This is a genomic window from Streptomyces sp., assembly GCF_035645055.1.
In the GTDB taxonomy this organism is placed as follows: domain Bacteria; phylum Actinomycetota; class Actinomycetes; order Streptomycetales; family Streptomycetaceae; genus Streptomyces.
This window is the reverse complement of record NZ_DASQNH010000051.1, coordinates 1-57671: the sequence shown is the minus strand read 5'-3', so window position 1 is coordinate 57671 and position 57671 is coordinate 1. Positions and strand designations below refer to the sequence as shown.

The window sequence follows — 57671 nt, the reverse complement described above, 5'->3', positions numbered from 1 at the left end:
AAGTCCATGGCCACGGTCGTCGTGGTCTTGTCTCCGGTGTGGGTGAGGTCGTCGATGCCCGCCGAAGCAGACGTCATGACGGCCTCCGTGCGCAGCGGGTTGATCTCCGAGACGGCGCCGACGAACGTGGTCTTGCCCACGCCGAAGCCGCCCGCCACCACGATCTTCGCGGAGGTGGTGGAGCGGGAAGGACCGCCGCTAGAGCTTGCGAAGTCCACTGAGCACCCTTTCGAGCAGTGTCACGTCTGGCTGGCCACCGGCGTTCTCGTCGCCGCCGGGCTGATGGATGGCGACCAGTCCCGCCTCCGCCAAGTCGGCGACGAGGATCCTGGCCACGCCGAGAGGGATGGTCAGAAGGGCCGAGATCTCGGCTACCGACTTGATCTCACGGCAGAGGTTGCAGATCCGCTGATGCTCGGGCAACTGGCCCTGCATCTGATGCGGCTGCGCAGTGGTGTGCACCAGCGCCTCGATGGCGAGCTGGTAGCGCGGGCGGGTCCGGCCGCCGGTCATGGCGTACGGACGCACCAGCGGGTTGTGCGTCGCCCCGGCGGGCGCCGGCTCAGGGGTGCGGCGCTGCGGCTGCACGGGCTGGATACGCGGGGCCTGCGGCTGGTCGTAGGGCGCGGGGCCGGGCCCCTGCGGCGCGTACGGCTGCCGGTGGCTCGGGGCGGAGGGGAAGTTGTACCGGTTCTGGGAACCGTCGTTCTGGCCCTGGGCAGGGCCGTACGACCAGTTGCCCGAAGACGAACCGCCTGGGGGTGTTGCCACTTTCTCCTCCTCCGACTGTGCCGGGCACCCATCCGTGTGGAGCCGCGTCCCGAAACCTTACGGCCCCGGGACGCGAAAACGCACCGTCTGTCTGTTAGTTGAGAAGGCTCCCCTGGAGCTCCGCACGGAGATCCGGGGTGAGGACCGTGCCCGCTCGGTCCACCAGAAGCGCCATCTCGTACCCAATGAGGCCGATGTCCGCTTCGGGATGGGCCAGGACCGCGAGCGACGAACCGTCCGAGATGGACATGATGAAGAGGAATCCTCGCTCCATCTCCACAACCGTCTGGTTCACGCTGCCGCCCTCGAAGATGCGCGAGGCACCGGCGGTCAGCGAGGTCAGACCGGAGGCGACGGCCGCGAGCTGGTCGGCGCGGTCGCGGGGAAAGCCTTCGGACATCGCCAGAAGGAGTCCGTCGGCGGAGACCACCACGGTGTGGGACACCCCGGGGGTGTTGTCCACGAAGTTGGTGATCAACCAGTTCAGGTTCTGTGCCGCCTGGCTCATCGGGCTCACACTAACGCTCCTGGTTGTAGGTGCTGTCAGGACCGAAGCCCTGGCCGTTCGTTTCACTTCCTGCGGTGCGTCCCCGCTGCACTCCCCGGCGCAGGTTGCTCAGCCTGCCCCGGACGTCCTCGGGGGCGCGGGAGACCTGTGGGCCTCCCTGCGGGGTCGACTCCGCGGAGCCCTCGACCAGATTGGCCTTGGGCACCCGCCGCGGCAGGCCGGAGGAGGTCACTCCGCCCGCCTTGGGCTTCCGGAGCTGCGCGGCCTGCTGCCACCGCTCGTCGTTCGCCGAGCGCCAGCTGTTGTCGCCGTTGTTCTCCGGGGAGGGAGCCGGCGCTTCCTGGGGCACGCGCTGCGTACCGCCGCCCGTGCCGCTCGCGGTGGATCCGCGGCGCGGAAGCCCGGCGTCGGTCAGCTCGTGACCGGCGGAGTGGGCCGGTCCCGGACGGTCGAAGCCTACGCCGTCCCGCTCACTCGCGTCAGCGGCCTGCACAGATTCCGCTTCGGGAGCGTACTGGTCCGGGTAGCCGTTCCGGTAACCGTCCTGCTGCTGCCAGTCTGCCTGGTAGGACTGCTCTTCGAAGCCCGAGTAGGTCTCCGAGGCAGCGGTCGGCGCCGAAGTGTGCTCGTGCTGAGCGGGCTCCGCATAGCTGGGCTCGGGGTAGCCGCCGGGCGACCGGAAGCCGTCGTCCTGCGGCAGTGAGCCGTCCTGTGCGAAGTACTGCTCGTCGTACGACGGCTGCTGCTCCTCGTACGCCTGCTGCTGACCGTAGCCGGTCTGCTCCGGGTAGCCGCCCTGGCCGTTGTCGTAGCCGTGCTGGGCCTGCTGTCCGGGCCGGGCGTGCTGGTCGAAGCCGTCGGCGGCGTAGGACGTCTCGTCGTGCTGTTCCTGGCCGGGGTGCTGGCCGTGGGTCTGCGCCTCGAGGGCCGCGCGGCGCTCCTCGCGCATCAGGGAGCGGCCGACCGGGTCCAGCTCACGGATGTCGTCCGGGACCTCGGTGTAGCGGCTGTCGTCGAAGCCCAGCTCCGCGGCGGTGCGCATCGGCTGGCTGAAGTCCTCACCCTGGAACTGCTGCTCCGGGATGATCTGCGAGACCGTGAACTCCTCGCCGCCCGTGCCCTCGCCACCGCCACCGTGGGTGATGGCGTCCGGCAGCATGACCAGCGAGGTGGTGCCGGCCTGCTCGCCGGAGGGGCGCAGCTGGACGCGGATGCCGTGCCGGTCCGAGAGCCGGCCGACCACGAACAGACCCATGCGCTGGGAGATCGCGGCGTCCACGGTGGGCGGGTTGGCCAGCTTGTGGTTGATGTCCGCGAAGTCCTCGGCGGTCAGGCCGATGCCCTTGTCGTGGATCTCGACCATCACGCGGCCGTCGGGGAGACGGGTCGCGGTGACCCGCACCTTGGTCTGCGGCGAGGAGAACGTGGTGGCGTTCTCCAGCAGCTCGGCCAGCAGGTGCACGAGGTCGGTCACGGCACGGCCGTGGATGTCGGCCTCGGGGACACCCGATATCTCGATGCGCTCGTACTGCTCCACCTCGGAGGAGGCGGCGCGCAGCACGTCCACCAGCGGGACCGGCTGGTCCCAGCGGCGGCCGGGCTCCTCGCCGGCGAGGACCAGCAGGTTCTCGCCGTTGCGGCGCATACGGGTGGCCAGGTGGTCCAGCTTGAAGAGGTTCTCCAGCTGGTCCGGGTCGGCCTCGTTGTTCTCCAGGTCGGTGATGAGGGTCAGCTGGCCCTCGATCAGCGACTGGTTGCGGCGCGACAGGTTGGTGAAGATCGCGTTGATGTTGCCCCGCAGCAGGGCCTGCTCGGCGGCGAGCCGCACGGCCTCGCGGTGGACCTGGTCGAACGCGCGCGCGACCTCGCCGATCTCGTCCGTGGAGGAGATCGGGATGGGCGCGACCCGGGTGTCGACCCGGCCCGGGTCGGTGCGGGACAGCTGGTCGACCAGCATCGGCAGCCGCTGCTCGGCGATGCCGAAGGCGGCGTTGCGCAGCTGGCGCATCGAGCGGCTCATCTGGCGGGCCACCATGCCGGCCAGGATGAACGCGGCGAGCAGCGCGATCACGACCGCGGCGCCGGTGATGAAGGCGTCGGTCTTGGCGTCACCGGCGATGTCGGCGGCCTCGTTCACCGCCGTGTCGGCGAGGTCGGACTCGATCTGCCGGTACGCGTCGTACTTGAGGCTGTTGACCGCCCACCAGTTGGTGGGGGTGATGCCCTGCGCGGCGAGCGCGTCCCGCGCGGCCTGGGAGGTGTCGGGCAGGCCCGCGATGGCGGCGACCATCTTCGTCGGGTCCGACGGCGGCGCCTTGTAGTTCGGGTCCTGGGCCAGGGCCTCCTTGGCCGCGGCCTCGGCGTCGATCTTGATCTGCGCCGCCGCCTTGTCCAGCTTGTCCGAGTCGGCCTCGGTGCCACCGCCGCGGTACTCCTCGATGGCGATGCGCTCGAGGTAGGCGTACGACGACAGGGAGACCCGCTGGGAGGCGAAGTCGCCCTTGCCGGGGCCCGGCTTCACCAGGAGGTGCATGCCGATGGACCGCTGCAACGACAGCGCGGCCTTGGTCAGCGAGATGGCGTAGACGGTCCGGCCGTAGCTGGTGATGTTTCCGGTGCCCAGACCCAGCTCGTTGGCGAACTCCATCAGCGGGTGGGCGACCTGGACGTAGCCCTCCTCGGTCTCCACGCCCTTCAGACGGGAGGTGTACGCGGCCTGCCGCAGCGCGTCGAGCTGGGGCTCGACCTTGCGGAACAGCTCCAGGCGGCGCACGAGGCCGGCCTTGTCGGGCATGCTCCGGGCGGCCTCGTCGAAGGCGTCGGCGGCCTCGTCGGTCTTCTTGCGGGCGTCGACGACGGCCTTGTCGTCGACGCCCTTGCCCTGCAACAGCGGGGAGGCGGTGGTGTCGCGCTCGGTGTAGAGGGCATCGGCGTAGGTGAGGGAGGCCCGCACCAGACGCGCGGTGTTCTCCGCGTCCTCGGCCTCCTGCCAGGTGTCGATCGAGCTCTTCACCTGGAAGCCGCCCATGACCAGGCCGACCAGCACGGGGATGAGCAGGATCGCGTTCAGTCGGGTCGTCACCCGCCAGTTGCGCGGGGAGAAACGGCCGCCGCTCGGAGCGGGCGCGGGCGTCGGCTCCGAGCCGGGCACCACAGGGGCGGATGCCGCTCCGCGCGGCGGCGGGGTGAAGTTGCCCCGGGCGGGCGGCTCGGGGCCGTTCTTGCTTCGCCTCACTCGACCAACAACCTCTCGGCGGTCGGCACCTACGTCGTGCCGCAGTGTCTCAGAGCCCAGATCGCCATCGACCACTGAGTACGTCTTTGACTATTGGGCAGTTCAGGCATTCCAGCACGTGGACCAGTGCTCTTCCAAACATGGGAATGCGGTGAAACCGCGTGAGGAAGGCCGCAGATAAAACGGTCATAAAGAGCGAGCCCCGTCAAAAGACGGGGCCTTCGTGCGCGCAGCGAGATCAGCTGACCGCGACGCGTGGCGGTACCACCCGATTCCTCTGCCGAAACGTTATGAACAGCGGAGCCGACCGTGTCTAAGGCCACAGTCGGCTCCGCCGTACAGAGAAAAGTGCCTACGGCAAATGCCGCGACACAGGGCCGACTTGGGTGCTACTTCAACCGCGCCATCAGAGCGTGCTCGACCAGCGTGATCAGCGCGGACTTGGCGTCCGCGCGGTGGCGGGCGTCGGTGGTGATGATCGGGGTGTCGGGGCCGATCTGCAGGGCCTCGCGGACCTCTTCGGGGGCGTACGGCTGATGACCGTCGAAGCCGTTGAGGGCGACGACGAACGGCAGGCCGCTGTTCTCGAAGTAGTCGACCGCCGGGAAGCAGTCGGCCAGCCGCCGGGTGTCCACCAGGACCACCGCGCCGATCGCGCCGCGCACCAGGTCGTCCCACATGAACCAGAACCGGTCCTGCCCCGGCGTACCGAAGAGGTACAGGATCAGGTCCTGGTCCAGGGTGATACGGCCGAAGTCCATGGCCACGGTCGTCGTGGTCTTGTCCCCGGTGTGGGTGAGGTCGTCGATGCCCGCCGAAGCGGACGTCATGACGGCCTCCGTGCGCAGCGGGTTGATCTCCGAGACGGCGCCGACGAACGTGGTCTTGCCCACGCCGAAGCCGCCCGCCACCACGATCTTCGCGGAGGTGGTGGAACGCCCCGGAGCAACCGCCCCGCTAGAGCTTGCGAAGTCCACTGAGCACCCTTTCGAGCAGTGTCACGTCTGGCGCACCGCCATTGTTCTCGTCGCCACCCGGCTGGTGTACGGCGACCAGTCCGGCCTCGGCGAGGTCCGCGACCAGGATCCGGGCCACGCCCAGCGGCATGTTCAGCAGCGCCGACACCTCGGCGACCGACTTCACCTCGCGGCACAGATGGCAGATGCGCTGGTGCTCGGGGAGCAGTCCCATGAGCGCTGCCGGGTCGGCCGTGGTGCTGATCAGTGCCTCGAGGGCCAGCTGGTAACGCGGCCGGGTCCGGCCGCCGGTCATCGCGTAGGGACGCACCAGCGGCTGGTCGCCCTCGTCCCCGTACGGATCACTGTACGGATCATGAGAGGCGGTGGGCGGGGTCATGAATCCTCCGGGCGGGACAGCAAGTCGGTCAGGCAAGCCGTCTGAAGGGGGCCGGTGGGGGGATTGTGTCGGCCGGACGGTGATTTGGTGAGACGGGTGGATCTTCGAACGGTCAGTGGAGCAGACTGCCTTGCAGTTCGGCGCGCAGGTCCGGCGTGAGCACCGCGCCCGCACGGTCCACGAGGAGTGCCATCTCGTAGCCGACGAGGCCGATGTCCGCCTCCGGATGTGCCAGGACGGCCAGCGACGAGCCGTCCGAGATGGACATGAGGAAGAGGAATCCCCGCTCCATCTCGACGACGGTCTGCGCCACGGTGCCGCCCTCGAAGATCCGGGAGGCCCCGGCCGTCAGCGAGGTGAGTCCGGACGCGACGGCCGCCAGCTGGTCGGCACGGTCGCGCGGGAAACCCTCGGACATCGCCAGCAGAAGACCGTCGGCGGACACGACGACGGTGTGGGACACCCCGGGGGTGTTGTCCACGAAGTTGGTGATCAACCAGTTGAGGTTCTGTGCGGCCTGGCTCATCGGGCTCAACTAACGCTCCTGCGGGTGAGTGGGGCTCGGGAAACTGCCCGTCTGGCCCGAACCGGCCTGACGGCCCTGTGCGATACCCCGACGGAGGTTGGTCAGCCGGCCGCGTACGTCCTGGGGAGCACGCGAGACCTGCGGACCGCTCTGGTTCGGCTGCTGCTGCGCGGTGCCCGGGACGAGGTTCGCCCGCGGGACCCGGCGCGGCAGGCCGGACGTGGTGACTCCGCCCGCGGCGGGCTGGCGGACGCGCTCGGCCTGCTTCACGAGGTCGTCGTTCGGCGAGCTGCGCCAGGCGGCCGAGGCCGCCCGCTGCGGTCCGGTGGCGGCCTGCGGCTGTTGCGGCGCCCGGTCGGGCGCGGAGCCGTTGCCCGCCGGCCGCTCGGCCCGGACCTGCGGGGCCGGCCGGCCCTGCTGACCCTGCTGGGCCTGCTGACCCTGCTGGGCCTGCTGACCCTGCTGACCCTGCTGGGTCTGCTGGCCTTGGGCCTGCTGGCCGTGGAACCAGTTGGTCTCCAGCGTGTCGTACAGCGGCGTACGACCGTCACCGGGACCGGACGCCGGCGGCAGTGCCTCCGGTTCCGGGCGCCCCGGCCGCTGCTGCGGACGCTGCGCGGCGCGCTGGGCACCGAAGTCGGACTGGCCGTTCTGCCGGCCGCCGGGCAGGGCGTGCCGGCCGGTGGCCGACCCGTCCTGGGCGGGCACCGGGAACTGGCCGGTGGAACCGTTGTCGTAACCCTGCTGCTGGGCGGCCGGGTACTGGCCGGTGGAACCGTTGTCGTAACCCTGCTGCTGGGCAGCCGGGTACTGGCCGGTGGCGCCGTCGTCGTACGCCTGCGGCGCGCGGGACTGGCCCGTGCCGCCGCCGTCGTACCCCTGCGGCGCGGCGAACTGGCCGGTGGAGCCGTTGTCGTAGCCCTGCGGAGCCGGGAACCGGCCCGTGTTCGACGGGTCGCCCGGCGCGGGCGTGCTGCCGAAGACGTCCGGACGGACGAACTGGCCGGTCTGCTGCGGCTCCTGCGCGCCCGGGTGGCCGAAGTCGGCACCGGCGGGCGGGGTCTGGCGCTCGTCGTGCCGGCCGATCGCCGGCATCTCCGCGGTGGCGCCGGGACCCTGACGGTCGTCGACCCGCGGCATCCGGGAGGTCTGCGAGACGTCCGGCTCCTCGTGCCCGCGCGGGGTGTCCAGCGAGGCGCGCGGCACCGGCGGCTGGGCGTTCTCGTCGCTCCAGCTCGGCACGCGCGGCTGCGGGTTGCCGCCCGGCAGCTCGCCGCGCGGGCCACCGCGCGGCGGCAGCTGCGGCCGCTGCCGGCCACGCCGACCGCGCTCGCCGTCCGCGTTGCCGCGCTGCGCGGACAGCGGGCCACGGGAGTCCTGGCCCTGCGGCGCGCCGGCCTGAAGGCCCTGCGGGGCACCGGCACCGGCCGGAGCCGGGCGGCCCTGCTGCGGTGCGGGAGCCTGCGGCCCGCGCCCGGCACCGGGGTCACCGGGACCGCCGGGACCACCAGGGCCGCCGGGAGCGCCCGGACGGCCGCCCGCGTCGCGGCCCGGCAGCGCGGCCCGCGGACCCTGACCGGCCCCGAGCAGCCCGCCACCGGCACCGCCGGTACCGAGCGCACCGCCGTTCCCGCCGCCGTTCTGGCGACGGGCCGCGGCCGCGCCCGCGGCGGCCTGCGCGGCGGCCGGACCGCCGGAGACACCCGGGCCCTGACCCTGCTTGGGCTGGGGCTTCCTGCCGCCCTGGGCGACATCGACGGGCAGCATGACCAGCGCGGTCGTACCGCCGGAGTCCGACGGGCGCAGCTGGATGCGGATGCCGTGCCGCTGGGACAGCCGGCCGACCACGAACAGACCCATGCGGCGGGAGACCGACACGTCCACGGTGGGCGGCGAGGCGAGCCGCTCGTTGATCGCGGCCAGGTCCTCCGGCGACAGACCGATACCGGTGTCGTGGATCTCGATCAGCACCCGGCCGTCGGGCAGGGCGTGACCGGTGACCTTGACCTTGGTCTGCGGCGAGGAGAACGAGGTGGCGTTCTCCAGCAGCTCGGCGAGCAGGTGGACGAGGTCGTTGACGACCCGGCCGGCGACCTGCGTGGTCGGCACGGCGGCCAGCTCGATGCGCTCGTACTGCTCCACCTCGGACGCGGCGGCACGCAGCACGTCGACCAGCGGGACCGGGCGAGTCCAGCGCCGGCCGGGCTCCTCACCCGCGAGGACGAGGAGGTTCTCACCGTTACGGCGCATACGCGTGGCGAGGTGGTCCAGCTTGAACAGCGAGGCCAGCTGGTCCGGGTCGGCCTCGCGGGACTCCAGTTCGGAGATGAGCGACAGCTGGCGCTGGATCAGACCCTGGGAACGGCGCGAGAGGTTGGTGAACATCGCGTTGACGTTGCCCCGCAGCAGGGCCTGCTCGGCGGCGAGGCGGACCGCCTCGCGGTGCACGTCGTCGAAGGCCGCGGCCACCCGGCCGATCTCGTCCCGGGAGTGCACGCCGACCGACTCCACGGACGTGTCGACGTCCTGCGGGTCGGTCTCGGACAGCTGCTTGACCAGCTCGGGCAGGCGCTCGGCGGCGACCTTGGTCGCGGTGTCCTCCAGCCGGCGCAGCGAGCGGATCATGGAGCGGGCCACCACGAAGGCGCCGACCAGCGACACGCCGAGCACGAGCAGGATCAGCGCACCGGAGATGATCGCTTCCTGCTCCGACTCGCTGCGCAGCTCGCGGGCCTTCTGCTCCATCTCCTCGAGCAGCGTGCGCTCGATCTTCTTCATCTGCTCGATCTTCGCCGAGCTGTCGTCCAGCCAGTCCTGGTACGAGCGCTTGTCCAGGCCCTCCAGACCCTCGGGCCGGCCGAACGCGCGCGAGGCGTAGAGGTCGGTGGCCTCGATGGTGGAGTTGCCCTCTTCGATGGGCTCCAGCAGTTCGGCGGCGTTCTCGTCGCCGTAGATGCTCCGGAAGCTGCTGATGTCCGACTTCTGGCTCTGCAGCGCCGACTCGGCGTACAGGCGGTCGTTCGCGGAGAGGTTGCCGTAGGTGTCCTTGTTGGCGGGCAGGGCCGCCGCGAGGACCGCGCGCTGGATGGAGGCGTACTCCTTGGCGGAGGAGAAGGCCGCCAGGGCGCGCGTGCGCTGGATCATCTCCGGGTTGCTGGTCGCCTCGGCCATGTCCTGCGACAGGTCGAGCAGGTGCTCGATCAGCCGGTGGTAGGCCTCGACGGTCTGCATGTTGTTGTTCTTGGCCTCGTAGGCCGTGCTGCGGACCTTGTTGAGGGTCATCAGGTCACGCGCCAGGCCGACGACGCTGTCCCGGACGCCCTGGAGGTTGCCGTCCCGGCTGGCGCTGTCGATCTCCTCGGAGGAGTCGAGGAAGTTCTTCAGGGCGCGGTCGGTCTTGTCCCGGTAGCCCTTGACGGTGATGGCACTGGAGGTGGAGCCGTGCGCCAGCGGACCGGCGGACTTGTCGCGCTCCTCCTGGAGCGCCGCGGCCAGCTCGGTGGCCTGCTTGGTCATGTCCGTCAGCAGCTTCATGTTGTCGAGCTGCTGCATGTCCTCCATCGACTGGCTGATGCGCAGCGCGCCCAGCGAGGTCGCCGCGACCACGGGGAGGGTGAGCAGCGCGACCAGACGGGTGGAGATCCGCCAGTTGCGCAGGGCTATTCGCGGGCCGGGGCCGGTGGGGCCCTGTGGCGGCTTCACGGCCGGCGTGGGGGCCGCCGGGCCCGCGGCAGCGGACGTGCCGGGGCGCCCGGGGCGGGTACCGCCGTCGGCGGACGGGCCCTGGCCCTGGGCGCGCTGGGGCGAGGAGCCGCCGGCCATGGGGCCAGCCCCGCCGTGCGGCTCCGGCTCCGCCGAAGCGCTGCCATCCCTCTTGAAACGTCCCTGCACTAGCGTCGCAACCTCTGGACCAGGCGTCCCTCCGGAACGGAAGGACGGTGTCGGCGTCGTCGGGGACGCCCTGAATACGTCCCCGGATGGTCGTGAGTGACCGCTTCCCCCTTCTCGCCGCCACTCGGCGCTTGTCGCGCCCCCTGCGCGCCGGCTCGTCCCTGCGGCGGTCCGTGGAATTCCAGCACAGTGCAGGATCTCCAACAAGGCCAGTTGGTCAGGCTGTGACCTCCGTGACAGCTTGTGAGGGGCGTGTCACGAGGTGTGCAGCTGGCTCCACCTTATAAGGGACATTTGCCTACGAGTCGCCGAGGTGCGCGCGGTGTCCCAGTCGCCATGATCAGGAGCGGAATGGCCGCTTCAGATGGCGAATGTCCGTTTCGTGGGTATGAGTTGCGGGTCTGAATTGACCGGTTTGGGTGTGACTTCGTGAGCAAACTCACACGCGGTTCATGAGCGCTTCCGCCCTTTGACGGGAATCCGCATGTTTAGCCTGACGCTTTACAGGAGTCAGCGTTCTGACAAGAGCGACGTTCCGACCACGACCCGACCAAGGACACCCGTGAAGACGACGACGATGTTCCACAAGATCGCCAACCCGCGGCGCACGACGCTGGCGCACCTCGACGGCGCCGACGAACTGCAGACCCCGGTGCAGCCGGAGCACCCCGTCGAGCTCCCGTCCCAGACGGCCAATCCCAAGCGTACGGTCCTCATGGAGATCCCGGTGGGCGCCTCCGCGGCCCAGTAGCCACACCGGACACAGATCCACCCGGGCGCCTCGCGCACCATGCGCGGGGCGCCCGCTGTTTGCCGCGTTAGCCTGGAGCGTCAGACTCCCGCCAGCTCAGTCAAGGGGCAAAGCATCCCGTGCGCATCGCCAGGTTCTCCATCGACGGGAACGTCGCCTTCGGCGCGGTCGAGGGCGACAAGCCGGACGAGCTCGTCCTCGACATCATCAAGGGCATCCCGTTCGCGGACTTCGAACTCTCCGGCACGAAGGTGCCGCTGAGCAAGGTCAGGCTGCTGCCGCCGGTGCTCCCCAACAAGGTCGTGGCCTTCGGCCGCAACTACGCGGAGCACGCGCGCGAGCTGGGCAACGAGGTCCCCGACGCCCCCTTCGCCTTCTTCAAGCCGTCGACCTCCGTCATCGGCCCCGGCGACGACATCCAGTACCCCTCCTTCACCGAGGAACTGCACCACGAGGCCGAGCTGGCCGTCGTGATCGGCCGGATGTGCCGCGAGGTCCCCCGCGAGCGCGTCAAGGACGTGATCTTCGGTTTCACCTGCGCCAACGACATCACCGCGCGGGACGTGCAGAAGCGCGAGAAGCAGTGGGCCCGCGCGAAGGGCTTCGACACCTCCTGCCCGCTCGGCCCCTGGGTGGAGACCAAGCTGGACCTCCAGGCGGCGTCCGACCTGACCGTCCAGCTCACGGTCAACGGCGAACAGCGCCAGCTCGGCCGGACCAGCGAGATGATCCACTCCATCGAGGATCTGATCGTCAACATCTCCGAGGCCATGACGCTGCTCCCCGGCGATGTGATCCTCACCGGCACCCCGGCGGGGGTCGGCCCCCTGAACGTCGGCGACGAGGTCGCCGTCACCATCGAAGGCATCGGCACTCTCACCAACAAGGTTGTCAAGCGTGGCTAGCGCACCCGGCTCCGTACGCGTCCGTTTCTGTCCCTCGCCCACCGGTAACCCGCACGTGGGCCTGGTCCGCACCGCCCTGTTCAACTGGGCGTTCGCCCGGCACCACCAGGGCACCCTGGTCTTCCGTATCGAGGACACCGACGCGGCCCGCGACTCGGAGGAGTCGTACCAGCAGCTGCTCGACTCGATGCGCTGGCTCGGCTTCGACTGGGACGAGGGCCCCGAGGTCGGCGGGCCGCACGCGCCGTACCGCCAGTCGCAGCGCATGGACCTCTACAAGGACGTCGCGGGCAAGCTCCTGGACGGCGGCTACGCCTACCACTGCTACTGCTCCCAGGAGGAGCTGGACACCCGCCGCGAGGCCGCCCGCGCCGCCGGCAAGCCGTCCGGCTACGACGGCCACTGCCGCGAGCTGAGCGACGCCCAGGTCGAGGAGTACAAGGCGCAGGGCCGCGAGCCGATCGTCCGCTTCCGCATGCCCGACGAGACGATCACCTTCACGGACCTGGTCCGCGGCGAGCTGACCTTCACCCCGGAGAACGTCCCGGACTACGGCATCGTCCGCGCCAACGGTGCCCCGCTGTACACGCTGGTCAACCCGGTCGACGACGCCCTGATGGAGATCACCCACGTCCTGCGCGGCGAGGATCTGCTCTCCTCCACCCCCCGCCAGATCGCCCTCTACAAGGCGCTGATCGAGCTGGGCATCGCCAAGGGCATCCCGCAGTTCGGCCATCTGCCGTACGTCATGGGCGAGGGCAACAAGAAGCTCTCCAAGCGCGACCCGCAGTCGAGCCTCAACCTCTACCGCGAGCGCGGCTTCCTCCCCGAGGGCCTGCTCAACTACCTCTCCCTGCTGGGCTGGTCCCTCTCGGCCGACCAGGACATCTTCACGATGGACGAGATGGTCGCGGCCTTCGACGTCAAGGACGTGAACCCCAACCCGGCCCGCTTCGACCTCAAGAAGTGCGAGGCCATCAACGGCGACCACATCCGCCTGCTGGAGGTGAAGGACTTCGCCGAGCGCTGTCGCCCCTGGCTGAGGGCCCCCTTCGCGCCCTGGGCGCCGGAGGACTTCGACGAGACCCAGTGGCAGGCGATCGCCCCGCACGCCCAGACCCGCCTCAAGGTCCTGTCGGAGATCACCGACAACGTCGACTTCCTGTTCCTGCCCGAGCCGGTCTTCGACGAGCCGAGCTGGACGAAGGCGATGAAGGAGGGCAGCGACGCCCTGCTGCGCACCGCCCGGGAGAAGCTGGAGGCCGCCGACTGGACCTCCGCCGAGTCCCTGAAGGAGGCCGTCCTGGCCGCCGGCGAGGCCCACGGCCTCAAGCTCGGCAAGGCCCAGGCCCCGGTCCGTGTCGCCGTCACCGGCCGCACGGTCGGCCTGCCCCTCTTCGAGTCCCTGGAGATCCTGGGCAAGGAGAAGACGCTGGCCCGCATCGACGCGGCTCTGGCCAAGCTCGCCGCATAAGACCCACGTGCACACGGCAGGGGCGGTACCCGATCTCCGGGTACCGCCCCTGCCGCGTCCGGCACCCCGCGCCGACGCGGCCGACCGGACTCCCGAAACCGGCGGACGGGACCGGTGTCCCGGCGCTACCGTCGCATCATGAGCATCCGTGCCGTGGTCTGGGACGTGGACGACACGCTCTTCGACTACTCGACCGCGGACCGCGAGGGCATGCGGGCCCATCTGGCGGCCGAAGGCCTGCTGGACCGCTACGGCGGTCCGGAGCGGGCCCTCGCGCGCTGGAAGGACGTCACGGAACGGCACTGGGAGCGTTTCGCGGCGGGGGAGGCCTCCTTCGAGGGCCAGCGCCGTGACCGGGTGCGCGAGTTCCTGGAACGGCCGCTGACGGACGCGGAGGCCGACGCCTGGTTCGAGCGCTATCTCGCCCACTACGAGGCCGTCTGGGCCCTGTTCCCGGACGTCCTGCCCGTCCTCGACGCCCTCGCCGCCAGCCACCGCCACGCGGTGCTCTCCAACTCCAGCCTCAGCGTCCAGGACCGCAAGCTGCGGGCGCTCGGCGTCCACCACCGCTTCGAGGCCGTCCTGTGCGCCGCCGAACTGGGTGTCTCCAAGCCCGACACCCAGGCCTTCCTCGCCGCCTGCGAGGCCCTGTCACTGCCTCCGCACCAGGTCGCCTACGTCGGCGACCACCCGGAGATCGACGGCCGGGGCGCGGCCCGGGCCGGGCTGCTGTCGGTCTGGATCGACCGCCTGGGCGGCTCCGCGACCGTGGTGGTTCCGCCCGGTCCGCACCGGATCGTGTCCCTCTCCGAACTCCCGGCGCTGCTCCGCGCGGATACCCGTTTTGGAGCCCCGTCCACCTTCGGGTAATGTTCTTTCTGCGCCGCCGGGGAGCGGGCCGAAAGGCCGGGAACCGGAGGAGCAAGCTAGAACAAGATCCCCGCACGGGGCTTGCGTTCCAGTGGCCTATGGTGTAATTGGCAGCACGACTGATTCTGGTTCAGTTAGTCTTGGTTCGAGTCCAGGTAGGCCAGCTCGCGGAGCTTCATCCGCAACCGTGGATCTGATCCACAAAGCCCCCGTTGTGTAGCGGCCTAGCACGCTGCCCTCTCAAGGCAGTAGCGCCGGTTCGAATCCGGTCGGGGGTACGGTGATCTCTCACGAGATGATCGCTAGGGCCCCCGTTGTGTAGCGGCCTAGCACGCCGCCCTCTCAAGGCGGTAGCGCCGGTTCGAATCCGGTCGGGGGTACTGACTGGTCTAAACCACATTGGTCTATGGTGTAATTGGCAGCACGACTGATTCTGGTTCAGTTAGTCTTGGTTCGAGTCCAGGTAGACCAGCTCGGACCTGCGGAAACGCAGAGTCCACGCCCCCGTTGTGTAGCGGCCTAGCACGCCGCCCTCTCAAGGCGGTAGCGCCGGTTCGAATCCGGTCGGGGGTACCAGTCCCAAGGGGCCTTTGCTTCGGCGAGGGCCCCTTCGGCGTTGCTCGCTTCACCGCGTCGCTCGCCCGCTCCCCGCCTCCGAGAGGCTGACCCCCAGGTCCCGCTCGGCCCACCTCGTACATCAACTGCGCGTACGCTGCCAGGAGTTCGGTGTCCCGGGCGCAGCCGGCCCGGTTCGCCCGCACCACGTGGTACGTCCGCGCGGCGGCCTTCTTCCCGAATCTCCGGAACTACTCGCCGGAGGTGTTCCGTCACCCCCCGTGGTCGATCATCGACCGCAAGGAGCGGACCGGGACGGCGGTTCGCCCGGCGCGCGTGAGCGCGGGTGGGGTCAGCCCCTCGGGAGAGAGCGTGCCGCGGCGTTGAGGCCCGCTCCCTCTCCTCCCGTTCTGCCGAGAGGTCAGCCCGAGCGGCGCAGGGCCTCGGAGAGGCGGGCGGCGGCGTCGATGACCGCCTGGGCGTGCATACGGCCCGGGTGGCGGGTCAGGCGCTCGATGGGGCCGGAGACGGAGACGGCGGCCACGACGCGGTTGGAGGGGCCGCGCACCGGCGCGGAGACGGACGCGACGCCCGGCTCGCGCTCGCCGATCGACTGGGCCCAGCCGCGACGCCGTACGCCCGACAGGGCCGTCGCCGTGAAGCGGGCGCCCTGGAGACCGCGGTGCAGGCGCTCCGGCTCCTCCCAGGCCATGAGGATCTGCGCCGAGGAGCCGGCCTTCATCGTGAGCGTCGAGCCGACCGGGACGGTGTCCCGCAGGCCGGACAGGCGCTCCGCCGCGGCGACACAGATGCGCATGTCGCCCTGGCGGCGGTAGAGCTGCGCACTCTCGCCGGTGACGTCACGGAGGTGGGTGAGCACCGGGCCGGCCGTCGCGAGGAGGCGGTCCTCCCCGGCCGCCGCGGCCAGTTCTGCCAGGCGGGGTCCGAGGATGAATCGGCCCTGCATGTCACGCGCCACCATGCGGTGGTGTTCCAGAGCCACGGCCAGGCGGTGGGCCGTGGGTCGTGCCAGTCCGGTGGCCGCGACCAGACCCGCGAGGGTGGCCGGACCGGACTCCAGAGCGCTCAGGACGAGGGCCGCCTTGTCCAGAACGCCGACGCCGCTACTGTTGTCCATGCAACGATACTTGCGTCTCACTCTGTGAAACGCAAGTTCAATTTTCCGTGGAACACGCCACCCTGGATGTCACGAAGGCACAGCGGCCCGCACAGGTGACGGGCCTGGCGGCGGACGCCCGTAACCAGGGGCGCGGGCGCCGCTTCCTCAAGATCTCTAGTTGGGTCGGCGCACCTTTGCCGACCGGAGGGAAAGCGATGGGTAGGACACTCGCGGAGAAGGTCTGGGACGACCATGTCGTCCGGCGCGCCGAGGGCGAGCCCGACCTCCTCTACATCGATCTGCACCTGCTGCACGAGGTGACCAGCCCGCAGGCCTTCGACGGCCTCCGCAAGAGCGGGCGGACGGTGCGCCGGCTCGACCTCACCATCGCGACCGAGGATCACAACACCCCCACCCTCGACATCGACAAGCCCATCGCCGACCCGGTCTCCCGCGCCCAGCTGGAGACGCTGCGCAAGAACTGCGCGGAATTCGGTGTCCGGCTGCACCCGCTGGGCGACGTCGAGCAGGGCGTCGTGCACGTCGTCGGCCCCCAGCTGGGCCTGACCCAGCCCGGCATGACCGTCGTCTGCGGCGACAGCCACACCTCGACGCACGGTGCCTTCGGCGCGCTGGCCTTCGGCATCGGCACCTCGCAGGTCGAGCACGTGCTGGCCACCCAGACGCTGCCCATGGCCCGCCCGAAGACCATGGCGATCACGGTGAACGGCGACCTGCCCGAGGGCGTCACCGCCAAGGACCTGATCCTGGCGATCATCGCGAAGATCGGCACCGGCGGCGGCCAGGGCTACGTCCTGGAGTACCGCGGCTCCGCCATCGAGAAGCTCTCGATGGAGGCCCGGATGACCATCTGCAACATGTCGATCGAGGCCGGCGCCCGCGCGGGCATGATCGCCCCCGACGAGACCACCTTCGCCTACCTCAAGGGCCGTCCGCACGCCCCTGAGGGCGCCGACTGGGACGCCGCGGTCGCGTACTGGAAGACGCTCAGGACCGACGACGACGCCGCGTTCGACGCCGAGGTGGTCATCGAGGCCGCCGAGCTCTCGCCGTTCGTCACCTGGGGCACCAACCCGGGCCAGGGCGCGCCGCTTTCGGCGTCCGTCCCCGACCCGGCTTCGTACGAAGACGCTTCGGAGCGCCTGGCCGCCGAAAAGGCCCTGGAGTACATGGGGTTGGAGGCCGGTCAGCCGCTGAGCTCCATCAAGGTGGACACCGTCTTCGTAGGCTCCTGCACCAACGGACGCATCGAGGACCTGCGCAACGCCGCCGAGATCCTGCGCGGCCGCAAAATCGCCGACGGGGTACGGATGCTGGTCGTCCCGGGCTCCGCGCGGGTGGGTCTGCAGGCCGTCTCGGAGGGTCTGGACGTGGTCTTCAAGGAGGCCGGTGCCGAATGGCGGCACGCGGGCTGCTCGATGTGCCTCGGCATGAACCCGGACCAGCTGGCCCCGGGCGAGCGCTCCGCCTCCACCTCCAACCGCAACTTCGAGGGCAGGCAGGGCAAGGGCGGCCGTACCCATCTGGTGTCGCCGCAGGTCGCGGCCGCGACGGCCGTCCTGGGGCACCTGGCCTCCCCGGCCGACCTGTCCGACGTCGAGACCCGTACGCCCGCTGGAGTCTGATCAGTCATGGAAGCTTTCACCACACACACCGGCCGGGCCGTCCCGCTGCGCCGCAGCAACGTCGACACCGACCAGATCATCCCCGCCCACTGGCTCAAGAAGGTGACCCGGGACGGGTTCGAGGACGGGCTGTTCGAGGCGTGGCGCAAGGACCCCGAGTTCGTGCTCAACCAGCCCGAGCGGCAGGGCGCCACGGTGCTGGTCGCCGGCCCCGACTTCGGCACCGGCTCCTCCCGCGAGCACGCGGTGTGGGCCCTGCAGAACTACGGCTTCAAAACCGTCATCTCGTCCCGCTACGCCGACATCTTCCGCGGTAACTCGCTCAAGAACGGCCTGCTCACGGTGGTCCTGGAGCAGAAGATCGTGGACGCGCTCTGGGAGCTGACCGAGGCGGACCCGAAGGCGGAGATCACCGTCGACCTGGTCGAGCGCAAGGTGCGCGCCGAGGGCGTCACCGCCTCCTTCGAGCTGGACGAGAACTCCCGCTGGCGGCTGCTGAACGGGCTGGACGACATCTCGATCACCCTCCGGAACGAGGAGGACATCGCGGCGTACGAGGCGAAGCGTCCCGCCTACAAGCCGCGGACGCTCCAGGCCTGACCTCCGAGGCTCCCGCCGAGGCCCTCCGCAAGGTCGAGTTTCGGCCACCCCAACACCCCGGCTGTACCCCCGATCGGCCCGATCGGGGGTACAGCCGTTTTTGTGCCCGCGCGGCTTCGCCCGGGCCTCGATCACGTTTCAACTTCCCACGTTAGAGCGGTGGTTGCCGGGGTACGCGGGCGATGGCGGCGCGGCGGTGGTGACCGTCCGGAGGGCCGTTCGAGGCTGCAGTTGCCCCCCGGGCAGGCGACAACTCGCCCCAGATGGCACAATCTGTGCATGGAACACGACGGCCAACTCGAGCTCTATGCGGCGGTCGCGGACCAACTCAAGAAAGCGCACACAAGGGTGCGCGCACTGCAAGTCCCGGAGGGCGTACGGATGGCGCTGACCCGGAAGCTGCTGGTCATCACGGCCGCGGCCAAGCACGATCTCGCCGATGCGACAAGGCGCCTGGAGCGGTTCATGGCCGACCTCGACGAGGGGCGATTCCCCGAAGAGGGCGGCTGAACACTGCGGGACTGCCGAGTCGGTTGCGGCACAAGGGTGATTAGCCCGTTTCGTGTTTGATTTGCGGTATATATCTGCCTAACGTGCGAAAAAGCTTGAACACTTTCGTTCTGGCGATGTCTCCGAAGGGGAAGACGTGAACAAGGCGCAGCTCGTAGAAGCGATTGCCGACAAGATGGGCGGCCGCCAGCAGGCCGCCGATGCCGTCGACCACGTACTGGACGCCATCGTCCGCGCGGTCGTCGCAGGTGAGCGGGTTTCTGTCACCGGCTTCGGTTCCTTCGAGAAAGTCGACCGTCCGGCGCGTTACGCCCGGAACCCTCAGACGGGCGAGCGGGTTCGGGTCAAGAAGACCTCGGTGCCGCGCTTCCGCGCCGGTCAGGGCTTCAAGGACCTGGTCAGCGGCTCGAAGAAGCTGCCCAAGGGCGACATCGCGGTAAAGAAGGCCCCCAAGGGCAGCCTCTCCGGCCCGCCGCCCACCATCGCCAAGTCCGCGGGCAAGAAGGCCGCGGCCAAGAAGACGGCGGGTGCGGCGAAGACCACGGCCGCGAAGAAGACCACCGCCAAGAAGGCGACGCCGGCCGCGAAGAAGACCACGGCCACCGCCACCGCGAAGAAGACCACGGCGAAGAAGGCTCCCGCCAAGAAGACGACCACGGGTGCCGCCGCCAAGACCACCGCCGCGAAGAAGACCACGGCCACGAAGGCGACGGCCAAGAAGGCCCCGGCGACCAAGAAGGCGACGGCCAAGAAGGCCCCCGCCAAGAAGTCGTCGGCCCGCAAGACCACCACCGCCAAGAAGGCCACCGCCCGCAAGAAGTAAGGGCAGGTCACAGGGGCACTCACGCGCCGGGCCGGACTCCCTGGGGAGTCCGGCCCGCGGCGTGTGCGGACGCGGACGGGCCGGGCGGAAGTCCAGAAGTCCGGAAGGTCAGAAGGTCTGCAGTGTCACCAGCGTGATCGTGCGGGCCTCGCCCTCACCCGCGGTCTCGATCCGCACCCGCTGGCCGGGCCGCAGCAGCCGCAGCCCGCCCGCGTCGAACGCGGAGGCGTCGAAAGGGAGGGGCGTGCCGTCGTCGAGCAGCACCTGTCCGCTGCGCGTCTCGGCGTCGTACGTGTATGCGGTCGCCTGCATGACGGCAGCCTACTGCCCGGCGATCAGCAGGCGCGCGGCCATCGCTGCCGTACGGGGGCCCACCCCCAGCGCGAGCGCGGTGCGCAGATCGGCGCCGGTGTCCACGTCCTGCCGTACCGAATCCACCCCGCCGGGCCCCAGCTCCACCCCGCCGGGCCCCAGCTCCACCGCGCCGGACGCGCGGTGCCGGGCCCGGGAATCCGGGCCGAACGCGGGCCGCAATTCCCGGCCGGGCCGTGCGGTCAGCAGCGTCGTCCCGATTTCCGCTGCATCCGGGAGAAATGCGCGCGGGAATTCCGCCGCCGCGTCCAGGGTCCGGGCCAATTCCGCCGGCCGCAGCGCCGGGAGATCGGCGTTCAGAGCGGCCACGGCGCTTTCGGGGCGCTCAGCGCGTACCGCCGCCGCCGCGTGCTCCAGTGCGGCGTTGAGACCGCCGCCCGGCTCGTCGGGGACGATTCGGGCGCCCAGTGCCGCCAGCTCCCGGCCGGCCAGCGCGTCGTCCGTGACGACGGCCACATCCCGCACGGCCGCGCAGGCCAGCGCCGCGGTCACGGTGTCCTGGGCGAACGCCAGGGCGAGACCTGGGCGCAGGCCGTCGGCGGCGGTGTCCGCGAGCCTGCTCTTCGCCCGCGCCAAGGGCTTCACGGGTATCACCAAGGTCCACTGCACGAGTGTCGCGCCCCTCTCCGGTCGCGGACATTGTCCCCCGGGCCATCTGGCGGCCCGGTCCTCGGGGCGTACGGTGTTCTCGACAGACCGACGGCCTGGGGCGACACTTGTGCGCCCCTCGTGCCTGGTGGCAGCCCTAGAGGAAGGTGTCCGCGTGCCCCGCCGCAGAATCGGCTTCTGGTACCGCTTCGCCGCGGTGATCTGCAAACCACCGCTGGTGGTTCTGCTCAAGCGGGACTGGCGTGGAATGGAGCATATTCCGGCCGAGGGCGGATTTATCACCGTGGTGAACCACAATTCGCACGTCGACCCCTTTGCGTACGCGCATTTCCAGTACAACACCGGTCGTGTGCCGCGGTTCCTGGCGAAGAGCGGGCTTTTCAAGAAGGGATTCGTCGGCGCCGCGATGCGCGGCACCGGGCAGATCCCCGTCTACCGCGAGAGCACGGACGCGCTCAGCGCCTTCCGGGCCGCGATCGACGCCGTGGAGCGCGGCGAGTGCGTCGCCTTCTACCCCGAGGGCACCCTCACCCGCGACCCCGACGGCTGGCCCATGACCGGCAAGACCGGCGCCGCTCGGGTCGCGCTGCGCACCAAGTGCCCGGTGATCCCGGTCGCCCAGTGGGGCTGCAACGAACTGCTGCCCCCGTACGCCAAGAAGCCGCACCTGTTCCCGCGCAAGACCAGCCGGGTGCTCGCCGGCCCGCCCGTGGACCTCTCCCGGTTCTACGACAAGGACATGACCGCGGACGTCCTCAAGGAGGCGACCGAGGTCATCATGGCCGCGATCACCCGCCAGCTGGAGGAGATCCGCGGCGAGAAGGCGCCCGAGACGCCGTACGACCCGAAGCGCGAACGCATCGAACAGCGTCGGCGCACCCAGGCGCAGTCGCGGGCGCAGGCGCAGGCACAGGCGCAGGCACAGGCCCCGGCTCAGGCGCAGGGGAAGCAGGCAGAAGGGCAGGGCAAGTGAGCAATCCGGTCAAGGCGGCGGTCTTCGCCGCCGGTTCATGGGGCACGGCCTTCGGCATGGTGCTCGCCGACGCGGGCTGCGAGGTCACCCTGTGGGCGCGCCGCGAGGAGGTCGCCGACGCGATCAACTCGACCCGGACCAACCCCGACTACCTGCCCGGCTTCGAGCTCCCGGAGAACCTCCGGGCCACCACCGACCCCGCCGAGGCCGCCGCCGGGGCCGACTTCACGGTGCTGTCCGTCCCGTCGCAGACCCTGCGCGGCAATCTCGCCGCCTGGGTGCCGCTGCTGGCCCCGGACACCGTGCTGGTGTCCCTGATGAAGGGCATCGAACTCGGCACCGCCATGCGGATGAGCGAGGTCATCGACGACGTCGCCAAGGTCGGCCCGGACCGTATCGCCGTGGTCACCGGGCCCAACCTGGCCCGGGAGATCGCCGCGCGGATGCCGGCCGCCTCCGTGGTCGCCTGCACCGACGAGTCCGTCGCCCAGCGGCTCCAGGCCGCCTGCCACACGCCGTACTTCCGCCCGTACACCAACACCGACGTCGTCGGCTGCGAACTCGGCGGCGCGGTGAAGAACGTCATCGGGCTGGCCGTCGGCATCGCGGACGGCATGGGCCTCGGCGACAACGCCAAGGGCTCGCTGATCACCCGCGGTCTCGCGGAGACGACCCGCCTGGGCCTGGCGATGGGCGCCGACCCGCTGACCTTCTCCGGACTCGCCGGACTCGGCGACCTGGTGGCCACCTGCTCCTCGCCGCTCTCCCGCAACCACACCTTCGGCACCAACCTCGGCAAGGGCATGACCCTCCAGGAGACCATCGCGGTCACCAAGCAGACCGCCGAGGGCGTCAAGTCCTGCCAGTCGGTGCTGGATCTGGCCCGCCGGCACGGCGTCGACATGCCCCTCACCGAGACGGTCGTGGGCATCGTGCACGAGGGCAAGCCGCCGGTGGTCGCCCTCAAGGAGCTGATGTCGCGCAGCGCGAAGCCCGAGCGACGCTGAGCGAACCCGCGGGGCGGACGCTGCCCCGGGGTCCTGCCTACGGGTACTCTCATCGCGATATGAGCACCGAGAACCTCCCCCAGAGCCCTGAGCAGCCGCCTCGCAAGCCGCGCGTGGCCGTCGTGTTCGGCGGGCGCAGCTCCGAACACGGGATCTCCGTGGTCACCGCCGGCGCCGTCCTCAAGGCCATCGACCGGACGCGCTACGACGTCCTGCCGATCGGCATCACCCAGGACGGCCGGTGGGCGCTCACCGCCGACGAGCCGGAGCGGATGGCGATCACCGACCGCCGTACGCCCAGCGTCGACGAACTGGCCGAGTCCACCGAGGGCGGCGTGGTGCTCCCCGTCGACCCCGCCAGCCGCGAGGTCGTCTACAGCGAGCCCGGCTCGGTGCCCAAGGCCCTCGGCGAGGTCGACGTGGTCTTCCCGGTGCTGCACGGCCCGTACGGCGAGGACGGCACCCTCCAGGGCCTCCTGGAGCTGTCCGGGGTGCCGTACGTGGGCTCGGGTGTGCTCTCCTCGGCCGTCGGCCAGGACAAGGAGTACATGAAGCGGGTGTTCGAGTCGTTCGGGCTGAAGGTCGGCCCGTACCTGGTGATCCGTCCGCGCGAGTGGGAGCGCGACGAGACCGGTGCCCGGCGCCGGATCGCCGACTTCGCGGGCGAGCACGGCTGGCCGCTGTTCGTGAAGCCCGCGCGCGCGGGCTCCTCGATCGGCATCACCAAGGTGGAGGACTTCTCCGGCCTGGACGAGGCGATCGCCGAGGCCCGCCGTCACGACCCGAAGATCCTGGTCGAGGCCGCGCTGCGCGGCCGGGAGATCGAGTGCGGTGTCCTGGAGTTCGAGGACGGCCCGCGTGCCTCCGTGCCCGCCGAGATCCCGCCGCCGGACGCGCACGCGTACTACGACTTCGAGGCCAAGTACATCGACTCCACGCCCGGCGTCGTCCCGGCCCCGCTGACCGCCGAGGAGACCGCCGAGGTCCAGAGGCTCGCGGTGGCGGCCTTCGACGCCGCGTCCTGCGAGGGCCTGGTCCGCGCGGACTTCTTCCTCACCGAGGACGGCGAGTTCGTGATCAACGAGATCAACACGATGCCCGGCTTCACGCCGATCTCGATGTACCCGCAGATGTGGCAGGCGAGCGGGGTCGGCTACCCCGAGCTGGTGGACCGCCTGATCCAGGCGGCCCTCGACCGGTCCACCGGCCTTCGCTGACGCGGCTGAAGGAGCGCGGGGACTGCGCGACAAGCCACGCACGGCCCGCACCCGGCAACGGACCGATCCAGGTACGGCGTCTAGTCGGCGATGCCTCGGGGAATCGCCGACTTCACGGCCGGCGCCAAGTCGATCAGCACCCCCGAGCTGTCGACGTCCGCCGGCACGCCGACCTCGACATAGGCGCGCCGGTTCGCCGTGGTGAACCGGAATCCGCCGTCCGTCTTCTCCTGGAGCCAGTCGACCCCGTTCACCCCGCCCGGCACCGCGTCCGGGTCACGCCCCTCCGCGACCTCGGGGTCGACCATCTTCGGCGGCCGGGGCACCCCGCAGCGCAGTATGATCTCCGGGTTTCCCCAGCCCGCGGTCAGCGTGGACCGGGGCTCAGGGTCCTTGCGGCTCAGCCCGGCCACCTTCTCCGGCAGCGCTTCATCCAGCTTCCGGCACAGCTCGGTCACCGTCGCGTCCGGACTGGGAACCGCCACCGCCGCGCTGTCGTCTGCTGAGGAGCAGCCCGCGGTGGCGATCAGCAGGGCGAGCGCGGGCAGGCCGATGAGCCGGTGACGGAAAGAGTTCACCGGCACAGGGTAGACGGGGGCTACAAATGGACGACCGGGCAGGTCAGGGTGCGGGTGATGCCGTCCACCTGCTGGACCTTGGCGACCACCATGCGTCCCAGGTCGTCGACGGTGTCGGCCTCCGCGCGCACGATGACGTCGTACGGGCCCGTCACGTCCTCGGCCTGGATCACTCCAGGGATCTTGCTGATCGTCTCGGCGACGGTCGACGCTTTGCCGACCTCCGTCTGGATCAGGATGTACGCCTGTACCACGGAACCTCCAGGGCGGCCACGAGGATCATGTGGGGAAAAGGAACGCCACGGTATCGCGTCGTCGCTCGCCGCGGGGAGACCTGCGGAAACCCGGCTGTGCGCGCCGGGGTGGCGGCACGGCGGAGGTTGACGGTCACGAGGGTCGCGCCGGCGGCCGGGGAGGCCGCGCAGGGGGCCCGGAAGGCCGCGAGGGCGGGCGCCGTGACCGTATCGGGGACCGCGCCGACGGTCGCTTCGGCCGTATCGAGGACACTGTTGACGCGCGACCGGGCATGCACGAGGACAGAAGGGGCGTAAGGGCAATGAAGGGCACTGTTGGTGAGCTCGGGGAGTTCGGGCTCATCAGGGAGCTCACCTCCCGTCTCACCACCACCCCGGCGGTGCGGGTCGGCCCCGGCGACGACGCCGCGGTGGTCGCCGCTCCCGACCGGAGGGTCGTGGCCAGCACCGACATCCTCGTGGAGGGGCGGCACTTCCGCCGCGACTGGTCCACGGCGTACGACGTCGGCCGCAAGGCCGCCGCACAGAACCTCGCGGACATCGCCGCCATGGGCGCCGTGCCGACCGCGCTGCTGCTCGGCCTGGTCGTGCCCGCCGAACTGCCGGTGACCTGGCCCAGCGAGCTGATGGACGGCCTGCGCGACGAATGCCAGGTCGCGGGCGCCGCCGTGGTCGGCGGGGACGTCGTACGCGGCGACACCATCACCGTGTCGATCACCGCGCTCGGCGATCTGCGCAACCAGGAGCCCGTGACGCGGGGCGGGGCCCAGCCCGGCGACCTGGTCGCGGTGACCGGCTGGCTCGGCTGGTCCGCCGCCGGGTACGCGGTGCTCTCCCGCGGCTTCCGCTCGCCGCGCGCCTTCGTCGAGGCGCACCGGCGCCCCGAACCGCCCTACCACGCGGGGCCCGCCGCGGCCGGGCTGGGCGCCACCGCGATGTGCGACGTCAGCGACGGCCTGATCGCCGACCTGGGGCACATCGCCGAGGCCAGCAAGGTGCGCATCGACATCCGCTCCGGGGCGATCGACATCCCCTCCCAGATGAACGACATCGGGCAGGCCGTCGGCGTGGACCCGCTCCAGTGGGTGCTGACCGGGGGCGAGGACCACGCGATCGTGGCGACGTTCCCGCCGGACGTGAAGCTGCCCGCCCGCTGGAAGGTCATCGGCGAGGTGCTGAACCCCTCCGCGCTGCCACAGGTGACGGTGGACGGGGCGCCCTGGACCAGCAAGGGCGGCTGGGACCACTTCGGGGACATGGAGTCATGACCGCGCCGCCGAGAGTGCTGACCGTGGCCGGCTCCGACTCCGGCGGCGGCGCCGGGATCCAGGCCGATCTGAAGACGATGCTCGCCCTCGGCGCGCACGGGATGAGCGTGATCACCGCCGTGACCGCGCAGAACTCGCTGGGCGTCCAGGGTGCTTGGGAACTGCCGGTGGAGGCGGTGCGGGCGCAGTACCGCAGCGTCGTCGACGACATCGGCGTCCAGGCGGTGAAGACCGGGATGCTCGCCTCGGCGGAACTCGTCGAGACGGTCGCCGAGCTGATCTCCGGGACCGACGCCCCCGCCGTGGTCGACCCGGTCGGCGTCTCCAAGCACGGGGACGCGCTGCTGGCGGCCTCCGCGCTGGAGTCCGTCCGCACCAAGCTGCTGCCGGTCGCCACCGTCGCCACCCCGAACCTCGACGAGGTCGCCCAGCTGACCGGCGTCCGGGTCGAATCCGAGGCGCAGCTGCGGCAGGCCGCGGCGGCCGTCCTGGCGTACGGCCCCCGCTGGGTGGTGATCAAGGGCGGCCACCTGGCCGGTGAGGCCGTCGATCTCCTCACCGACGGCTCCGAGGAGCACTGGCTGCGCGCACCCCGGCACGACAACCGCCACACTCACGGCACGGGCTGCACGCTCGCCTCGGCGATCGCCTCCCACCTCGCGCGGGGCCGCACCGTGCCGGAGGCGGTGCGGGCGGCCAAGGAGTACGTCACCGGGGCCATCGCGGCCGGTTTCGCGCTCGGCGGCGGCATCGGCCCGGTGCACCACGGCTGGGCCCTCTCGCGGGCTCAGGAGGGCGCGGGGCCGGAGGCGTAGATCACACGGGTGCCGCCCGGCCGGGCACAGCCCGGGCGGATCCGGACCTGGGGGTGCCCGGCCGGGTACAGCCCGGGCGAGTGGGGTCCGGGTACAGCAAAAAGCCGGTCCACCGAGGTGGACCGGCTTCTCACAGCGAACCGGCAGTGGCCGCGCGCTCAGCTGAGCGTCAGCGCGAGACCTTGCCGGCCTTGATGCACGAGGTGCAAGCGTTCACGCGCTTCGGCGTCCCGCCGACCACGGTACGCACACGCTGGATGTTCGGGTTCCAGCGGCGGGACGTACGGCGGTGCGAGTGCGAGATGTTGTTGCCGAAGCCCGGCCCCTTGCCGCAGACGTCGCAGTTGGCAGCCACGGGTCACTCCAAAGACTTCAGATGCACTTACGGTTGATCCCGGCATGCCGGGATCAAGATCACAGGCTCTACGAGCAATCTGAGATCTGAGTGGCGCTGCCAGGGGGAAAGCCCGATCAGATCGGGCAACCGGAGCAGCATACAACGGCTGCGCCCGTGGAACGAAACTACCATGGCTGCTCCGGGGCCCGCCCCGGGTCTCTTCCGTCCGCCACCGGCCCTGGGTCTACGCTGCGTCCAGTCCAGCAGCTCAAGGAGGCGCAGGTGGCGCAGGTGCCGCAGACATTCTTCGATGCTCTCGCGGTGCGCACCTGGTGCGGGCTCGCGCTCGCGGCCCTCGGACGGGCGCGCGAGGAGATCGACGCCATCAACGTGTATCCGGTGGCGGACGGCGACACCGGCACGAACCTGTATCTGACCGTCGAGTCGGCCGCCGCCGCCGTGGAGGCGGTGTTCGCGGGCCACGAGGCCGGAGCGGGCCCGCATGAGGCCGGAGCGGGGACGCACCAGGCCGGAGCGGGCACGACGGAGCGGCCGTCGCTCGCGGAGGCCGTGCGCGCGATGGCGCACGGGGCGCTGATCGGGGCGCGCGGCAACTCCGGGACGATCCTCGCCCAGCTGCTGCGCGGGATGTCCCAGGTGCTCGCCGCCGACGACACCGCCCCGCACACGGACGGACCCGGGCTGCGGCTCGCCCTGCGCCGGGCCGCCGACGCCGCCCGCCAGGCCGTGGCCCACCCCGTCGAGGGGACGGTGCTCACCGTCGCCTCGGCCGCCGCGGACGCCGCGGAAACGGTCGGGGCGGGGACGCGGGCGGCGGGGGGTGACTGCGGGGCCGTGGCGCGGGCCGCCTACGAAGGGGCGCGCGCCGCCCTCGCCGCGACGCCCGGACAGCTCGCCGTGCTGGAGCGCGCCGGGGTGGTCGACGCCGGGGGGCGGGGGCTCGTGGCGGTGCTCGGGGCGCTGGTGGAGACCTGCACGGGGGAGGCACCGCGCGATGTGGCGGCCTCACCGGCCCGAGGGCACGCGCGCGTGGAGGGCACTGCCGGGGACGAGGCACAGGCCTGCGCGGAAGGGGCCGCGGTCCCTGCGGGCGGCGGCCCCGCCTTCGAGGTGATCTATCTGCTGGAGGCCGACGACGTCGCCGTGGCGCGGCTGCGGCAGCGGCTGGACGCCCTCGGGGACTCCCTGGTGGTGGTCGGCGGCGACGGGCTGTGGAACGTCCATGTGCACGTGGACGACGCCGGTGCCGCCGTGGAGGCGGGCGTCGAGGCCGGCCGGCCGTACCGGATCCGGATCACCCACTTCGCCGCGGGCGACGTGCACACCGCGCGCGGGGAGCGCCCGCCCGCGGAACGGGTCCAGCGGGCGGTGGTGGCCGTCGTTCCCGGCGAGGGCCTGGCCGCGCTGTACGCCGACTCGGGCGCGACCACCGTGCTGGCGCGCCCCGGGGAGCCGCCCGCCAGCGGGGAGCTGCTGCACGCGGTACGCCGGGCCCACGCACGCGAAGTCGTCCTGCTGCCCAACGACGCCGAGCTGCGGCACACCGCGGCCGCTGCGGCCGAGCAGGCCCGCGCGGAGGGCATCCGCGTGGCCCTCATCCCCACCCGGTCCGCAGTGCAGGGCATCGCGGCCCTCGCGGTGCACGAGCCCGGGCGCCGCTTCGACGAGGACGTCGTCGCGATGACCTCGGCGGCGGGCGCCACCCGCTACGCGGAGGTCGCCGTCGCCGAGGAGCAGTCCTGGACCACGGCCGGCATCTGCCAGGCCGGCGACGTGCTCGGCCTCATCGACGGCGACGTGGCCCTGATCGGCACGGACGTCACCGCCACCGCCCGGACCGTCCTCGACCGCATGCTCGCGGCCGGCGGCGAGCTGGTCACCATCGTGCTCGCCGACGAGGTGCCCCAGACCGTCGCCGAGCACCTGGAGTCACGGGTACGGGAGGCCTACCTGGCCGTGGACACGGTGGTGTACCGGGGCGGGCGACAGGGGGCGCTGGTGCTGATCGGGGTGGAGTAGGGGGCGGGCGGACATCGCGGGGGGCGCGGCTCGCGGCGCGGGGGCGCGTCTTTCGAGGTGCCGCGGTCCGCGAGGTGCCGCGGTCCGTGCGGAGACGCGGTCCGTGCGGAGTGGGTCTTCCCGAGGTGCGGCCCGCGCGGGAGTGCGTCGTCCGCGGAGGCCGGCCGCGCGGGAGAGGGACTTCGCGGTTTGCGTGCCCCGCGCGAGAGCGCGCCCCGCGTGGGTCAGCGCTCCCCCTGTTCCCGCACCACCCGCAGCATCTGCTCCGCCTCCGCCCGCCGGGCCCGCGTCGTCTCGTCCCTCTCCCCGGCACCGGCGTACGCCGCCAGCACGCCACGCGCGTGCGCGGCGGCTTCGGCGGAACGGCCCAGGTCCGCCTCCAGCCAGCCGGCGGCGAGTTCGGCGCCGGTACGGCTGTGCAGCCCGTCCTCGCCGAGGGCGGCGAACACCGCGACCGCCTCGGTCATCTGGGCCAGGGCCGCCTCGAACACGGCCTGGATCGAGCCGTCCTCGGCGTCCTCGGCGCACGAGCGGGCCAGCAGGTCGCCGAACTGGCGATGAGTGTCGCCCAGTTCGGCGGCGAGCCGCTGCCGGGCCTCCTCGTCGGGTGCCGCGTCCAGCGCCGCAGCGCATTCCCGGAGGGCGTCCGCCATCAGCTCCCGCGCGCGGTCCGAGCCGTCCTGCGCGCGCAGCGCGAGCCACGCGCGGGCCCGCACCGAGCGGACGAGACCGTGGACGTTGCCGAGCGAGCGCCACAGGTCGCCCGCGCGCGTGTAGGCCTGGTCGGCCTCGGCCGGCATCCCCGCGTGGCCCAGGGATTCGGCGGCGAGGTGGGCGAGGGTCGCGTGGTCGTGCTGGTCCGGCCACTGCCGGGCGACCTCCGCCGCCTGGAGGCGCCGCTCCGCGGCCGCCTGGTGTTCCCCCAGCTCGCTCAGGCAGTCGGCGAGCCACCACTGCGCCTGCACCACCGCGCCGTCGCCGTGCGTCGCCTCGGTCAGATCGGCCAGCGCGGACTCCAGCACCTCCGCGGCCTCGGCCCACCGTCCCTGCCGCAGCAGGAACCCGCCCAGCACCTGCCGCGCCCAGGGGCCGAGGGTGCGGCCCTCACCCGCCTCGTCGGCCCAGTGCGCCGCCTCCAGGGCGTGCTCGGCGGCCTCCTCGGCCTGCCCCGCGCCGCCGAGAACCTCGGCGAGCTGGAGGTGCAGCTGCGCCCGCCCGACGGGCTCCAGCTCGGTTCCGCCGTGCGCCAGTGCCGCGCGCAGCGCCCGCGCCGCCTCGGCGCCGTCGCCGAGCCGGTGGGCCAGTACGGCGAGCCGGGCCTCGTACTCCACGGCGAACCACGGCAGCCCCGCGTCCACGTACTCCCCTGCGGCTCGCGCGAGCAGTGCCGCCGCCGTCCGCGCGTCGCCCGCCCGGACCGCCAGTTCCGCGAGCATCGCCCGCGCCTCGGCGGCCCGCGAGGCCAGCTGGACATCACCCCCGGAGTGCCCGTCCACCAGCGCCAGCACCTCCCGGACGGCGGTCTCGGCCGGGGCCAGGACGGGGTGCACCGCGCGGATGGCGCCCACCACGGAGAAGGGTCCCTCGGGGCCGGCCGTCCCGGAGCCGCCCGCGCGGGACGCGCCCTCTGCCGGGAAGGGGCCCTCGGCCCGCGCGGCTGCGAGAGGTTCCTGGCTCAGCGTGGTGCCGCCCTCACCCGCGAACGCTTCCTGGCTCCGCCCGGTGGAGCCCTCCGCCGCGAGCGGTTCCTCGGCCCGCGCGGCGGCGCCCTCGGCTGCGAGCGGTTCCAGGTTCTGCGCGGTGGAGCCCTCCACCGGGCACGGTTCCCCGGCCTGCGCGGCCGGGTCCGCGGCCACCCGAAGCTCGTCGGAGTCCGCGGTGGCACCCTCCGCGTCCGACGGCGCCAGGCCCCGCGCGGCAGCCCCCTCGGTCACCGGAGAGGGCCCTTCGCCCGCCGCACCGGGCCCGGCGAGGCCCAGCGCCTCCGCCTCGGTCCCCTCGGCCCCTTCGGCCCCCTCGCCCTCCTCGCCCTCCGCGACAGCCTCCGCGGCGCCCTCCTCGTCGCTGCACAGGGGTTCGTCCACCCCGTACACCCGCTGCATCAGGATCCGCGCCCGGGCCATCAGCACCGACGCGGTCTGGCGTATGCCCGTGCGCTCCTCGGCGAAGAGGGCGAGGACCCGGTCGTAGGGCTCGGCGACGGCGGCCTCGGCCTCGTCCACGGAGCCCGCGAGCGCGCGGACGTAGGCGGCACGCGCGCGTGCGGCCAGGGCCTCGCCGGGATCGCCCGCCTCGGCGTACAGCTCCGCGGCGTGCTCGAACAGGGTGGCGCCGTCCGGGCCGAGGCCCATCGCCTGGTGGTCCGCGAGTTCCGCGCGGGCGCGTGCGTCCAGGCCGGCACCTCCGGTCGCCTCGGCGGCGCGCCCGACCGCCGCCCACGCTTCGACGGCGTTCGGCTGGAGGGCGTCCGACAGACGCCGCGCCTCGGCCAGCAGGGCGTCCAGGCCGGGCCGCCCACCGGAGCCCGCGTCCTTCGCGCCGTCCGTGCCGTCGGTGCCGTCCGGGCCGTCCGGGCCGTTCGCGCCGGGGACGGCCAGGGGTGGTGCGACCGGCGCGGGCGCGGTGGCGTGCGCCGTGTGCGCCGAGCGCGGACTGCGCACGCCCAGTGGGAGCCGGTCCAGGAGCCCCGGCTGGTCCATGCGCCGCCGGACACACTCGGTGACGTACGCCGTGCCGTTGCGCTCGTCGAACCGCGCCGCCAGCGCCAGCGCCTCCACGCGCGCGTGCACCGCGAGTTCACGTGCCGTCCAGTCCCGCCCGGCCGGCCCCGGCACCTGCCGGGCGCCCAGCCCCAGCCCGGTCAGCCGGTCCATCAGCAGCGCCACCACGCTCAGGAACTCCATCCGGCTGCGCGGCTGCCCGCTGTCCGTGAAGTACGCCGGCCGCTCCGCCAGCAGCTCCAGCGCGCGTGCCTCGTTGCCCGTCAGCGCGCAGAACTCCACATGCTCGGCGTACGCGCTGCGCATGCTCTCCATGGACCGCACCAGCCGGAAACCCCGCAGATGGTGGGCGCGCGCCTCGTCCGGCCGGCCCAGCCGCACCAGCGGCAGCAGCGAGGAGGCGAGCACCGCGTGCGGCTCGTGGGCGCAGGAGAACTCACCCTCCAGCACGGGCCGCCAGACGCGCAGCGCCTCCTCGTCCCGGCCCCGCTCCGCCTGCCACCAGCCCTGCCCGTCCAGCTCGCAGGCGTGGCAGTCGGCCATGGAGTCCCGGGCGGCGGCCAGCCACGCCGCGTAGGCGCGCTCCGCGCGGGGCACGTCCCCGACGTGCGCGGCCACATGGAACTCGGCACTGCGCACCGCCCGCTCGGAGTGCCCGGCCAGCCGGTAGCGCCGCTCCATCTCGCCGAGCCACTTCTCGATGGAGGCGAGCGGGATGTGCGGCTGGTCGAGCATGCCGGTCGTCATCCACTTGAAGACCCAGTGCAGGGAGTGGGCCTCCTGCTCGTCGAAGTCCTCGGGGCGCTCGTCCCACATGCGCAGCAGCCGCGCGAACGGGACGAACATCTTGGCCTTCTCGGAGCTGTAGTTGTAGACCGTGAGCTGGTGCCCCAGCGCCTCGATCACGGCGAGCGGGATCTCCAGCCGCTCCGCCGCGGCCAGCAGCTGCTCCGCGCGCGCGTTGCGGGCCGGGCCCTCGGGCCGCGCCGCGTTCTCCGCCAGCGCGTCGCGCAGGGAGTCGAAGTCCGTGATCTCGCTCATCAGTGCTCGTCCTCGCGGTGAGTGGCCCATTCCAGAAGACCGAGGAACGCCCGGTTCAGCAGCGCCGAGTCGGCGGGCCGCAGCGGGCGCCGCGCCATCAGCAGGGCCTGGCCGTACAGGGACTCCGTGGCCGTGCCGATCAGCTCCCGCTCGGGCAGCGAACCGATCCGCCGGACCAGCGGGTTGAGGTGGTTCAGCACCAGCCGCGCGCGCGGGGCGCCGCCGCGCAGGGAGCCGAGGATGCCCGCCCACAGCTCGTCGGCCTGCTCCTCGGCCTCCGCGCGGGCCTGCTCGTGCCGCGCGGCGCGGTCGTCCAGATGCAGGGCGGGCACCGACAGCGGGTGGAAGGCGCGCAGCACGACATCACAGCCCAGCGGGTCGAGCGTGGCCCGCGCGGTGGCCAGGAAGTCGGCGAGGGCGAGTTCCGCACCCGGCTCGACCGGGTCCAGGTGCGCGGTCACCGTGTCCGCGTCCAGCTCGGCGACCGCGGTCCCCGGACGGACCGAGGGCAGCGCCTCGACCAGGTCGCTGTCGTAGGTGTAGCCGCCGTTGACGACCCCGATGCCCTGCGCGGAGGCGATCGCGGCGACCTGCCGGAACTCCTCGACGGTCCGCGTGAAGTGCACCACCGGGTGCCGCTGCGCGAACTCCTCCAGGGACAGCTGCCCGTCGGTCGTCTCGAACGGCAGCCACGGCAGCATCGTCCGCAGCATCTCCCGGTCGTGCCGCGCGAGGGACTTCACGCCCAGGTGGTGCACGGTGAGGAAGGCCGTCAGCCGCTGCGGATCGCCGGCCGCGAGCCCGGTCAGCCAGGACCGGATCCGCTCGCCCAGCGCCTCCCGTACGGTGGCCAGCGTCTCGTCCTCGTACAGCGCTTCCCGCGAGGCGGTGGGCCGCAGGCTGTCGGTGTCGAGGACGCAGCGCACGAAGAACGCCCAGTCGGGCAGCAGCTGCTCGGCACGCTCGGTCAGCAGCATGCCCTTCAGATGCACCCGGTGCCGGGCCCGCTGGGCCGGGCTGACCGCGGAGGGCAGGACGTACGCCACCCCGCGTATGCCCGCGAGCGGCACGTCGAGGTCGATCGAGTCCAGCGGGGTGAACCCGAACTGCTCGTGGCAGTGCCGCGCGAGCGCCACCCGGCGGGCCGCGGGGGAGGGGTACGGCCGGTCCCAGGGCGCGGGCAGGTCGGTGACCGCCTCCTCGCCCACCCGTACGTCGTACGGCAGCAGTGCGCCGAAGTCCCGCGCCAGCGCCACGACCCGCTCCCGCGACAGCCACTCCCCGGCACCGGCCCGCGCCACCAGATGCACGGTGGTGCCGGGCTCGGGCCGGGCCTCGCCGGACAGGGTCCGGACGGTGTACGACCCGTCGTCCGACGCCGTCCACTCCACGGGCCGGGCGTCCGGCGTACGGGCGCTGCGACTGACGACCCGGATCCGCTCGGCGACCACGAAGCACGCCAGCAGTCCGATGCCGAACTGCCCGAGGAAGTCGGCCCGCGCCTCCTGGAGGCCGTCGGCCCGCTTGGAGCTGCGGCCGATGGTCGCCAGCAGGCTGTGCACGTCGGACTCGGTGAGCCCGACGCCGGAGTCCTCCACGCGCAGGGTGCCGCCCTGCGCGTACAGCCGTACCCGGGCCGGGGCGTCGGGCTGCTCGGCGCGCCGGGCGGTGATGGCGTCGACCGCGTTCTGCAGCAGTTCCCGCAGGTAGACCTTGGGACTGGAGTAGAGGTGATGGGAGAGCAGGTCCACCAGACCACGCAGGTCGACCTGGAACATGTGAGGCGAGGAAGACGCCTGGGATGCCTGTGATGACTGTGAGGTCTGGGAGTCCATCGTCACGGCGCCGGTGGGGGAGGGACAACGGCGCGGGGTCGGGCGGCCCCGGTGTGGCGGTGACCGCGAAAGGATGGCCGGAGCGCGCCATCCTAGAGCCGGAGCGAACCGCCTGACCAGGGGTTTCGCGAGACGGATCCGGCATCGAAGGCCAGGTCGGCAGCGCATTGTCAGTGCGGTGGTGTGCAATGGATCTCGTGCCCGCACTGGACGAACCCCTGAAGAAGGTGCTCGGCCCCGCCACCGCGAAGGTGATGGCCGAGCATCTCGGCCTGCGCACCGTCGGTGACCTCCTGCACCACTACCCGCGCAGATACGAGGAACGGGGCCAGCTCACCCACCTCGCCGACCTCCCCATGGACGAGCACGTGACGGTGGTCGCCCGGGTCGCCGACGCCCGGCTGCACACCTTCGCCTCCACCCGGGCGCCCCGCGGCAAGGGCCAGCGACTGGAGGTGACCATCACCGACGGCAGCGGCCGGCTCCAGCTGGTCTTCTTCGGCAACGGCGTGCACAAGCCCCTCAAGGAACTCCTGCCGGGCACCCCCGCGATGTTCTCGGGCAAGGTCTCCGTCTTCAACCGCCGTCTCCAACTGGCGCACCCGGCGTACGAGCTGCTGCGCGGCGACAGCGAGGAGGCCGTGGAGACCTGGGCCGGCGCCCTGATCCCCATCTATCCGGCGACCGCCAAGCTGGAGTCCTGGAAGATCGGCAAGGCGGTCCAGACCGTGCTGCCCAGCGCCCGGGAGGCCGTCGACCCGCTGCCACCGGCCCTGCGCGAGGGCCGCGGCCTGCTCCCCCTCCCGGAAGCCCTGCTGAAGATCCACCGCCCGCACACCAAGGCGGACGTCGCCGCCGCCCGCGACCGCCTCAAGTGGGACGAGGCCTTCGTCCTCCAGGTCGCCCTGGCCCGTCGCCGCCACGCCGACGCCCAGCTCCCGGCCGTCCCCCGCAGACCCCGGCCGGACGGTCTCCTCGCCGCCTTCGACGACCGCCTCCCCTTCACCCTCACCGAGGGGCAGCGCAAGGTCTCCAGGGAGATCTTCGACGACCTGGCCACCGAGCACCCGATGCACCGGCTGCTCCAGGGCGAGGTGGGCAGCGGGAAGACGATGGTCGCGCTGCGCGCCATGCTCGCCGTCGTCGACGCCGGCGGGCAGGCCGCGATGCTCGCGCCCACCGAGGTGCTCGCCCAGCAGCACCACCGGTCGATCGTGGAGATGATGGGCGAGCTGGCCCAGGGCGGGATGCTCGGCGGCGCCGAGCACGCCACCAAGGTCGTGCTGCTCACCGGCTCCATGAGCGCCGCGGCCCGCCGGCAGGCCCTGCTCGACCTGGTCACCGGCGAGGCCGGGATCGTGATCGGCACGCACGCGCTGATCGAGGACAAGGTCCAGTTCCACGACCTGGGCCTGGTCGTGGTCGACGAACAGCACCGCTTCGGCGTCGAACAGCGTGACGCCCTGCGCGGCAAGGGCAAGCAGCCCCCGCACCTGCTCGTCATGACGGCCACGCCCATCCCGCGCACGGTGGCCATGACCGTCTTCGGCGACCTGGAGACGTCCGTCCTCGACCAGCTCCCGGCCGGCCGCTCCCCGATCGCCAGCCATGTCGTCCCCGCCGCCGACAAGCCCCACTTCCTCGCCCGCGCCTGGGAACGCGTCCGCGAGGAGGTGGCGAACGGCCATCAGGCGTACGTCGTCTGCCCCCGGATCGGCGACGAGGAGTCGGACCCGAAGAGCGCGACGAAGAAGCCGTCCCCCGAGGACGAGGCCGAGAAGCGCCCCCCGCTCGCCGTCCTGGACGTCGCCGACGAGCTGGCCGGAGGCCCCCTCCGGGGTCTGCGGGTCGAGGCGCTGCACGGCCGGATGCACCCGGACGACAAGGACGCGGTCATGCGCCGCTTCGCCGCGGGCGAGACGGACGTCCTGGTCGCCACCACGGTCATCGAGGTCGGCGTGAACGTGCCCAATGCCACCGCCATGGTGATCATGGACGCGGACCGCTTCGGCGTCTCCCAGCTGCACCAGCTGCGCGGCCGGGTCGGCCGTGGCTCGGCACCCGGCCTGTGCCTGCTCGTCACCGAGATGCCCGAGGCCAGCCCCGCCCGCCAGCGCCTCAACGCGGTCGCCGCCACCCTCGACGGCTTCGAGCTCTCCCGCGTCGACCTGGAACAGCGCCGCGAGGGCGACGTCCTCGGCCAGGCCCAGTCCGGCGCCCGCACCAGCCTCAAGGTGCTCGCCGTCATCGAGGACGAGGAGATCATCGCGGAGGCCAGGGACGAGGCGGCGAGGGTGGTCGCCGCCGACCCCGAGCTGACCTCCCTCCCGGGCCTTCGCACGGCCCTGGACGCCCTCCTGGACGAGGAGAGGGAGCAGTACCTGGAAAAGGGGTGAGGGGACCCACCTCCAGCGGCGCGAGGAACCGCGCGATCAGCCACAACGGACCCGCAGTCGCCCACGACGAAGAACCACCCCTCACCTCCGCCTGCCAAACTGAACCTAAACGCACCCACTTCCAAGGACCCAAGATGACCCGCGTGATCGCCGGCGCCGCCGGCGGACGCCGCCTGGCCGTCCCGCCGGGGACAGGCACCCGCCCCACCTCCGACCGCGCGCGCGAGGGCCTCTTCTCCACCTGGCAGTCCCTGCTCGGCGGCCCCCTGGACGGCGAGCGGGTCCTCGACCTGTACGCCGGGTCGGGCGCCGTCGGCCTGGAGGCCCTGTCGCGCGGCGCGAGCCACACCCTGCTGGTCGAGGCCGACGCCCGAGCCGTCCGTGTCGTCCGGGAGAACGTCCGGAACCTGGGCCTGCCCGGCGCCGAGGTCAGAGCGGGCAAAGCGGAACAGATCATCCGTGCGGCCCCGCCCGAGCGGCCGTACGACATCGTCTTCCTGGACCCGCCGTACCGAGTCACAGATCACGATCTTCGCGAGATTCTGCTCACACTCCGCTCGGAGGGGTGGCTCGCGCGGGACGCCCTCGTCACCGTGGAGCGCAGCACCAGAGGCGGAGAATTCCGGTGGCCGGACGGCTTCGAGCCGCTGAGGGCCCGTCGCTACGGAGAGGGAACGTTTTGGTACGGTCGCGCCGCCTCTACGTGCGAAGACGCACCATGACCGGACCGGAGAGCGAGGGATCTCAAGTGCGCCGCGCCGTCTGTCCCGGGTCGTTCGACCCGATCACCAACGGACACCTCGACATCATTGCCCGCGCCTCCCGTCTCTACGACGAGGTCTATGTCGCGGTCATGATCAACAAGTCCAAGAAGGGCCTGTTCGAGGTCGACCAGCGGATCGATCTGATCCGCCAGGTCACCTCCGAGTACGCCAACGTCCGCGTCGAGGCCTTCCACGGCCTCCTCGTCGACTTCTGCAAGCAGCGCGACATCCCCGCCATCGTCAAGGGCCTGCGTGCCGTCAGCGACTTCGACTACGAGCTGCAGATGGCCCAGATGAACAACGGCCTGACGGGCGTCGAGACCCTCTTCGTGCCCACCAACCCCACCTACAGTTTCCTGTCGTCCTCCCTGGTCAAGGAGGTGGCGGCCTGGGGCGGAGACGTCTCCCACCTGGTGCCGCCGGTGGTCCTCGACGCCCTCACCGGGCGGCTGCGCCAGGACTGACCCGCTGACGGGGCGTCACCCGGTGTCCACCGGATGCCCCGTGGCCGTACAGTCGTCCCGTCCGTCTCCAACACAGCTGTAGAGAGTGGCGAGCACACGGTGGACGTGCAGAAGAAGCTCGACGAGATCGTCGCGGCGGTCTCCAGTGCCCGGTCGATGCCGATGTCGGCCTCGTGCGTGGTCAACCGCGCCGAACTGCTCTCGATGCTGGAAGAAGTGCGCGCGGCGCTGCCCGACTCGCTCGCCCGGGCCCAGGAGCTGATCGGCGGCCGGGAGCAGATGGTCGAGCAGGCCCGCCAGGAGGCCGAGCGGATCATCGCCGAGGCGCACGCCCAGCGCGGTTCGCTGATCTCCGACACGGAGGTCGCCCGCCGCTCCCAGGCCGAGGCCGACCGGATCCTCGCCGAGGCCCGCAAGGAGGCCGAGGAGATCCGCGCCGAGGCCGACGACTACGTCGACTCCAAGCTCGCCAACTTCGAGGTCGTCCTCACCAAGACCCTCGGCTCGGTCGGCCGCGGCCGCGAGAAGCTGCTGGGCACCGGCCCGGGCCTCGACGAGCAGGGCTACGCCGACGAGGACGCCCCCGAGCGCAGCCACGACCCGGAGACCCTGCGCCGCACCGCCGACGAGTACGTGGACGTCAAGCTCGGCGCCTTCGAGGCGGTCCTCGCCAAGACCCTGGAGGCCGTCGGACGCGGCCGGCAGAAGCTGCACGGCCGGATCGCCAGCGACGACCTCGGCGCGCTCGCCGACGACACCAGCACCCTCCAGCACTCCAGCGACGCCGACTACCTGGCCGACCTCGCCGCGCTCGCGGAGCAGGACGCCCGGGCCGAGCAGCCCCGCCCGCAGCAGCAGCAGCCGGAGCCGGCGTACGGCTATCAGCAGCAGCCGGACCCCTACAGCGGCTACCAGCAGGGCTACGCCCAGCAGGACTCGTACGGCTACCAGCAGGCGGACCCCTACGCCTACCAGGGGGGCTACGACGCCCAGCAGGGCGCCTACGCCCCTGAGCAGCCCGCCCAGCAGGCCCCGCCGCAGCCGGCGCAGCCCCCGCAGGCTCCCCAGGCCCACCAGGGATACGCCCTGGACGAGACCAGCCTCTTCGACACCGGCATGATCAGCGCGGAGCAGCTGCGGGCGTACGAGCAGGGCCGGGGCAACGGCTGACCCCGCGATTGGGCCGAGAGCGAAAGGTCAAGTATCCTGGCTCTTCGGTCGCGCGTACGTTCGCGATCAGCGCTGCCCGGGAACACCGAAGGGCGGCGTCCGTCCGAGCTTGGAAGATCGAAAGCAGGAATGGCCTCTCACGCCCGCCTAGACCACCGCAACCCTCTCGTGTTCGACACGCACGAGCTGGGGCGGCGTCCTGGCGCGCTGCAGCGCCTGACCCGCACGATCGAAGCTCCCCGGGACTTCGGTATCCAGGGAGTCATCGGAGTGCCGGAAGGCAACCCGGTGGAGCTCGAACTCCGACTCGAGTCGGTCATGGACGGGGTGCTTGTCACAGGCACCGCCCGTGCAACCGCCGAGGGGGAGTGCGTAAGGTGTCTGGAGCCGCTGGAGCAGGAGCTCGAAGCGGACTTCCAGGAGATGTTCTCGTACCCTGACGCCGACGACCGGGGCCGTGTCAAAGCGGAGCCGGCCGACGACGCCGAGGACGACGAGGACAGGCTCTTCCTCGAGGACGGACTCTTCGACCTCGAACCTGTGCTGCGCGATGCGGTGGTGCTCGCACTGCCGATGCAGCCGGTGTGCCAGGAAGACTGCCCGGGCCTGTGCTCCGAGTGCGGAGCACGCCTCGCGGACGACCCGGACCACCACCACGACGCCGTCGACATCCGTTGGGCGGCATTGCAGGGAATCGCCGGTTCGCTCGAACCCGGCGATAAGGACGAGATGAGCGGCGCCGAAGCGGGCGTCGACGAGAAGCAGGAGAAGTAGCCGTGGCTGTTCCGAAGCGGAAGATGTCGCGCAGCAACACGCGCCACCGCCGGTCGCAGTGGAAGGCTGCGGTCCCCACCCTGGTTGCGTGCGAGCGCTGCCACGAGCCCAAGCAGCAGCACATCGCGTGCCCGTCGTGCGGCACCTACAACAAGCGCCAGGTCCTCGAGGTCTGAGCGGCTGGTGAGAGGCACTGTGTCCACGCCGAAGAAAAACTCTGCGGACAACCAGGCCTCGTCCCACACGCTTCTGGAAGGGCGGCTCGGCTACAAGGTCGAGTCCGCCCTTCTGGTGCGAGCGCTGACCCACCGTTCCTACGCGTACGAGAACGGCGGTCTGCCGACGAACGAGCGGCTGGAGTTCCTGGGAGACTCCGTCCTCGGCCTCGTCGTCACCGACACGCTGTACCGCACCCACCCCGACCTGCCCGAAGGCCAGCTGGCCAAGCTGCGGGCCGCGGTGGTCAACTCGCGTGCGCTGGCGGAAGTGGGACGAACGCTGGACCTCGGCTCCTTCATCCGGCTCGGCCGTGGTGAAGAGGGCACGGGCGGCCGGGACAAGGCGTCCATCCTCGCCGACACCCTCGAAGCGGTGATCGGCGCCGTCTATCTCGACCAGGGCCTGGACTCGGCGGCGGAGCTGGTGCACCGTCTGTTCGACCCGCTGATCGAGAAGTCCTCCAACCTGGGCGCCGGCCTGGACTGGAAGACATCCCTCCAGGAGCTGACCGCGACCGAAGGCCTCGGTGTCCCCGAGTACCTGGTCACGGAGACCGGCCCCGACCACGAGAAGACCTTCACTGCTGCCGCCCGCGTCGGAGGCGTCTCGTACGGCACCGGCACCGGCCGCAGCAAGAAGGAGGCCGAGCAGCAGGCAGCGGAGTCCGCCTGGCGGGCCATCCGCGCCGCGGCGGACGAGCGGGCCAAGGCGGCGGCAGTCGTGGCCGCGACCGCCGTCGACGCCGCTCCGGCCACGGAAGGCAGCACCGACACCTCGTCGGCGACCGCCTGACGACACGCGACCGAGCGCCTGCCCCGTCTCCCGGGGCGGGCGCTCGCTCTTTCCTTCTCCTTCGCACTCCACGGGGTCCCCATGCCCGAGTTGCCCGAGGTCGAGGTCGTCCGGCGCGGCCTGGAGCGGTGGGTCGCCCACCGGACCGTCGCCGACGCCGAGGTGCTGCACCCGCGCGCCGTACGCCGGCACGCCGCCGGCCCCGACGACTTCGCGCACCGCCTCGAAGGCCACCGGATCGGCACCCCCAGCCGCCGCGGCAAGTATCTGTGGCTGCCCCTGGAGGACACCGATCAGGCCGTCCTCGCCCACCTCGGCATGAGCGGCCAGCTGCTGGTCCAGCCGCACGAGGCGCCGGACGAGAAGCACCTGCGGATCCGGGTGAGGTTCACCGACGCCCAGGGCACCGAACTCCGCTTCGTCGACCAGCGCACCTTCGGCGGCCTGTCGCTGCACGACACCGGCCCCGACGGCCTGCCCGACGTCATCGCGCACATCGCCCGCGACCCCCTCGACCCGATGTTCGACGAGGAGGCCTTCCACCAGGCGCTGCGCCGCAAGCGCACCACCATCAAGCGGGCCCTGCTCGACCAGTCGCTGATCAGCGGCGTCGGCAACATCTACGCGGACGAGGCGCTGTGGCGCAGCCGCCTGCACTACGACCGCCCGACCTCCACCTTCACCCGCCCGCGGACCCGGGAGCTGCTCGGCCATGTCCGGGACGTGATGAACGAGGCCCTCGCCGTCGGCGGCACCAGCTTCGACAGCCTCTACGTCAACGTCAATGGCGAGTCCGGCTACTTCGACCGCTCCCTCGACGCGTACGGCCGTGAAGGACAGCCCTGCAAACGGTGCGGTACGCCGATGCGCCGCCGTCCGTGGATGAACCGCTCCAGCTACCACTGCCCGCGCTGCCAGCGCCCGCCGCGGATCTCGGCGTAGGGGACGGCAGGTCAGCGGGGGGCGCGGGCCCCGTCGTAGCGCTCCCGGGCCGCGAGGACGTCGTCCATGCGACCCTCCAGGAAGTGGATGAGGCTCATCAGCCGTTCGGTGACCTCACGGCCGAGGGACGTCAGCTCGTAGTCGACCCGGGGCGGGTTGGTCGGCTGCGCCTCGCGGTGCACCAGCCCGTCGCGCTCCAGCGCGTGCAGCGTCTGGGACAGCATCTTCTCGCTCACGCCGTCGACCCGGCGGCGCAGCTCGTTGAACCGGAACGAGCCCTCGTACAGCGCCCCCAGTGTGAGCGCGCCCCAGCGTCCGGTGACATGCTCCAGCGTCCCCCGTGAGGGGCACGCCCTGGAGAACACGTTGTACGGCAGCTCCTGCTCCGCGGAGCGCTCCTGGGCGGTGGTCATGCCTCCAGCTTAGGCGAAGACAGCGCGAACCGAGGGGGAGCGCTTACCGTGAGTCAGCGGGATCAGTAGCCGAAGTCCTGGGTCCACCACGGGCCGTCCGGGCCGAAGTGGACTCCGACGCCCAGGGTCGTGAACTCGCAGTTCAGGATGTTGGCGCGATGGCCGGGGCTGTCCATCCAGGCGTCCATGACGGCTGCCGCGCCGGCCTGGCCGCGGGCTATGTTCTCACCGCCGAGGTTGCTTATGCCGGCCTTCTCGGCCCGGTCCCAGGGGGTCGCCCCGCTGGGGTCGGTGTGGTCGAAGAAGCCGCGCGCGGCCATGTCCTCGCTGAAGTCGCGGGCCAGCTCCGCCAGCGCGCTGTTCGCCGCCAGCGGGCGGCAGCCGGCCTTCACCCGCTCCTCGTTGACCAGCTGGAGCACCTCCGCCTCGGCGGCGGCCGCCTCGGAGACGGTCACCGGGGCGGTGGTCCGCGGCGGCTCCGCGGTCGCCGTACGCGACGGGGTGGGGGTGGGCTTCGGCTGCTGCTTCGACGGGGTGGCCGACGGCTTCCGCGAGGGCTTTCCGGAGGGCTTTCCGGAGGGCTTTCCGGAGGGCTTCTCCGTGGTGGGCGACGCGGAAGGGCTGGAGGGGGAGGCCGACGAGGAGGGGGAGCGCCCGGCGGTCCGGCTCGGCGCGGTGCTGTCGCCGCCGGTCTCGGCACTGCCGGAGGTGCCGCCCAGCGGGCCCTCGGTGTTGCCACCGGCGCCGTCGGTGGCCTGCACCTTGTTGCCGCTGCCGCCGCCGAGCGTGTAGTTGTCGCCGCCGGGCAGCACACCGGTGGCGACCGCGACCGCGCCGAGGGCGACCGCGGCGGAGACACCGAGCAGCCCGGTGCGGACCGGAGCCACGCCCCTCTTCCTGCGGCGGTGCGAGCGCCCGCGCGGGGCCCCGTCGCCGGAGGGCGCGCCGGCGGCGGCCGGGAGGACCGCGGTCTCGGCCGGGGTGTTCCGGCCGGGGCCCCGGCCGTCGTCCGTGGCGAAAAGGTAGGCGTCGCTGCGGGCCTGCACCTCGGCGTAGGCCTCGGGGTTGAGATAGGGGGCGATGCCCGGCTCGGGGCGGCGGTCCGGCCGCGCGTGCCGCTGGCCCCCGTTCCCGCTGCCGGTGCTCTGTGCCGGTGTGGCCCCCGTGGCGCGGCCCGTGGCGGCGCGGCCGGCGGCGGAGCGTCGGTGGCGTCCCATGTACTGGCCTTCCTCGTCCCTGGTGCTGTCTCGCGGTCGACTCGTCCAGCGGTCAACCAAAGTCACCCGATCGGGTGGCTTTCATATGAGATGCGTTTGGGGCTGGACGGTACCGCATGGCGCTGGGGGAGGAAGTGCCCCGAGAGACATCGGACGGTTAGGTTGCACCCATGAGCGAGGATGTGCGGCTGGTCGCCTGGGTGCGTGGACACGTGCAAGGTGTGGGTTTTCGCTGGTTCACGCGAGCCAAGGCGCTGGAGATCGGCAGTCTGAGTGGTTTTGCTCTCAATTTGGCCGACGGCCGTGTCCAGGTGGTCGCGGAAGGGCCGCGCGAGGGCTGCCAGGGCCTCCTGGACTGGCTCCAGGGTGACGACACGCCCGGGCGCGTGGACGGTGTCACCGAGATCTGGGACACACCTCGCGGCGGTTACGACGGCTTCGCGATCCGCTGACCCCGCCCCGCCCGGCGGCCCCCGCCGGGCGGCGGGACATGCCACCGGCAGCTGCCCGGAGGGAAAAGGCGCAGGTGACTGCCAGAACCTCTTGCCGTGGCGGGCTTCGCAGGGAAAGATGATCGCCACGCCCCGAGGCCCCGAAGGAGTCGCAGCGCCGCCGTTTTGAGGCCGTGCGCGCCCGGGTAGCCCCTCAATACGGGGCGTGATCGTGTTGACCGTCAAACTTTTTGGTGAGACGCTGAAAGCACCCTGCGCACCCAGCTGTTTGGCATGGATGAACGGCAGTAAGAACTCCATAGTGCCAAGCACCGCGGGTGCGAATCCCTCACGACCCACACCGCATCGGTCGGTCACTCAGTGTGGAGGACCATCCATCATGGCAAAGGCGCTTCTCGGTTACGTCGGTGGCTCCGACCCTCGACTCCTCGCCGAGATGCGACGGCTCCAGCAGCGCGTCCAGGATCTGGAATCCGAGCTCGTTCGGATCCAGGCGGAGAACGAGGCGCTCACGGCTGCCGCTTCTCACGAGGACAGGATCATGGAGCGCGTCGACGCACACCAGGCGGAGCCTGCGCTCACCTGATCACTGCATCGCACAATGACACGCAGTGGTTGGGCTGCCCGTATCAACCGCTCTGTTGTCAGAAGTTGCAAGGGACGCTTCGGCGTCCCTTCTTTCTTGCCCCCGTGCACCCTTTCAGTGTCTTTAACGTCTGGTCTGCCCTGCGCGTTCACTCGCGAAACCGCGCGTTCATGCAGTGAGACAAACCCCGGCGGGTAGAGTCCAGCGGCGTGCACCTCAAGGCCCTGACCCTCCGTGGGTTCAAGTCGTTCGCCTCGGCCACCACGCTCCGGTTCGAGCCGGGCATCACGTGCGTCGTCGGCCCGAACGGCTCGGGCAAGTCCAATGTCGTCGACGCGCTCAGCTGGGTCATGGGCGAGCAGGGCGCCAAGTCGCTGCGCGGCGGCAAGATGGAGGACGTCATCTTCGCCGGCACCACAGGCCGCCCGCCGCTGGGCCGCGCCGAGGTGTCCCTGACCATCGACAACTCCGACGGGGCGCTGCCCATCGAGTACGCCGAGGTCACCATCACGCGGATCATGTTCCGCAACGGCGGCAGCGAGTACCAGATCAACGGCGACACCTGCCGCCTCCTCGACATCCAGGACCTCCTCTCCGACTCCGGCATCGGCCGCGAGATGCACGTCATCGTCGGCCAGGGCCAGCTCGACTCCGTCCTGCACGCCGACCCCATGGGCCGCCGCGCCTTCATCGAGGAGGCGGCAGGCGTCCTCAAGCACCGCAAGCGCAAGGAGAAGGCCCTCCGCAAGCTGGACGCGATGCAGGCCAACCTCGCGCGCGTGCAGGACCTCACCGACGAGCTGCGCCGCCAGCTGAAGCCGCTCGGCCGCCAGGCCGCGGTCGCCCGGCGGGCCGCCGTCATCCAGGCCGACCTGCGTGACGCCCGGCTGCGCCTGCTCGCCGACGATCTCGTACGGCTCCGGGGAGCCCTCCAGGCCGAGATCGCCGACGAGGCCGCGCTGAAGGAGCGCAAGGAGGCCGCCGAGCAGGAGCTGCGCGGGGCGCTCCAGCGGGAGGCGCAGCTGGAGGACGAGGTCCGCCGGCTCACCCCGCGCCTCCAGCGCGCCCAGCAGACCTGGTACGAGCTGTCCCAGCTCGCCGAGCGGGTGCGCGGCACGATCTCGCTGGCCGAGGCGCGGGTGAAGAGCGCCGCCTCCGCGCCGGTGGACGAGCGGCGCGGCCGTGACCCCGAGGACCTGGAGCGGGAGGCCGCCCGGGTCCGCGAGCAGGAGGCCGAGCTGGAGGCAGCCCTGGAGGCGGCGCAGCGGGCCCTGGAGGACACCGTCGAGCACCGCGCCGAACTGGAGCGCGAGCTGGCCGCCGAGGAACGCCGCCTGAAGGACGCCGCGCGGGCGATCGCCGACCGGCGTGAAGGGCTCGCCCGGCTGAACGGCCAGGTCAACGCCGCCCGCTCGCGGGCCGCCGCCGCCCAGGCCGAGATCGACCGGCTGGCCGCCGCGCGCGACGAGGCGCAGGAGCGGGCCGCCGCCGCGCAGGAGGAGTACGAGGCGCTGAAGGCCGAGGTCGACGGCTTGGACGCGGGTGACGCGGAGCTGGCCGAGCGGCACGAGGAGGCCAAGCGGCGGCTCGCCGAGGCGGAGGCGGCCCTGACCGCGGCCCGTGAGGCGGTCACCGCCGCGGAGCGCGAGCGGGCCGCGACCCAGGCCCGGCGTGAGGCCCTGGCCCTGGGGCTGCGCCGCAAGGACGGCACCGGCGCGCTGCTCGCCGCGCAGGATCGTCTCAGCGGCCTCCTGGGCCCGGCCGCCGAACTCCTCACCGTCACCCCGGGTTACGAGGCCCCCCTCGCCGCGGCCTTCGGCGCCGCTGCCGACGCCCTCGCGGTGACGACCCCCGCCGCAGCCGCCGAAGCCATCCGCCTCCTCCGCAAGCAGGACGCGGGCCGCGCGGCTCTCCTGCTCACGGGTGCCCCGGAAGCGCCCAGCGGGGGCGCGGGGAACGGCGCGCCCAGCCACGGCGAACCGGCACCCGACCACGTCGGGACAGCCCCGGGAAGGGGCGCGCTCACCCACGACGAGCCGGTAGACAACCACGCGGGGCCAGCCCCCTTCAGCGGCGCGGGGAACGGCGCGACCAGCCAGGACGAACCCGCACTCGCGCACCCGCCCGTCGCCCCCCACCCCGCGGAGCGCTTCGTCCGCGGCCCCGCCGAGCTGATCCCCGCCGTACGGCGGCTTCTGCGCGGCATCGTCGTCGTGGAGACGCTGGAGGACGCCGAGGAACTGGTCTACGCGCGCCCCGAGCTGACGGCGGTGACCCAGGAGGGGGACCTCCTGGGGTCGCACTTCGCGCAGGGCGGCTCCGCCGGGGCACCGAGCCTGCTGGAGGTGCAGGCCTCCGTCGACGAGGCCGCGGCCGAACTGGCGCGGCTCGAGGTGCGCTGCGCCGAGCTGGCCGGGGCACAGCGGCTGGCCGCCGGCCATCGCACCGAGGCCGCCGCGCTGGTGGAGGAGCTGGGGGAGCGGCGGCGGGCCGCCGACCGGGAGAAGTCGGCGGTGGCCCAGCGGCTCGGCCGGCTCGCCGGGCAGGCCAGGGGAGCGGCGGGTGAGGCCGAGCGCGGCGTCGCCGCCGCCGCGCGGGCGCAGGAAGCGCTGGACAAGGCGCTTCAGGAGGTCGAGGAGCTGGCCGAACGGCTCGCCGTGGCGGAGGAGATGCCGGTCGAGGAGGAGCCGGACACCTCGGTCCGCGACCGGCTCGCCGCCGACGGCGCCAACGCGCGGCAGACCGAGATGGAGGCCCGCCTCCAGGTCCGTACGCACGAGGAGCGGGTCAAGGGGCTGGCCGGACGCGCCGACTCGCTCGACCGCGCCGCGCGTGCGGAACGCGAGGCACGCGCGCGTGCCGAGCGGCGGAGGGCCCGGCTGCGCCATGAGGCGGCCGTCGCCGAGGCCGTGGCCTCGGGCGCCCGGCAGCTGCTGGCGCACGTCGAGGTCTCGCTGACCCGCGCGGAGCGGGAGCGTGCGGCGGCGGAGGCGGCGAAGGCCCGGCGCGAGCAGGAGCTGGCCGCCGCCCGCACCAGGGGCCGTGACCTCAAGGCGGAGCTGGACAAGCTGACCGACTCGGTGCACCGGGGCGAGGTGCTGGGCGCGGAGAAGCGGCTGCGGATCGAGCAGCTGGAGACCCGGGCGCTGGAGGAGCTGGGCGTGGAGCCCTCGGGGCTCGTGGACGAGTACGGGCCGCACCAGCTCGTACCGCCGTCGCCACCCGCCGAGGGCGAGGAACTGCCGGAGGACCCCGGGCATCCGCGCAACCAGCCGAGACCGTTCGACCGGGCCGAGCAGGAGAAGCGGCTGAAGGCGGCCGAACGGGCGTACCAGCAGCTCGGCAAGGTGAATCCGCTCGCGCTGGAGGAGTTCGCGGCGCTGGAGGAGCGGCACCAGTTCCTCAGCGAGCAGCTTGAGGACCTGAAGAAGACCCGCGCGGATCTGCTCCAGGTCGTCAAGGAGGTCGACGAGCGGGTCGAGCAGGTCTTCACCGAGGCCTACCGGGACACCGCGCGGGAGTTCGAGGGCGTCTTCGGCCGGCTCTTCCCGGGCGGCGAGGGCCGGCTGGTGCTGACGGATCCCGACGACATGCTCGGCACCGGCGTGGACGTGGAGGCGCGTCCGCCGGGCAAGAAGGTGAAGCGGCTGAGTCTGCTGTCCGGCGGGGAGCGGTCGCTGACCGCCGTCGCCCTGCTGGTGGCGATCTTCAAGGCGCGGCCCAGCCCGTTCTACGTGATGGACGAGGTCGAGGCCGCGCTGGACGACACCAATCTCCAGCGGCTGATCCGGATCATGCAGGAGCTGCAGGAGACCTCGCAGCTGATCGTCATCACGCACCAGAAGCGGACCATGGAGGTCGCCGACGCGTTGTACGGCGTCTCCATGCAGGGCGACGGTGTGTCGAAGGTCATCAGCCAGCGGCTGCGTTGATCGTCCGTTTACGGGCACCGGTCTACACCAGTTGTGACCTGCCCTTTGTGAAGATCGTTTCAAGAAGTGAACGCAAGACCACCAGTCGTGGCTGGAAACTCACAGGTCTTGGCCTATTGACTTCGAAACATGAAGGCATAGTCTCTGCAACGTTGCTTTTACCTTCAGGTGTGAGCGGCGTGAACGCCGCCACTCCTGGAAGGGCTCGCCCCCAGCCGGCAGCGTTGCCGGCGGCCCGAGGAGTTACCCACGTGACCAGCACAGCGCAGGCACCTCAGTCAGGAGCCAAGTCGGCGCACCCCGAACATCTCGGGCACGTCGTCTTCATCACCGCGGCGGCCGCCATGGGCGGTTTCCTGTTCGGCTACGACAGCTCTGTCATCAACGGCGCGAACGGCGGCATCCAGGCTCGGTTCGACCTCAGCTCCGGTGCCACCGGAACCGTCGCCGCCTGCGCCCTGCTCGGCAGTGCCGTCGGTGCGGCCGTCGCGGGCCGGATCGCCGACCGGATCGGCCGCATCCGCGTCATGCAGATCGCCGCGGTCCTGTTCGCGGTGAGCGCGGTGGGCTCCGGCCTGCCGTTCGCCGCCTGGGACCTCGCCGCCTGGCGTGTCCTCGGCGGCATAGCCATCGGTATGGCCTCGGTGATCGGCCCGGCCTACATCGCCGAGGTCGCCCCGCCCGCCTACCGGGGCAGGCTCGCCTCGTTCCAGCAGGCCGCCATCGTCATCGGCATCGCCGTCTCCCAGCTCGTCAACTGGGCCATCCTGAACATGGCCGACGGCGAGGAGCGCGGGCGGATCGCGGGCCTGGAGGCCTGGCAGTGGATGCTCGGCGTGATGCTGGTGCCGGCCGTGATCTACGGTCTGCTCTCCTTCGCCATCCCCGAGTCGCCGCGCTACCTGATCAGCGTGGGCCGCACCGACGACGCCAAGAAGGTGCTCGCCGACGTCGAGGGCGACATCGACCTGGACGCCCGCGTCACCGAGATCGACGAGGCGATGCGCAGCGACCACAAGTCCACCTTCAGGGACCTGATGGGCGGCCGCTTCGGTCTGCTGCCGATCGTCTGGATCGGCATCGGCCTCTCCGTCTTCCAGCAGCTGGTCGGCATCAACGTCATCTTCTACTACTCGAACCTGCTGTGGCAGTCCGTCGGCGTCGACCCGTCGAGCTCGTTCTTCTACTCGTTCGAGACCTCGATCATCAACATCCTCGGCACCGTGATCGCGATGATCTTCGTCGACCGCATCGGCCGCAAGCCGCTCGCGCTCATCGGCTCGGTCGGCATGGGCATCTCGCTGGCGCTGGCCGCCTGGTCCTTCTCCTTCCAGAACGGCACCGACCCGCTGCCCACCACGCAGGGCTACGTCGCGCTGATCGCCGCCAACGCGTTCGTGCTCTTCTTCGCCCTGTCCTGGGGTGTGGTCGTCTGGGTCATGCTCGGTGAGGTCTTCCCGAACAAGATCCGCGCCGCCGCGCTCGGTGTGGCCGCCTCGGCCCAGTGGATCGCCAACTGGGTGATCACCATCACCTTCCCGGACCTCTCGGAGTGGAACCTGTCGCTCACCTACGTCATGTACGCGGTGTTCGCCTTCCTCTCCATCCCCTTCATCCTCAAGTTCGTGCCCGAGACCAAGGGCAAGAAGCTGGAGGAGATGGGCTGAGCCTCACCCGAGGTTCCCTCGACTCGAGGAGACGGGCCAAGTCCCCGCTGCCCGCTCCTCGACACCCGAAAGACGTACTGCCCCGGCTCGGTCACCGAGCCGGGGCAGTACGTCTTTCGGGCAGTACGGGGGCGCGTGCTCAGACGCCGGTCGGCTGAAGCTCGTCGGCGGGATCGGCCGGCCGCGCCGCCGGCGTGGTCACCGCCGGCTTCGGCAGGGCCAGGTACAGCAGCCCCGAGATCATGATCGTGGCGACCCAGCCGAGGCCGTACTCGCCGATCACGTTGTTGGTGGCGAGCGGGCCGGTGAACCAGTCCGAGGTGGTGAACAGCAGGCCCGCGACCAGGCCGACCGCCCAGGCGGTCACCGCGGCGGGGGAGAAGCCGCCCCGGTACCAGTAGCCGCTGGTGCGCGTGGTGTCGGCCATCGCCTCACCGTCGTACTCGGTGCGCCGCAGCATGTCCGCGCCGAACACGCCGACCCAGGCGGAGAACGCCACCGCCAGCAGGGACAGGAAGGCGATGAAGGAGCCCATGAAGCTCGTCGCCACGAGCATCAGCACCCCGCCGAACACCAGCGAGATCAGCGCGTTGACGGACACCGCCCAGTGCCGGGGCACCTTGATACCGAGGGTCTGCGCGGTGAAGCCCGCCGAGTACATCGACATCGCGTTGATCAGCAGCATGCCGATCAGCGCGATCAGCAGATACGGCACCGCGATCCAGGTCGGCAGGATCTCGCCGAGGAAGGAGACCGGGTCGGCGGCCGAGGCCAGGTCCGGCGTGGACACCGCCATCACCGCGCCCATCAGCACCATCGGCAGCACCACGACACCGGCGCCGCCCACCGCGGTGCCCACGATCGCCTTCGAGGAGGCCGTACGCGGCAGATAGCGGGTGAAGTCCGGCGCGGACGGGATCCAGCTGACGCCGCCCGCCGCGATCATGCCGATACCGGTGATCACCGCGGCCGTGGAGCCGGCGGAGTGGTCCAGCACCTTCGACCAGTCCGTGTTCACCGCCAGGTAGCCCAGGACCAGCACCGAGAACGCGCCGAAGAGGTAGGTCGCGTACTTGTTGCACTTCTGCACGGCGCCGATGCCGAGCCCGGAGATCGCGAACGTCGCCACCACGAACGCCAGCAGCATCACCATGTCCAGCAGACTGTTCGCACCGATGCCGAAGACGATGTCCAGGATGGTGAGCATGGCGTAGGCGCCGGTCACCGCGTTGATCGTCTCCCAGCCCCAGCGGGCCACCCAGATCAGCGAACCGGGCAGCAGATTGCCACGCTGGCCGAAGACCGCGCGGGAGAGTGCCATGCCCGGCGCCCCGCCCCGCTTGCCCGCGATGCCGATCAGCCCGACCAGGCCGTACGACACGAGGGGCGCGACGGTGGCGACGACCAGCGCCTGCCAGATGTTGAGGTGGTACGCCACGACCAGACTCGCGCCCATGGTGAGCAGCAGCACGCTGATGTTGGCGCCCACCCAGGTGGGGAACAGCTCACGGGTTCTGGCGGTGCGCTCGTGGTCCGGTACCTGCTCGATGCCGCGGGTTTCGAGAGCGCCTTCGGTCTCGGCGGTCTTGCTCATGACGAACATGCCTAGCGGTGGGGGGACGGGGGACGTCGGGACTCTACGCGCGTTGACACAGTCGACGCCACTGTACTTTGGCCCGACTCACGCCCACCGGTGCCCTTTGTCTCTCGGAGGAAGCCACAAAAGGGGTCGGGCGGACCCCCATGGCCGATACTGGACGGGTTATGGACATCGTCATCCTTGCTGTAGTCATCGCCGTGGTCGTGCTCGGCGCGCTCGGCGGGCTCGTGGTCGGCAGCCGACGCAAGAAGCAGCTGCCCCCGCCGCCCCCCACGACGCCCGACCTCACCGCCCCTCCGGCCGAGCCGCACGTCGGCGACGAGGCCGAGACGCCTAAGGAGGAACCGCGCCGGACGATCGAGGAGGTGGACCTCCCGGGCGGCTCGGCCCCGACCACCGTCGAGGAGCCTCCCGTCGCCGAGGAGCCCGTCGAGGCTCCCCCGATCGAGATCCCCGAGCCCACCGCCGGGCGCCTGGTGCGCCTGCGCGCCCGTCTCTCCCGCTCGCAGAACGCCCTCGGCAAGGGCCTGCTCACGCTGCTCTCGCGCGAGCACCTCGACGAGGACACCTGGGAGGAGATCGAGGACACCCTGCTCACCGCCGACGTCGGCGTCCAGCCCACCCAGGAGCTGGTCGAACGGCTGCGCGAGCGGGTGAAGGTGCTCGGCACCCGCACCCCCGTGGAGCTGCGCGGCCTGCTGCGCGAGGAGCTGCTGACGCTGGTCGGCACCGACTTCGACCGCACCGTGAAGACCGAGCCCGAGGGCCGCAAGCCCGGCATCGTGATGGTCGTCGGCGTCAACGGCACCGGCAAGACCACCACCACCGGCAAGCTCGCCCGGGTCCTGGTCGCCGACGGCAACAGTGTCGTCCTCGGCGCCGCCGACACCTTCCGCGCCGCCGCCGCCGACCAGCTCCAGACCTGGGGTGAGCGCGTCGGCGCCCACACCGTGCGCGGCCCCGAGGGCGGCGACCCGGCCTCCGTCGCGTTCGACGCGGTCAAGGAGGGCAAGGAGATCGGCGCGGACGTCGTCCTCATCGACACCGCCGGCCGCCTCCACACCAAGACCGGCCTCATGGACGAGCTGGGCAAGGTCAAGCGCGTCGTCGAGAAGCACGCCCCGCTCGACGAGGTGCTGCTCGTTCTCGACGCCACCACCGGCCAGAACGGTCTGGTGCAGGCCCGGGTGTTCGCCGAGGTCGTCGACATCACCGGCATCGTGCTCACCAAGCTCGACGGCACCGCGAAGGGCGGCATCGTCGTCGCCGTCCAGCGCGAGCTGGGCGTTCCGGTGAAGCTGGTCGGGCTCGGCGAGGGCGCGGACGACCTCGCGCCGTTCGAGCCGGAGGCGTTCGTGGACGCGCTCATCGGAGAGTGAGACCACCTCCGGAAATCCGGAAGTGCTGGAAGGAAGCGCCCGCCCCCCGGTGCAGGAGGAGGCGGGCGCTTCCTCGTACGGCGGCGTGAGCGCCGCGTCTACGCTCGCGACCGGTGCGCCACGTACGCCAGCGTGCCCAGCAGCAGCCGGGCCTCCGGCGGGCGGCTCGCGGAGTCCAGGGCGGGGGAGCGCAGCCAGCGCACCGGGCCCAGGCCGCCGCGGTCGGAGGGCGGAGCCGTGACGTACGTACCGGGACCGAGGCCGTGCAGGTCCAGGCCCGGGTCGTCCCAGCCCATGCGGTAGAGCAGCGAGGGAAGCTCGGCGGCGGCGCCGGGGGCGACGAAGAACTGGGCGCGGCCGTCCGGGGTGGCGGTCACCGGGCCGAGCGGCAGACCCATGCGCTCCAGCCGGACCAGGGCGCGCCGCCCGGCCGGCTCGGCCACCTCGAACACGTCGAACGCCCGGCCGACCGGCAGCATCACCGCCGCGCCCGGGAACTCCGCCCAGGCCTCGGTGGCCTGGTCCAGTGTGGCCCCGGCGGGCACCCGGGGGGCGAAGTCCAGCGGATGCGCGCCCGGTGCCCGGCAGTCGGGGTGGCCGCAGGAGCACCGCCCCGCGGCGGTCCGCGCGCCCGGTACGACGTCCCATCCCCACAGTCCGGTGTACTCGGCCACGGCGGTGCACTCCGGCGAGCGACCGCGGCGGCGCGTGCCGGTCCGGATGTCGCGGATGCCCCGGCTGCTGCCGATCGTGAAGCCCATACCCCCTCCAACGGGTCCGACGCACCGGTGGTTACGTCACGGATCGAGACGACTGCGGAACGTGACCTCGCCTATCGGGTTGCCCGGTGGCGCGCGACGCACTCGGCGCCCGGAAGCGCGCCGGGTGGTGTGCTCAGCTGTGCGCGCCCTGGCGCACTCCTGTCAGCCCGCTTTCGGCTGTCATGTGTCAAGTGAATCGTGCGGAGGCGTCCGTGAGTTCATTCGAAGGGGTGGCGAATGGTGGCGATTGCCGAATCGCCATGGCTGGACGGGTGATCGTAGGATTACTGTGTGTGCACGGCAGGTGGGGCACATGCACCGGTGGGTATGCCGGAGGCACGTCGATTTCCCGTTCGAAGGGTGACAACTCCGAGAAGGGCGGCTTATTTGACGGGCATTCCGATAAGGCTTGGCGCAGTCGATGACAAGCGGTCTGAGGGATGGGGGCGTTCCAGTGGGCGGCAACGGCGGAGGCGGGACGAACGCTGAGAAGCGCCCGAACGAGCTGTTGGGCTCGTGGTTCGTGCGCAGCGGCTGGTCCAAGGGCGAGCTGGCCCGCCAGGTGAACCGCCGGGCACGCCAGTTGGGCGCCAACCACATCTCGACCGACACCTCACGGGTCCGGCGCTGGCTCGACGGGGAGAACCCGCGCGAGCCCATTCCCCGGATCCTCTCCGAGCTGTTCTCCGAGCGGTTCGGCTGCGTCGTCTCCGTCGAGGACCTGGGCCTGCGCACCGCCCGCCCCGCGCCCTCCGCGTCCGGTGTCGACATGCCCTGGACGGGCCCGCAGGCGGTGGCACTGCTCAGCGAGTTCTCGCGCAGCGACCTGATGCTGGCGCGGCGCGGCTTCCTCGGAACCTCGCTGGCCCTGTCCGCGGGCCCGGCCCTCATCGAGCCCATGCAGCGCTGGCTCGTCCCCGCCCCGCCCTCGCCCAGGCCCACGGCGCCGCCGGAGCCCCAGTCCGCGCCCGCCGCCCGCGCGCGCGGGCGGCTCTCCCGGCCGGAGCTGGACCTGCTGGAGTCCACCACCGTGATGTTCCGGCAGTGGGACGCCCAGTGCGGCGGCGGACTGCGCCGCAAGGCCGTCGTCGGCCAGCTGCACGAGGTCACCGATCTGCTCCAGGAGCCCCAGCCGGAGGCCACCACCCGCAAGCTGTTCAAGGTCGCCGCCGAGCTGGCCGAACTGGCCGGCTGGATGAGCTACGACGTGGGGCTCCAGCCCACCGCTCAGAAGTACTTCGTCCTCGCCCTGCACGCCGCCAAGGAGGCCGGTGACCGCCCCCTCGGCTCGTACATCCTCTCCAGCATGAGCCGCCAGATGATCCACCTCGGCCGGCCCGACGACGCCCTGGAACTGATCCACCTCGCGCAGTACGGCAGCCGCGACTGCGCGAGCCCGCGCACCCAGTCCATGCTGTATGCGATGGAGGCCCGCGCGTACGCCAACATGGGCCAGCCCGGCAAGACCAAGCGAGCCGTGCGGATGGCCGAGGACGTCTTCGCCGAGGCCGACGACTGGGACGAGCCGGACCCCGACTGGATCCGCTTCTTCTCCGAGGCCGAGCTGTACGGCGAGAACAGCCACTCCTACCGCGACCTCGCTTATGTCGCCGGCCGCAGCCCCACCTACGCCTCCCTCGCCGAACCCCTGATGCGGCGGGCCGTCGAGCTGTTCGCCCAGGACACCGAGCACCAGCGGTCGTACGCGCTCAACCTGATCGGCATGGCCTCGGTCCACCTGCTCCAGCGCGAGCCCGAGCAGAGCGCCGTTTTCGCGGGGCAGGCCATGCAGGTCGCCAAGAAGGTCCGCTCCGAGCGGGTCAACACTCGTATCCGAAAGACGGTGGACACCGCCGCCCGAGAGTTCGGCGATCTCGCCGAGGTCGTCGACCTCACCGACAAGCTCGCGGCGGAGCTGCCCGAGACCGCAGAGGCGGTCTGACCCCCGAATCCCAGGCCCCGGCCGCGGCCGGCCCTCCCGAACTGCCCGACTCGGCTCCCCCATGCCAGGTCATCGGAAGGCCGCCCGCGGCCGGTTTCTCTTCTCCCCGGGAAGGTTGCGCCACGATAACGATCGCGCGGCCCGAGATCCGGCAATTCATCGACGCGTAACACGCATGGCGCCTTCGTCACGGCGGCGAAACAACGAGGGGCTTCCACCGAAACCGCGCTGCGCCAATCTCATGGCGCATAACCGGCCCACCCCTCAATCCGCTCCAGGCTTCGCCCGCACGGGGCCGTACCAACGACGAGGAGACGCCGATGGCACCAGCCATCACGCTTGCCGCAGAGACGGAGATCTCTGCCGCCAACACAGGCTTCATGCTCATCTGTTCCGCCCTGGTGATGCTGATGACCCCGGCACTGGCCTTCTTCTACGGAGGCATGGTCCGGGTCAAGAGCACCCTGAACATGCTGATGATGAGCTTCATCAGCCTGGGGATCGTCACCATCCTGTGGGTGCTGTACGGCTTCTCCATGGCCTTCGGCAACGACTCCGGCGGCATCTTCGCCTGGAACTCGGACTACGTCGGCTTCACCGGCATCGGCAAGGACGCGATCTGGGACGGCTACACCATCCCGGTCCTCGTCTTCGCCGTCTTCCAGCTGATGTTCGCGATCATCACCCCGGCCCTGATCAGCGGCGCCCTCGCCGACCGGGTGAAGTTCACCGCCTGGGCCCTGTTCATCGCCCTGTGGGCCACCGTCGTCTACTTCCCCGTCGCCCACTGGGTCTGGGGCACCGGCGGCTGGGCCTTCGAGCTGGGCGTGATCGACTTCGCCGGCGGTACGGCCGTGCACATCAACGCCGGTGCCGCCGCGCTCGGCGTGATCCTCGTCATCGGCAAGCGGGTCGGCTTCAAGAGGGACCCGATGCGCCCGCACAGCCTGCCCCTGGTCATGCTCGGCGCCGGTCTGCTGTGGTTCGGCTGGTTCGGCTTCAACGCGGGCTCCTGGCTCGGCAACGACGACGGCGTCGGCTCCCTGATGTTCGTCAACACCCAGGTCGCCACCGCCGCCGCGATGCTCGCCTGGCTGATCTACGAGAAGCTGCGCCACGGCGCCTTCACCACGCTGGGCGCCGCCTCCGGTGCCGTCGCGGGCCTCGTCGCCATCACCCCGGCCGGCGGCGCGGTCGACCCGCTCGGCGCGATCGCCGTCGGCGCCATCGCCGGTCTGCTGTGCGCCATGGCCGTCGGCCTGAAGTACAAGCTGGGCTACGACGACTCCCTCGACGTGGTCGGCGTCCACCTCGTCGGCGGCATCGTCGGCTCCCTGCTCGTCGGCTTCTTCGCCTCCGGCGAGGGCCAGTCCGACGTCAAGGGCCTCTTCTACGGCGGTGACGCGAGCCAGCTCGGCAAGCAGGCCGCCGGTGTCTTCGCGGTCCTCGCCTACTCCCTGGTCGTCTCCGCGATCCTCGCCTTCGTCCTCGACAAGACCATCGGCATGCGGGTCCCCGAGGACGACGAGGTGGCCGGCATCGACCAGGCCGAGCACGCCGAGACCGCATACGACTTCAGCGGCGCCGGCGGCGG

At 71.6% G+C, this 57671-nt stretch carries 49 protein-coding genes and 5 tRNA genes (1 of these 54 running past the window's edge); 34 read left to right on the top strand and 20 right to left on the bottom strand.

What is annotated here, in order from left to right; translation table 11 throughout:
- The 8 genes from VE614_RS17405 to VE614_RS17370 form a co-directional block, all read right to left on the bottom strand.
- Positions 1-218: the beginning of a GTP-binding protein gene (locus VE614_RS17405; protein ID WP_171114393.1), read on the bottom strand. The gene continues 364 nt to the left of window position 1, outside the view; only the first 218 of its 582 coding nucleotides appear in the window; its start codon is at positions 216-218; the stop codon falls past the left edge of the window.
- Complete coding sequence (locus tag VE614_RS17400; RefSeq protein ID WP_324937473.1) at positions 199-771, bottom strand: DUF742 domain-containing protein; 573 nt, start codon at positions 769-771, stop codon at positions 199-201. The genes VE614_RS17405 and VE614_RS17400 overlap by 20 nt, the downstream gene beginning before the upstream one ends.
- 94 nt (positions 772-865) lie before the next feature.
- Positions 866-1279 (bottom strand): roadblock/LC7 domain-containing protein, encoded by a 414-nt coding sequence (locus tag VE614_RS17395; RefSeq protein WP_004983065.1) that lies wholly within the window; start codon positions 1277-1279, stop codon positions 866-868.
- A gap of 10 nt (positions 1280-1289) precedes the next feature.
- Positions 1290-4514 (bottom strand): nitrate- and nitrite sensing domain-containing protein, encoded by a 3225-nt coding sequence (locus tag VE614_RS17390; protein ID WP_324937471.1) that lies wholly within the window; start codon positions 4512-4514, stop codon positions 1290-1292.
- Positions 4515-4903: 389 nt separating this feature from the next.
- A complete protein-coding gene (locus VE614_RS17385; RefSeq protein ID WP_324937469.1) occupies positions 4904-5491 on the bottom strand; it encodes a GTP-binding protein in 588 nt (195 codons plus the stop codon).
- On the bottom strand, positions 5472-5870 hold the full coding sequence (locus tag VE614_RS17380; protein WP_043504343.1) for a DUF742 domain-containing protein: 399 nt from the start codon (positions 5868-5870) through the stop codon (positions 5472-5474). Before VE614_RS17380 ends, VE614_RS17385 begins: the two co-directional genes overlap by 20 nt.
- 112 nt (positions 5871-5982) lie before the next feature.
- Complete coding sequence (locus tag VE614_RS17375; RefSeq protein ID WP_014675212.1) at positions 5983-6396, bottom strand: roadblock/LC7 domain-containing protein; 414 nt, start codon at positions 6394-6396, stop codon at positions 5983-5985.
- Between the two features lie 9 nt (positions 6397-6405).
- Positions 6406-10287, bottom strand: a complete 3882-nt coding sequence (locus VE614_RS17370) for a nitrate- and nitrite sensing domain-containing protein (protein ID WP_324937466.1) — start codon at positions 10285-10287, stop codon at positions 6406-6408.
- A gap of 562 nt (positions 10288-10849) precedes the next feature.
- On the opposite strand from VE614_RS17370, the gene VE614_RS17365 reads away from it, so the two are divergent.
- The 9 genes from VE614_RS17365 (at position 10850) to VE614_RS17325 (ending at position 14863) form a co-directional block, all read left to right on the top strand.
- Complete coding sequence (locus VE614_RS17365) at positions 10850-11038, top strand: hypothetical protein (RefSeq protein WP_324937487.1); 189 nt, start codon at positions 10850-10852, stop codon at positions 11036-11038.
- A gap of 119 nt (positions 11039-11157) precedes the next feature.
- Positions 11158-11943: a fumarylacetoacetate hydrolase family protein gene (locus VE614_RS17360; protein WP_324937465.1), complete on the top strand. Its 786-nt coding sequence runs from the start codon at positions 11158-11160 to the stop codon at positions 11941-11943.
- Positions 11936-13417 carry a glutamate--tRNA ligase gene (gltX, locus tag VE614_RS17355; RefSeq protein ID WP_324937463.1) on the top strand — a complete coding sequence of 494 codons (1482 nt, stop codon included), beginning with the start codon at positions 11936-11938 and terminating at the stop codon, positions 13415-13417. Before VE614_RS17360 ends, gltX begins: the two co-directional genes overlap by 8 nt.
- 138 nt (positions 13418-13555) lie before the next feature.
- On the top strand, positions 13556-14287 hold the full coding sequence (locus VE614_RS17350; RefSeq protein ID WP_324937461.1) for an HAD family hydrolase: 732 nt from the start codon (positions 13556-13558) through the stop codon (positions 14285-14287).
- A 92-nt stretch (positions 14288-14379) separates the two neighbouring features.
- Positions 14380-14451, top strand: a tRNA-Gln gene (locus VE614_RS17345).
- A 41-nt stretch (positions 14452-14492) separates the two neighbouring features.
- Positions 14493-14565 (top strand) — tRNA-Glu (locus VE614_RS17340).
- 29 nt (positions 14566-14594) lie between these two features.
- Positions 14595-14667: transfer RNA gene (locus VE614_RS17335), tRNA-Glu, on the top strand.
- Positions 14668-14687: 20 nt separating this feature from the next.
- A tRNA-Gln gene (locus tag VE614_RS17330) sits at positions 14688-14759 on the top strand.
- A 28-nt stretch (positions 14760-14787) separates the two neighbouring features.
- Positions 14788-14863, top strand: a tRNA-Glu gene (locus tag VE614_RS17325).
- A gap of 400 nt (positions 14864-15263) precedes the next feature.
- Here the strand turns inward: VE614_RS17325 and ndgR are convergent.
- Positions 15264-15980, bottom strand: coding sequence for an IclR family transcriptional regulator NdgR (gene ndgR / locus VE614_RS17320; protein WP_026278050.1), 717 nt, complete (start codon positions 15978-15980; stop codon positions 15264-15266).
- A gap of 197 nt (positions 15981-16177) precedes the next feature.
- On the opposite strand from ndgR, the gene leuC reads away from it, so the two are divergent.
- From leuC to VE614_RS17300, 4 genes are all read left to right on the top strand, one after another.
- The gene (gene leuC / locus VE614_RS17315; protein ID WP_324937458.1) at positions 16178-17608 is read left to right on the top strand and encodes a 3-isopropylmalate dehydratase large subunit; all 1431 of its coding nucleotides are present in this window, start codon (positions 16178-16180) and stop codon (positions 17606-17608) included.
- 6 nt (positions 17609-17614) lie between these two features.
- Positions 17615-18208 (top strand): 3-isopropylmalate dehydratase small subunit, encoded by a 594-nt coding sequence (gene leuD / locus VE614_RS17310; RefSeq protein ID WP_324937456.1) that lies wholly within the window; start codon positions 17615-17617, stop codon positions 18206-18208.
- A gap of 279 nt (positions 18209-18487) precedes the next feature.
- On the top strand, positions 18488-18718 hold the full coding sequence (locus VE614_RS17305; RefSeq protein WP_324937454.1) for a hypothetical protein: 231 nt from the start codon (positions 18488-18490) through the stop codon (positions 18716-18718).
- A 136-nt stretch (positions 18719-18854) separates the two neighbouring features.
- Positions 18855-19541: an HU family DNA-binding protein gene (locus VE614_RS17300; protein ID WP_324937452.1), complete on the top strand. Its 687-nt coding sequence runs from the start codon at positions 18855-18857 to the stop codon at positions 19539-19541.
- 108 nt (positions 19542-19649) lie between these two features.
- Here the strand turns inward: VE614_RS17300 and VE614_RS17295 are convergent, their stop codons facing one another.
- Positions 19650-19853 (bottom strand): hypothetical protein, encoded by a 204-nt coding sequence (locus VE614_RS17295; RefSeq protein WP_324937450.1) that lies wholly within the window; start codon positions 19851-19853, stop codon positions 19650-19652.
- Between the two features lie 9 nt (positions 19854-19862).
- Complete coding sequence (gene cofC / locus VE614_RS17290; RefSeq protein WP_324937448.1) at positions 19863-20522, bottom strand: 2-phospho-L-lactate guanylyltransferase; 660 nt, start codon at positions 20520-20522, stop codon at positions 19863-19865.
- A 154-nt stretch (positions 20523-20676) separates the two neighbouring features.
- Here cofC and VE614_RS17285 point away from each other — a divergent pair, with 154 nt between their 5' ends.
- From VE614_RS17285 to VE614_RS17275, 3 genes are read left to right on the top strand one after another with little or no spacing between them, the layout of a single operon-like run.
- Positions 20677-21495 (top strand): lysophospholipid acyltransferase family protein, encoded by an 819-nt coding sequence (locus tag VE614_RS17285; RefSeq protein WP_324937446.1) that lies wholly within the window; start codon positions 20677-20679, stop codon positions 21493-21495.
- Entirely contained in the window at positions 21492-22502 is a 1011-nt protein-coding gene (locus VE614_RS17280) for an NAD(P)H-dependent glycerol-3-phosphate dehydrogenase (protein ID WP_324937444.1), read from the top strand. The genes VE614_RS17285 and VE614_RS17280 overlap by 4 nt, the downstream gene beginning before the upstream one ends.
- Positions 22503-22561: 59 nt before the next feature.
- Positions 22562-23719 carry a D-alanine--D-alanine ligase family protein gene (locus VE614_RS17275; RefSeq protein ID WP_324937442.1) on the top strand — a complete coding sequence of 386 codons (1158 nt, stop codon included), beginning with the start codon at positions 22562-22564 and terminating at the stop codon, positions 23717-23719.
- A gap of 80 nt (positions 23720-23799) precedes the next feature.
- Here the strand turns inward: VE614_RS17275 and VE614_RS17270 are convergent, their stop codons facing one another.
- Together VE614_RS17270 and VE614_RS17265 are read right to left on the bottom strand one after the other, a co-directional pair.
- Entirely contained in the window at positions 23800-24297 is a 498-nt protein-coding gene (locus VE614_RS17270) for a DUF3515 domain-containing protein (RefSeq protein ID WP_324937440.1), read from the bottom strand.
- 20 nt (positions 24298-24317) lie between these two features.
- The gene (locus VE614_RS17265; RefSeq protein WP_324937439.1) at positions 24318-24551 is read right to left on the bottom strand and encodes an Lrp/AsnC family transcriptional regulator; all 234 of its coding nucleotides are present in this window, start codon (positions 24549-24551) and stop codon (positions 24318-24320) included.
- Positions 24552-24853: 302 nt separating this feature from the next.
- Here VE614_RS17265 and VE614_RS17260 point away from each other — a divergent pair, with 302 nt between their 5' ends.
- Both VE614_RS17260 and thiD read left to right on the top strand, forming a co-directional pair.
- Positions 24854-25819, top strand: a complete 966-nt coding sequence (locus VE614_RS17260; RefSeq protein WP_086171146.1) for a thiamine-phosphate kinase — start codon at positions 24854-24856, stop codon at positions 25817-25819.
- Complete coding sequence (gene thiD / locus VE614_RS17255; RefSeq protein WP_324937436.1) at positions 25816-26634, top strand: bifunctional hydroxymethylpyrimidine kinase/phosphomethylpyrimidine kinase; 819 nt, start codon at positions 25816-25818, stop codon at positions 26632-26634. Before VE614_RS17260 ends, thiD begins: the two co-directional genes overlap by 4 nt.
- A gap of 169 nt (positions 26635-26803) precedes the next feature.
- On the opposite strand, the gene rpmB is transcribed toward thiD, so the two are convergent.
- Positions 26804-26989, bottom strand: coding sequence for a 50S ribosomal protein L28 (rpmB, locus tag VE614_RS17250; protein WP_003993230.1), 186 nt, complete (start codon positions 26987-26989; stop codon positions 26804-26806).
- 264 nt (positions 26990-27253) lie between these two features.
- Between rpmB and VE614_RS17245 the strand changes: the two genes are divergently transcribed.
- Positions 27254-29011 (top strand): DAK2 domain-containing protein, encoded by a 1758-nt coding sequence (locus VE614_RS17245; protein ID WP_324937434.1) that lies wholly within the window; start codon positions 27254-27256, stop codon positions 29009-29011.
- A 224-nt stretch (positions 29012-29235) separates the two neighbouring features.
- On the opposite strand, the gene VE614_RS17240 is transcribed toward VE614_RS17245, so the two are convergent.
- The gene (locus tag VE614_RS17240; protein WP_324937432.1) at positions 29236-32772 is read right to left on the bottom strand and encodes a tetratricopeptide repeat protein; all 3537 of its coding nucleotides are present in this window, start codon (positions 32770-32772) and stop codon (positions 29236-29238) included.
- Positions 32772-34607 carry an HSP90 family protein gene (locus tag VE614_RS17235; protein WP_324937483.1) on the bottom strand — a complete coding sequence of 612 codons (1836 nt, stop codon included), beginning with the start codon at positions 34605-34607 and terminating at the stop codon, positions 32772-32774. Before VE614_RS17235 ends, VE614_RS17240 begins: the two co-directional genes overlap by 1 nt.
- A gap of 188 nt (positions 34608-34795) precedes the next feature.
- On the opposite strand from VE614_RS17235, the gene recG reads away from it, so the two are divergent.
- The 8 genes from recG to mutM all read left to right on the top strand — a co-directional run bounded on the left by recG (position 34796) and on the right by mutM (position 42128).
- On the top strand, positions 34796-37003 hold the full coding sequence (gene recG / locus VE614_RS17230; RefSeq protein WP_324937430.1) for an ATP-dependent DNA helicase RecG: 2208 nt from the start codon (positions 34796-34798) through the stop codon (positions 37001-37003).
- Entirely contained in the window at positions 37000-37725 is a 726-nt protein-coding gene (rsmD, locus tag VE614_RS17225; RefSeq protein ID WP_324937428.1) for a 16S rRNA (guanine(966)-N(2))-methyltransferase RsmD, read from the top strand. The genes recG and rsmD overlap by 4 nt, the downstream gene beginning before the upstream one ends.
- Positions 37722-38231, top strand: coding sequence for a pantetheine-phosphate adenylyltransferase (gene coaD, locus VE614_RS17220; RefSeq protein ID WP_324937426.1), 510 nt, complete (start codon positions 37722-37724; stop codon positions 38229-38231). Before rsmD ends, coaD begins: the two co-directional genes overlap by 4 nt.
- A 99-nt stretch (positions 38232-38330) precedes the next feature.
- Entirely contained in the window at positions 38331-39401 is a 1071-nt protein-coding gene (locus VE614_RS17215) for an ATP synthase F0 subunit B (RefSeq protein WP_324937424.1), read from the top strand.
- Between the two features lie 129 nt (positions 39402-39530).
- Positions 39531-40175, top strand: coding sequence for a DUF177 domain-containing protein (locus tag VE614_RS17210; protein WP_324937422.1), 645 nt, complete (start codon positions 39531-39533; stop codon positions 40173-40175).
- 2 nt (positions 40176-40177) lie between these two features.
- The gene (gene rpmF / locus VE614_RS17205; RefSeq protein WP_003951102.1) at positions 40178-40351 is read left to right on the top strand and encodes a 50S ribosomal protein L32; all 174 of its coding nucleotides are present in this window, start codon (positions 40178-40180) and stop codon (positions 40349-40351) included.
- A 19-nt stretch (positions 40352-40370) separates the two neighbouring features.
- Positions 40371-41186 carry a ribonuclease III gene (gene rnc, locus VE614_RS17200; RefSeq protein WP_324937420.1) on the top strand — a complete coding sequence of 272 codons (816 nt, stop codon included), beginning with the start codon at positions 40371-40373 and terminating at the stop codon, positions 41184-41186.
- A gap of 81 nt (positions 41187-41267) precedes the next feature.
- Positions 41268-42128, top strand: a complete 861-nt coding sequence (mutM, locus tag VE614_RS17195) for a bifunctional DNA-formamidopyrimidine glycosylase/DNA-(apurinic or apyrimidinic site) lyase (RefSeq protein ID WP_324937417.1) — start codon at positions 41268-41270, stop codon at positions 42126-42128.
- Positions 42129-42139: 11 nt separating this feature from the next.
- Here the strand turns inward: mutM and VE614_RS17190 are convergent, their stop codons facing one another.
- Positions 42140-42541 (bottom strand): helix-turn-helix domain-containing protein, encoded by a 402-nt coding sequence (locus VE614_RS17190; RefSeq protein WP_324937415.1) that lies wholly within the window; start codon positions 42539-42541, stop codon positions 42140-42142.
- 62 nt (positions 42542-42603) lie between these two features.
- A complete protein-coding gene (locus VE614_RS17185) occupies positions 42604-43758 on the bottom strand; it encodes a CAP domain-containing protein (RefSeq protein WP_324937412.1) in 1155 nt (384 codons plus the stop codon).
- Between the two features lie 170 nt (positions 43759-43928).
- On the opposite strand from VE614_RS17185, the gene VE614_RS17180 reads away from it, so the two are divergent.
- The 4 genes from VE614_RS17180 (at position 43929) to VE614_RS17165 (ending at position 50395) form a co-directional block, all read left to right on the top strand.
- Complete coding sequence (locus VE614_RS17180) at positions 43929-44210, top strand: acylphosphatase (RefSeq protein WP_324937410.1); 282 nt, start codon at positions 43929-43931, stop codon at positions 44208-44210.
- A 379-nt stretch (positions 44211-44589) separates the two neighbouring features.
- Positions 44590-44796: a hypothetical protein gene (locus tag VE614_RS17175; protein ID WP_324937409.1), complete on the top strand. Its 207-nt coding sequence runs from the start codon at positions 44590-44592 to the stop codon at positions 44794-44796.
- A gap of 209 nt (positions 44797-45005) precedes the next feature.
- Positions 45006-48728 carry an AAA family ATPase gene (locus VE614_RS17170; RefSeq protein WP_324937407.1) on the top strand — a complete coding sequence of 1241 codons (3723 nt, stop codon included), beginning with the start codon at positions 45006-45008 and terminating at the stop codon, positions 48726-48728.
- 251 nt (positions 48729-48979) lie between these two features.
- A complete protein-coding gene (locus VE614_RS17165; protein ID WP_324937405.1) occupies positions 48980-50395 on the top strand; it encodes a sugar porter family MFS transporter in 1416 nt (471 codons plus the stop codon).
- A 139-nt stretch (positions 50396-50534) separates the two neighbouring features.
- Here VE614_RS17165 and VE614_RS17160 read toward each other — a convergent pair whose 3' ends face one another.
- Positions 50535-51989, bottom strand: a complete 1455-nt coding sequence (locus VE614_RS17160; protein WP_324937402.1) for a cytosine permease — start codon at positions 51987-51989, stop codon at positions 50535-50537.
- 170 nt (positions 51990-52159) lie between these two features.
- On the opposite strand from VE614_RS17160, the gene ftsY reads away from it, so the two are divergent.
- Positions 52160-53374 (top strand): signal recognition particle-docking protein FtsY, encoded by a 1215-nt coding sequence (gene ftsY / locus VE614_RS17155; RefSeq protein ID WP_324937400.1) that lies wholly within the window; start codon positions 52160-52162, stop codon positions 53372-53374.
- A 98-nt stretch (positions 53375-53472) separates the two neighbouring features.
- Here the strand turns inward: ftsY and VE614_RS17150 are convergent, their stop codons facing one another.
- Positions 53473-54135 carry a bifunctional DNA primase/polymerase gene (locus VE614_RS17150; protein WP_324937398.1) on the bottom strand — a complete coding sequence of 221 codons (663 nt, stop codon included), beginning with the start codon at positions 54133-54135 and terminating at the stop codon, positions 53473-53475.
- A gap of 454 nt (positions 54136-54589) precedes the next feature.
- Between VE614_RS17150 and VE614_RS17145 the strand changes: the two genes are divergently transcribed.
- Together VE614_RS17145 and VE614_RS17140 are read left to right on the top strand one after the other, a co-directional pair.
- Entirely contained in the window at positions 54590-56077 is a 1488-nt protein-coding gene (locus tag VE614_RS17145; protein WP_324937395.1) for a hypothetical protein, read from the top strand.
- A 320-nt stretch (positions 56078-56397) separates the two neighbouring features.
- The coding region (locus VE614_RS17140) for an ammonium transporter (RefSeq protein ID WP_324937393.1) at positions 56398-57671 on the top strand (1274 nt) is incomplete at its 3' end.

What these genes read in the sequence shown, in the direction of transcription:
- VE614_RS17190 (WP_324937415.1), bottom strand. Translation starts at nt 42,541, where the DNA reads ATGACCACCGCCCAGGAGCGCTCCGCGGAGCAGGAGCTGCCGTACAAC.
- VE614_RS17275 (WP_324937442.1), top strand. Translation starts at nt 22,562, where the DNA reads ATGAGCACCGAGAACCTCCCCCAGAGCCCTGAGCAGCCGCCTCGCAAG.
- VE614_RS17380 (WP_043504343.1), bottom strand. Translation starts at nt 5,870, where the DNA reads ATGACCCCGCCCACCGCCTCTCATGATCCGTACAGTGATCCGTACGGG.
- coaD (WP_324937426.1), top strand. Translation starts at nt 37,722, where the DNA reads ATGACCGGACCGGAGAGCGAGGGATCTCAAGTGCGCCGCGCCGTCTGT.
- recG (WP_324937430.1), top strand. Translation starts at nt 34,796, where the DNA reads ATGGATCTCGTGCCCGCACTGGACGAACCCCTGAAGAAGGTGCTCGGC.
- ndgR (WP_026278050.1), bottom strand. Translation starts at nt 15,980, where the DNA reads ATGGACAACAGTAGCGGCGTCGGCGTTCTGGACAAGGCGGCCCTCGTC.
- VE614_RS17210 (WP_324937422.1), top strand. Translation starts at nt 39,531, where the DNA reads ATGGCCTCTCACGCCCGCCTAGACCACCGCAACCCTCTCGTGTTCGAC.
- VE614_RS17160 (WP_324937402.1), bottom strand. Translation starts at nt 51,989, where the DNA reads ATGAGCAAGACCGCCGAGACCGAAGGCGCTCTCGAAACCCGCGGCATC.
- ftsY (WP_324937400.1), top strand. Translation starts at nt 52,160, where the DNA reads ATGGACATCGTCATCCTTGCTGTAGTCATCGCCGTGGTCGTGCTCGGC.
- VE614_RS17235 (WP_324937483.1), bottom strand. Translation starts at nt 34,607, where the DNA reads ATGGACTCCCAGACCTCACAGTCATCACAGGCATCCCAGGCGTCTTCC.
- VE614_RS17260 (WP_086171146.1), top strand. Translation starts at nt 24,854, where the DNA reads ATGAAGGGCACTGTTGGTGAGCTCGGGGAGTTCGGGCTCATCAGGGAG.
- VE614_RS17180 (WP_324937410.1), top strand. Translation starts at nt 43,929, where the DNA reads ATGAGCGAGGATGTGCGGCTGGTCGCCTGGGTGCGTGGACACGTGCAA.
- VE614_RS17150 (WP_324937398.1), bottom strand. Translation starts at nt 54,135, where the DNA reads ATGGGCTTCACGATCGGCAGCAGCCGGGGCATCCGCGACATCCGGACC.
- thiD (WP_324937436.1), top strand. Translation starts at nt 25,816, where the DNA reads ATGACCGCGCCGCCGAGAGTGCTGACCGTGGCCGGCTCCGACTCCGGC.
- VE614_RS17240 (WP_324937432.1), bottom strand. Translation starts at nt 32,772, where the DNA reads ATGAGCGAGATCACGGACTTCGACTCCCTGCGCGACGCGCTGGCGGAG.
- VE614_RS17305 (WP_324937454.1), top strand. Translation starts at nt 18,488, where the DNA reads ATGGAACACGACGGCCAACTCGAGCTCTATGCGGCGGTCGCGGACCAA.
- VE614_RS17350 (WP_324937461.1), top strand. Translation starts at nt 13,556, where the DNA reads ATGAGCATCCGTGCCGTGGTCTGGGACGTGGACGACACGCTCTTCGAC.
- VE614_RS17395 (WP_004983065.1), bottom strand. Translation starts at nt 1,279, where the DNA reads ATGAGCCAGGCGGCACAGAACCTGAACTGGTTGATCACCAACTTCGTG.
- mutM (WP_324937417.1), top strand. Translation starts at nt 41,268, where the DNA reads ATGCCCGAGTTGCCCGAGGTCGAGGTCGTCCGGCGCGGCCTGGAGCGG.
- VE614_RS17185 (WP_324937412.1), bottom strand. Translation starts at nt 43,758, where the DNA reads ATGGGACGCCACCGACGCTCCGCCGCCGGCCGCGCCGCCACGGGCCGC.
- VE614_RS17375 (WP_014675212.1), bottom strand. Translation starts at nt 6,396, where the DNA reads ATGAGCCAGGCCGCACAGAACCTCAACTGGTTGATCACCAACTTCGTG.
- leuD (WP_324937456.1), top strand. Translation starts at nt 17,615, where the DNA reads ATGGAAGCTTTCACCACACACACCGGCCGGGCCGTCCCGCTGCGCCGC.
- leuC (WP_324937458.1), top strand. Translation starts at nt 16,178, where the DNA reads ATGGGTAGGACACTCGCGGAGAAGGTCTGGGACGACCATGTCGTCCGG.
- VE614_RS17295 (WP_324937450.1), bottom strand. Translation starts at nt 19,853, where the DNA reads ATGCAGGCGACCGCATACACGTACGACGCCGAGACGCGCAGCGGACAG.
- VE614_RS17175 (WP_324937409.1), top strand. Translation starts at nt 44,590, where the DNA reads ATGGCAAAGGCGCTTCTCGGTTACGTCGGTGGCTCCGACCCTCGACTC.